Origin of the sequence: Archangium lipolyticum (assembly GCF_024623785.1) — a bacterium.
Classification (GTDB): domain Bacteria; phylum Myxococcota; class Myxococcia; order Myxococcales; family Myxococcaceae; genus Archangium; species Archangium lipolyticum.
The window spans coordinates 1-57,671 of record NZ_JANKBZ010000050.1; the positions used below are offsets into that span (position 1 = coordinate 1).

A 57,671-nucleotide genomic window follows, 5' to 3' on the forward strand; every position below is an offset into this window, starting at 1 on the left:
GGCGCGCTGTGCAAGGCGGTTGCCAGCGATGGCTCAGAGGGGAGCGGCCCTCAGCGCATCACGTCGGTCGTCTCTCGTCGTGGACCGCCATCCGCCGAGGGAAACCCACGGGTGCTACAGAAGAGCCCGAAGAACCACGACACGATGGGGTGGCCAGCGCTGTCAGCCCCTCCGTAATTGAAGAACCGGCAGCTGTCGCCGAAGTGCCACGATGCCGGCACCGCGAGAAAGAGATCATAGGGCGGTGGACTGGAATTCCATGCCTCGACATGCCACCAGCACGTGCCTGCCGGGGGGCTTGCACAGCTCGTCTGCGTCCGATTGAGCGGGGTGGCTTGGGAAGGCAGGCTCGGGTCCGTGAGCAGATAGCAGCGCTCCGCAGCGCCTGCGCGAACTGGGAGGGAGGCCACAAGAATCGCGGCCATGACGAGTACGGCCTGTTTCATCGCGTTCTTCACGGTTGACTTCCCGGACAGTAGGTTGTGAGGCAGGAACGTATTTCACCGAGAGTGGAAGACGGACCCTTACATACCCGGAAAAGGTGTCAAAGGAATCGTTCGACACCTTGTCTCCTACGAATCGTCTGAGAGCCGGCGCAGTTGGCGCGCGCGACTGACGTTCTACTACCTGCCGGCGTATGCACCTGAACTCAACGAGATGGAGGCGGTGTAGGGAGTACCCTCGCTAGAAGTTCCCCGCGTCGCACTCCTCCCAGAGTTTCTTAACTGGTCGAAAGGCCTGGTCCTCCGCAGTCCAGCCGTCCTCTTTGAGCGGAATTACTGGCAGAGATTGTAGCTCTGGAATGCCTTGCAAGAGTATGAAAGCTGAACATCAACCCTGCGAAACGAGAACCCGACTCTCTGACACGCGCTGACCGTCCATGACCCGATACAAGGCCCAAATGTTGGTCCCGGCCCGGGGCATGTACTGGAGGCCTGGGCGTTCACCTTGGCCCGTGCCTCGTATTCTGCGCCAATGCACGATGGCTCAACACCATACGCGTTCGCCACATAGGTGCTGGGGCTGGGGCAGTATGTGCTCTGGCGTTCCGAGTCTGGGGGCGTAACGTCCGGCTGCACATTGGGCGGTTGGGTGGAACACCCCTCAATGCCGGAGTAGAACATCACGATGCGCGGCACGCCATTGGCGTCCCTGAACATGAAGTCCACGTAGGTGCAACCGTTCCACGTCCACGACGCTGGTACCGCAATGTGCAAGTTAGGAGACTCGTTCTGGCTCAGATTTCGCGGCTTGATCCATGCGTACCCTGGGGGCGTCGACGTGCACGGCACCGAGACGAGGGCGAGGTAGCCTCCTCCTGGTGTGGTACCGGTACCATCGGATTGGTAGCATTCACATGCCGCCTGAGCACTGCGAGACGTGAAAAGTACGGCAAGCACTGTACTAAGCACTGCGAAGCGCATGGGTCGGCTTTCAGGAGGTAAAGGGAAACCCGGGGATGGTGTCATGGCCACGAGAGAAGTTGAAGCTGCGCGCCAGATTACACCGCCAATCCTCGGGCGCATGGGCGGAGTAGACGCTCTTCTGCACGGTCCGTGGGTTGAAGAACAGGCTGGCCGGGCAGCAGAGCGTAAAAACGCTCGGCGCGTCCCCTCCATCGCAGCCTCTTCACGCCTCCGAGCGCCCACCGATCTCCGGGAAGCGCTCATAGCCTCGCTTGAGGGCGTTCAGGTGCTCGGGCTTGTCCAAGTCGAGGGGCGCCGCGGTGAGGCTCACCACCCACCCACCCGACGCCGTCCGCCGGGCCCGCGCCAGCAACTCGGCATCGCGGGATGGGTCCGGGAAGCCGATGGCCTCCGCGGCCGCCGCGGACCAGTAGTTGATCCACCCGAGGTACTGGGGAACCTTGGGTGAGCGGATGTTCCACGGGAGCTTGAGCATTGGAAGCCCGTGGGGAGGTGGTTGCGGCCCCCCCGACTTCGGGCCCGTCTGCGCAGCGATGACCAACCTCACGGGGCCGGGCGCCACGGTTCCCCACCTGGCGCGCACGCCCTCCGCGACGTTTTCCAGCATGTCCCCAGCAGCAGCGACAACGGGCTCGTCCTGCGGGAGCTTCGCATGGACGATAAGCAACGGCTCGCGCCCCGGACTCGCGATCGCGCTCTCTTGCTGCCCGTCCATCAGCACCGGGTAGCTCTCGTCCCCATTGCACAGCAACCCAAACTCGCCGTCTGCAGCGGACTTCGCCAGCCACGTCGCGCGCTGAGTAAGCGCGATGGGCCGCCCCGACTCCGAGACCCGCCACGCCAACCGCAAGCCAGGGAGTGACCGCTCCATCCCTTCAACAGCCGCGAGCGGGCGCCCGTCGTCGCTCGTGAGAGCTGGCGCGTAGACATGCAGATGGAGGCGAGCCCGAGTAGTCATCATTTGCACCCTGTGACGACGATATCAAAGCTGGCGTCTTCCTCCAGGAGAGCGGCCTTGTGGGCCTCGCTGATCACCCCGACCTTGAAGGCATACCCACAGGCCAGAGCTATCGCCCTGTACGCCCTGAACTCCTTAACCTCCTTCTTGACCGTGATCCCCTTGATGAAGTCGCTGTATCCGTCGAAGTACTCGACCTTGATTTCCCACAGGACACGCACTCCCACCTGGAGCGCGTCGAAGTCCCTGCCATCTACATGTGCATCCATCCCGGGCCAGCGGTTGGGCGGATACCAGTCGGCGCACCTGTTGTGGGCCTTGTTGCCGCCTGAGTGCGGCACCGGCGTGGCCTCGCACTTGCGGTCTCGCTCCCTGTCCGTGGGCTCGGGTGGCAGCGGGGGCGGCCTGCCCTCTCCCTCCGGCTGCGTCTTGGGCCGCCGCTTCTTCTGGGGCTCCTGTGAGACGGGCTTCGTCTCGGCCACCGGCTGCGCTTCTGGCACCGGCCGTGTCTCCGGCACGGGCCGCGTCGGAGGTGGACGCACCTGGGGACGCCCACGCTTCTCGTAGGCCTCCAGCGCCTCTGAAATGGCGTAACCCACCACCACCACGCCGGCGACGACAACGGCCCCCACGACCAGCTCCGGGGCCGCGAGGACACAGAGCCCGATGCCCAAGGCCCCGGCGCCCGCGGAGGCGACCGAGCACCGCCCCGTGGCGTCCCTGAACCGCACCCGCTCGTGGTCGAGCGCGTAGAAGCACCGCTCTACCAGGTCGGCCCATGGCTGGCCCGACTCCTCGACGACGCACCGGCCCCCGTCCGTCCAGGGCAGCTTCGCCGCGCGCCGGAGGTTGCCGACCACCAGGTCCTCGCGCACTTCCTCGGCCGCCACCTGGGCACCACCCCCGCGCCGCCAGCTGCGCGCCGTGCCGGTGAGCGTTCCGCCCATGGGGTAGCTGGTCGCGCACGCGGCCTGCAGCCCGAGAACCACCAGCACCAAGACACGCGAGGCAAGCCAGGGCCGGCCGCGCGAGCTCCGCCGAGCTTCGAGCTGCGTACCGCCGCCCTCCCCCGCCTCAGGACTCCGGTACTCCTTCAACATGGCGCTGGCCTTTCCCCCCAGAAGAAATAGCCCTGGAGGAAGAGGACGAGGAGAAACCAATCGCTCAGCAAGGGGCGCAGCCGAACGCCAAGTGGACGCGGGCCAAGAAGACGGGTGGACACGGTGCACCTCCAGAGGCGACGCGGTGTGCAAGCCGTCGCTTCGGAACTACATGAAAATGCGGGTACGCCCGTCAACTACCTGGTCGGGAGCCCTCCTCAGGATGCAGCAAGTCCTCTGAGGGCCCGGGCTCGGAAGCTACGGAAATGTCACGTTACCGAGGGTACCGGTGCGCTGACGCTCCGCAGGGAGGCGGCGCCTCACCCTGAGCCTGCCGCGCGCCGTCATGGTCTGGCGCCTCCCTCGCGTGGCTCAAGGAATCGAGATGTTCCCGATGGTCAACGCCTGGCCCCCTTGTGTCGTCAGGACGAGCTCATGCAGGGCGCTGGGTTCGTCCATTTCCACTTCACATGTCAGCAGAAAATACAAGCCATCATTCGCGAGCGTGGGAGCTTGCCAGATTCTGGTATATCGCTGTTTCGTCATGCCACTGGCGGATAGCGTGAGATCGTTGATGCGCCAGGGCTGGGCACTCCGCGGAAGCGTCAGCTCCACTTGAAGCAGCATGGACCCTTTGGTGCGCACGGCGCGGTAACTGATGAGCTTCAGGGCCAACACTGCTTTTTCATCCCAGGTGACGTCCTTGCTCAGATTCCGAACGATCAGCTTGCCTTCGTTCTCCATCTCCGACAAGGCGGCTCTCTCGAGGTTCCTCTCTTGAACCACACGTGCGCGTAGGTGCTCGAGTTCGAGCTGCAATTGCCTGGTTCTGACACTTACGACATCCAACTCGCGTCGACATGCTTCCAGGGCTCTCCGAGGACGGACCACCTCCACCTGTCGCTCTGCTCTCAGGGGGTCCACCACGAGGATGAAGGTCGCGCCAGCAGGCGCCTCACCATCCTCGAATTTCACGGATAGCCGTAGGCGTCTCCCCGCCTCCAGCCTGCTCGAGGGAACGAGCAAGAGGAGACGCCCACTGGCTTCCACCTCGGTGAAGTCCTCCATTGCTTCCAATTCAATCTGCTCTGCGTGAATGCGTGAATCGAAGAGCAGTGTGGTGACGAACCCCGCGCTGATGCACACCTCCTGGAAATCATGAGGGGAGGTCTGTGTCAGCTCGATGCGCCGCCTGTCCTGCTCACATGCTTGTGAGCTGGAAGGCGGAGCAGTACCCGTGAGGAGCCAGACAAGAAGGGGGGCAAGGGGGGCGGAGAGCACGTAAGGACCGTTTCCCGGTGCGGGTGATGAAGTCTACCAGTGATCCACTGCCCGGAGCTGGATGCGGGCAAAGGTCCTGATCGTGTTCTTCCCCTTTCCCTTGCCAAGGTAGGGGACACCCGGCTCGCCATTGTGCCAGGCCTCCATGCATACGGGACCGAAGAAGTTCGCATCCTCCTTCGGGCCAACGAGCCCCTCATCGTAGTAGGTGTAGTTGACGAAACGGGCATGAATGCGGTTCTCATGGATGACGAGTGGTCCCGTGAACGCCTGGGGCCTGGTACTGATGGGCAGGCTGCCAAAGGACTTGTTCTGTTCATGTCGGGTTCTGGCGAACGGTGCCGGCAGATCCACCTGTTCGTTCTCGGAGATCTGTTCCATGGGAATCTCCATTGGGACTCTCTCCGACCAGACACTGTCGTAGAATTTCCCGATCTCGATGCCATGCTTCTTCATGTACTCGACCGCTTCGCGAGGGCACTTCATCGTCATCGCGAACTCCTCCCTGTTGAGCTTCTCCGGGGTGTCGAAGGTCCTGGCGAAGTTCTGGGTGAGGGCGGACGGCGCGGTGCAGGCGGAACTGGTGATGGCCAGTACCCCGGCGGCGCACATCGCGCTGAGTCGGTTGTAGTTCTCCACGTGCTTCTTCTCCTCCTGGGCGGGGGAGACGTTCTTCTTGCTCTTCGCGCGCATGTTTTTCTCTCCGTGTCTGACGTTGACGACGGGCGCGGGGAGGACCTTCCCGTTGGGCGCCGCGTCCCCACCAACATCCGGCGACTTCCACGGCGGCGCGACAACTTGGAAAAAAGTGTCTCCTTGTATGGGATAGGGCTCGGGGGACATGAAAGGTAGGGTCGCGTGTACTACCGCAGAGGGCGGCTGCGCATGTGGCGAGGTGCCTGGCCATGAGTCCGAGGCCAGGGTGAAGCCCCCCAGCCCCAACGCCATCCCGGCCCATGCGGCGCCACGGATGAGGGACGGGAAAACCGCCAGCCAGCCGGCTCCCGATGGCGCCGGCACCTGCTTCACTGCTTCTCCTCGGCGCGGTGGCTGCCGTGCGAGTCTCACCATCCGAGCCAGGGGGTCCTGCCCGTCCGCCAGTGCTGGCGCGGAGCTTGTGGTGGCGTTGTGTGGGCTCCGGGGCTCGAACAGGGGGAGTTGCCACGACTTGTTCGCTCGCGCCTTCAGGGCCAGCAGCGCCGCGCGCACCTCCCACGCGTTCGCGTACCGGGCCTCGCGTCGCTTCTCCAGCATGCGCAGGCACACGTGGCTCAGGGCCTTCGGGACGCGGCCGTTGTGGACGTGGGGCGGCACGGGCGCCTGCGTGAGGACGGCCCTGCCCACCGCGAGGACATCCCTACCGGTGAAGGGCAGGCGATCCGCCAGCAGCCAGTAGAGCACGATGCCCACCGCCCACAGGTCGTCCGCGGGACTGGGTGAGTAGCGTGCCTCTTTCTCGCCCACGTGATTGCGGAAGAAGTCCCAGACCTCGGGACCGCGATACTCCGCGGTGCCCGGTGGCAGCGTGGACGTGAGCTGCGGTGCCCCCGTGTAGGAGCCCGCGCCGAAGTCCACCAGCATCGGTTGTCCATCCGAGGCGCGCACCAGGATGTTGGAGACCTTCACGTCCCGGTGCACCACGCCCGAGCCGTGCACCGCCTCCAGTGCCTCCAGCAGCGGCAGCAGCAGCGACACCACCTCGAGTGCCGACGGGTTGAACCCGCGTGCCCACTCGTCCAGGGGCGAGCCTTCCACGAGATCCATGACGAGGACGCGGTAGTAGGGAGCGTTCTCCGGCCAGTCGAAGTACCCCAGCAGCCGCACCACGTGGGGGTGCTTCAGCCGGCGGAGCACGTCCACCTCCCGCTCCTCCCAGCCCCCGGAGGTCTCCAACGGGAGGATCTTCAGCGCGACGGCGCTCTCCCCGCAGCGCGCGCTGTACACGGTGCCATAGCCTCCCGTCCCCAGCTGATCCTCCAACGAGTAGCCGCCCACCCGGGTGCCTCGGGTCAGTGGGGGCGGTGGGGGCTGGCGGGGGCCTGGGAGGCCGGGTTCGGAGGAGCGGGTCTCGGAAGGCTTCTTCAGATCTTCTGTCATGTGTGGGACCTCCAGGGTAGGGCGGGCCACGCACCTTCCGGAATCGCTCCCTTCGCGGGGAGGCCGCGGGACGCGTGCGGCGGACGGGCCCTGAACGTGAACCGACAAGTCACGCTCCGGGACACTACTCACGGAATCACCCCGCAGGCTACTGCTCAGGTCATGTGAGCTTCCAGTTTCGAGCGTGTCCCTGACTCAGCAGACGAGGCGCGGCCGATGGACGTCGGTTGCGCGAGCGGGGACAATGGGTGCCATGGCCGCTCGGAACCCAGGTTCACTTTCGCGAGGAATCGGGTGGTGGCGTCTCTACGTGCTCGGCTCGGTAGCGCTGCTTCTGGCCGGGTGTGCCGCGCACGCTCCGTTCACCGGGTCGCTGAGCTCCCTGGAAACATCTTCTTGTGGGGGAAGTTTCGGAAGGCTCGTCCCAATCCGACAGCTGATGATGTGAGACGCGCAGCCGAAATCATCGATGGGCGGTTCGCGTCCTGGTACCACCACGCCGAAGAGCCGCCGGGGTTGTTGAAGACCACAGAAGAGGCCAGGGACGCTGCATTGCGCGAGTTGCGGAGCCGATTCCCTGGGCTCGAGTAGAATCATTGAGAACGGTAGAGGAGTTCATGGAACTGCCTGGTCTGGATAGGCTCTTGGATGCATGCCAGCGGTTGAACCTGGGGTTGAAAACCTCCCCCCCGCCCGTGAGCCATTGAAGGCTGGGAGCTTGCTGGCGGGCCTGCCCCTCGATCCGGTACTGGCGAGCGTCTATGCACGTCTGGGACATGCCGCGTTCGCTACCAAGGTCAGCAGCTGGGTGCTCACCCAGTTCGATGACGAGGTGAACAGGTTGGAGGAGAACAACAAGTGGTGGCAGGCGAATTACTGGGAAGATCTGGGTGAGCCCGTGATTGTTTTCGGTGGCGACGTCTACACCTACGCCACCGTGCCTGGTCTCATGGATGCGCGCGGAATGCAGCCCGTGGTGGAAGTGAACACCTACGATCTCGATGGGCCCAAGGTCATGCCCGTGGCCTCGAACGTGGACCGGTTCTTCGACAGCTATTCGCGCTACCTGGAAGCCCTGGTCGCACACCCGGGCTATCAGGAGTCCGGCGAGAAGGAACTCACCTTTCCCTGGGACGCGACCGGGATCCTCTCGCGGGACGAGCGGCTGGTGGAATTGATGCGCGCGGGGCGCTTCGACGCGCTGATGAAGCACGTGGATGACTCGACGCGCCGCTGGGCGGCGAAGGTGATGGGAACCCGGACGTGACCGGCTGCTTCCTCTCCCTCCCAGTCCAGGCGAGCCTCCTCCCCCGCTCGTCCGGAATGGCCAACGGTGTGGGTTGAACAACTCCGTCTTGTCCCCAACCTTGACGGAGACGTTCTTGCCACCGTTGACCGTGCGATATGCCCCTGACCGACCCGCGACGCTTCCGCCGCCTGCTGCTGCGCGCCATCCTGGTGCCGGTGGGGTTGTTGCTCCTGCTCGCGGCCCTCCTCCTGTGGGAGGTGAGAGACCTGCTCCAGACCCAGGAGGCGGCGCGCCGCTCCCAGGTGACCCTCGTCCGGGTGGAGCGCGTGCGCCAGCTCTTCATCGACCGGGAGACCGGCCTGCGCGGCTTCCTCCTCGCGGGCGATCGCATCTTCCTGGAGCCCTACCATGCCGCCGAGCAGGCGCTCCCCAAGGCGCTCGATGAGCTGGAGCGGGACCTGGAGGGCAAACCCACGGAGCAGGTCCGGATGGTGGAGCTTCGAGAAGGCTGGAAGAGCTGGGAGCAGGTGGCCACGCGGATGCTCGCCCTCTATGACGAGGGGGGCGACTGGCTCGGCCTCGTGCGCTCGGGAGTCGGTAAGGAACGCATGGATGCGCTGCGCGCCATCCTGGACACCCTCGTCGCCGAGGAGCGCCAGCGCGCCGAGCTCCAGGGCGCCGAGGCCGAGCAGGGGGCCCGCACCGTGCTCATCCTCGGGCTGTTGTGGGCGCTCACCGTGGGGGTGCTGCTCGCCTGGCTCAGCCGGCGTCAGTTGCTCACCCTGGCCCGGGATTACGAGGCCAGTCTGGCCCGGGTGCAGGCCCAGGCCGACGCCCTGCGCGCCAGTGAGGCCCGCCTGGAGTCGCGCGTGGCCCAGCGCACCGCCGAGCTGACCGCCGCCAACCAGGAGCTGGAGTCCTTCAGCTACTCCGTCTCCCATGACCTGCGCGCGCCCCTGCGCGCCATCGACGGCTTCGCCCAGGCGCTGCGCGAGGACGAGGCCGAGCGTCTGTCGTCCGGCAGCCGTCAGCTCCTCGAGCGTCTACAGGCGGCCGCCATGCGCATGGGCCAGCTCATCGACGACCTGCTGCAGCTCTCCCGTGTCACCCGTGCCGAGCTGCGCCGCGAGCCGGTGGACCTCAGCGCGCTCGCCAGCTCCGTGGCCACCGAGCTCCGCCAGCGTGAGCCCGGGCGCGAAGTGAACCTCGCCATCCAGCCCGGTCTCTCCACCCGGGGCGACCCCCGGTTGCTCCGCGTGTTGATGGAGAACCTCCTGGGCAACGCCTGGAAGTTCACCAGCAAGCGTCCCGGGGCCCGCATCGAATTCTTCTCGGAGACGGCCGGCGGCGTGACTCACTACGCTGTCCGCGACGACGGCGTGGGGTTCGACATGGCGTACGCGGACAAGCTCTTCACTCCCTTCCAGAGGATGCACAAGGCCACCGACTTCCCTGGCACGGGGATTGGTCTGGCCACGGTGCAACGTATCGTCCATCGTCATGGTGGACACATCGAGGCCCAGGCCACCGTGGGTGGCGGCGCCATCTTCCGCTTTACCTTGCAGGAGTCGCTCGCATGAGCTCCCAACGCGCCATCCTCCTCGTGGAAGACAACCCGGACGATGTGGACCTCACCCGGCGTGCCTTCCAGCGTGCGGGCCACCCTCAACCGCTGGAGGTGGTGGAGGATGGAGTGGAGGCACTCGACTATCTCTTCGCCCGGGGCTCGTACACGCACCGGGCCGGCGAGCCCCTTCCCGCCCTCGTGCTGCTGGACCTCAAGCTGCCGCGCCTGAGTGGGCACGAGGTGCTGCGGCAGATCCGGGCCAACGCCAGCACCCGCTTCCTCCCGGTGGTCATCCTCACCTCCTCGGACGAGGAGAAGGACCTGGTGCAGAGCTACAGCCACGGCTGCAACAGCTACGTGCGCAAGCCGGTGAGCTACAACGAGTTCGTCGAGGCGGCGCGCCAGCTGGGCCTCTACTGGTTGGCGCTCAACCGCGTGCCGCAGCCGGGGGTTCATGAATGACGCCCCTGCGCGTCCTGCAGGTCGAGGACAATCCCGACGACGTGCTGCTGGTGGAGCGCGAGCTGCGGCGGGGCGGCTTCGACGTCCAGAGCCACCGGGTGCAGACGGAGGAGGAGATGCGCGCGGCGCTGAATGCGGGGCCCTGGGACATCATCCTCTCCGACTACTGCATGCCCGGCTTCGACGCGCCGACGGCACTCCGCGTGCTGCACGACACCGGCAAGGACATTCCCCTCATCGTCGTCTCTGGCAGCGTGGGCGAGTTGGAGGGCGTGGAGGTGATGAAGGCCGGTGCCCGCGACTACTTTCCCAAGACGCTCCTCACCCGGCTGCCGGCCGCGGTGGCGCGCGAGCTGGAGGAGGCGCGCATCCGCCATGAACAGAGGCTGGCCGAGCGGGACCGGACCCTGCTGGCCCGCACCGGCGAGGTGCTGGCCCGCTCGCTGGATTTCCAGGAGACGTTGAATCAGGTGGTGCACCTGTGCGTGCCGGAGCTGGCGGACTGGTGCGCCGTCTACTTCTCGGAGACGGGAGAGTCCCTCAAGGTGGTGGCGCTGGCGCACGAGGACCCCGCGCGGGTGGCACAAGGTTTCGAGACGGATCGCCTCTACCCCCTGGACCCGAACGCCACCTCGGGCCCCGTGCGGGTGTGGCGCACCGGCGAGCCGCAGCTGCTGACGGACGTGCCCTCGGCCCGGCTGGAGGTGCTGGCGCGCTCCCCGGAGCACCTGCGCCGGATGCTCGCCCTGGGGCTGCGCTCCGTCATCCACGTCCCGCTGCTGGGGCGTTCGGGGAGCCTGGGCGTGATGACGCTCGGCACCAGGGAGGGAGGGCGGCCGCGCTTCTCCTCGCGGGACATGCCCGTGGTGCAGGAAGTGGGGCGTCGCGCCGCCCTGGCGCTGGACAACGCGCGCCTCTTCCACGAGTCCCAGGAAGCCATCCGCCTGCGTGACGAGTTCCTCGCCGTGGCCGCCCATGAGCTGCGCACCCCGCTCACCACGCTGGGGTTGCAGCTGGGCACCCTCGTGCAGCGGGCGCGGCGGGAGACCTCGTCGGACCTGGTGGAGCGGCTGGAGCGTGGCCTGCGCCAGGTGCGGCGCCTGGGCACGTTGGTGGAGACGCTGCTGGACGTGTCGCGCCTGTCCACCGACGGGCTGCCCCTGTCCCTCGAGCGGTTGGACCTGGGAGAGCTGATGGGCGAGGTGCTGGAGCGTTTCGAGGCGGAGGCCCAGGCCATGGGCTGCGCGCTGCGGTTGGACGTGGCTCCGGGCGTCGTCGGCCAATGGGACCGGATGCGGGTGGAGCAGGTGGTGTCCAGCCTGCTGTCCAACGCCCTCAAGTTCGGTGCGCGCCAGCCGGTGGAGGTGCGGGTGGATCGCGACGGGACGGTGGCCCGGGTGGTGGTGGAGGACCGGGGCATCGGCATTCCGGAGGCCCAGCTCGAGCGCATCTTCGAGCGCTTCGGACGGGCGGTGTCCTCGCGCTCCTACGGGGGGTTGGGGTTGGGGCTGTACCTGGCGCGCCGGGCGGCCGAGGCGCATGGCGGCCGCGTGTGGGCCGAGCAGCGCCAGGAAGGTGGCGCCCGCTTCACGCTGGAGCTACCCCTGGGTGCTCTCGCGCAGTCCTCCAAGGAACTCTCATGACGCGCCCCCTGCTGGTGGTGGATGACGACACGGATCTGCGCGAGGCGCTCGAGGAGGTGCTTCGCGACGCGGGCTTCACCGTGCTGGGGGCCGGCAACGGCCGGGAGGCGCTGGACGTGCTCGCGCGCACCCGGCCCCTGCCCGGGCTGGTGCTGCTGGACATGATGATGCCGGTGCTGGACGGCCAGGGCTTCGCCCAGGAGATGCACACGGTCCCCGCGTGGAGGGACATCCCGGTGGTCATCTTCTCCGCCTCGGCCAGCAACGCGGCCGTGGCCCGGGAGGTGGGCGCGTGCGCCTACCTGCGCAAGCCCGTGGACGTGGAGGCGCTGGTGGAGACGGTGGGTCGGCACGTGCTGCGGGAGTGAGCCCTCAGCGGGCGTGGCGCACCCAGTTGGTCCACCCGCCCGCGTCGCGGTAGCCGAGCCGCTGGTACAGCCCGTATCCCATGTCGGAGGCCTGGAGGACGGCCACGGTGCGGCCCCGGGCGGCCGCGTCCGCGTGCAGACAGTGCATCACCAGGGCGCCCAGGCCCCGGTTGCGCGCGGCCGGGTGGGTGGCCACGAGGTAGATGCCCGCGGTGTCGCCCCGCTCGAAGGAGACGGCACCCGCGAGGGGCCTGTCGCCCTCGCGCACCAGCACGGCATGGAGCTGGGAGGAGGGCCGCAGCTGGACGCGCCAGTCCTCGAAGTAGCCGGCGTTCTCCTGGCCGTAGCAGAGCGCATTGAGCGCGAGCACTTCGTCCATGCTCTCCGGGTGCTCCAGGATGAGGCCCCGAGGCAGATGGGGGGGCGGAGGGTGGCTCAGGGTGAGGCCCATGGCGGGGATGGCGTCCTCGGGCCGGTATCCGGCGCGGGCCAGGGGGCCCTCCGCGAGGGTCTCTCCCGGGTACACGGGCACACGCCAGACGGGCACGTCCTGCTCGCGGTACCAGGCCTCCAGCGGCGCGAGGGCCTCGGCGAGCGCGCGCGCGTCCTCGTACATCACCTGCTGCTGGAAGCGCATGTCCGGATGATCCGGCAGGGCGAAGGCCCGCACCCCGGGAAGGTCGAGCATCCGCAGCGGACCGCCACGGGCCTGCAGGCTCTTGAAGTCCCAGAGGTTGGCCCGCAGGCGTGCGGTGAGTTCAGCGTCCGTCATGGGCGGCAGGGTAGGCACTTCCAGGCGCTCGCGGGTGGACAGCTCGCGGCAGGAAAATCCCCGGTGGGGCCTTGGGGAGGTTAGGGTTCAGATGCTCGCATGGAGCCCCGCTTCTACGCCTTCGATCCCCGTCCCACACGCCGGGCCCTCTTCGTGGGCGCCTGTGTGCTGGCCATCCTCAGCGCCTGGGCCCTGGCGGATGCCAGGTCCCTGGACAATGCCCCCCTGGCCGTGGCCCGGGCGGGCATCACCGGAGGGCTGATGCTCGCCTTCGTCTTCGCCTGGCACCGGCTGCGGCCACGCCCCGGTTGGGGCATCACCCTGAGCGCCCGGGGGGTGCAGGTGGCGCGTCCCTTCACGGGCAGCCAGCTGCAGCTCTCCTGGGGGCAGATCGACGTCGTGCGCCGCCTGGGCAAGAAGGAAGACGTGCTTGGATTGTTCTTGGAAGAGGGGGGCCGGGTGCTGGTGACGCGCCACCTCTTCCCCTCCCGGACGGTGTTCGGCGAGCTGGCGAGCGCCCTGGAAGAAAGGAAGCCCGCGCCGCGTTATGACGCATAGCGCCGCGCGGAGGATTTCATGAATCTTTCCGCTGCCTTGCGTGTTCTCAACAATCTTGTTCGGTGTGCCTCGAAATGGTAGGCACGACCGGTTCCAGCCAAGCATTTCCCAAGGATTTTTCTCGCATGGAAAACATCCCCGCCACCGGCGCCGCCGCGGCGCCGTCGCCCGCGGACTACGACACGGGTGCCATCACGAAGCTGGAGGGCCTGGAGGCCGTCCGCAAGCGCCCGGGCATGTACATCGGCGACACCATGACGTACGGGCTGCACAAGCTCGTCTACGAGGTGGTGGACAACTCGGTCGACGAGGCCCTGGCGGGCCACTGCACCGACATCGAGGTGGTCATCCACGTGGATGGCTCGCTGTCCGTGCAGGACAATGGCCGTGGCATCCCCGTGGGTCCGCATCCGGATCCGAAGTTCAAGGGCAAGGACACGCTCGAGGTCGTGCTGACGGAGCTGCACGCGGGCAGCAAGTTCGGCAACGGCGCCTACAAGGTGTCCGGCGGCCTGCACGGCGTGGGCGTCACCTGCGTCAACTTCCTCTCCGAGTGGTTCAAGGTCCGCATCCAGCGCGGCGGCAAGGTGTACGAGCAGTCGTACTCGCGCGGCGTGTCCAATGGCCCGCCCGTGGCGGTGGGCGAGACGGACAAGCGCGGCACGCTCATCTGGTTCAAGCCGGACAACACCGTCATGGAGACGGCGGACTTCAACTTCGACACGCTCAGCCAGCGCATGCGCGAGCTCGCGTTCCTCAACGCCGGCCTGCGCATCGTCATCCGTGACATGCGCATCGGCAAGGAGCACGACTTCAAGTTCGACGGCGGCATCGTCTCCTTCGTCGAGTACATCAACAAGGCGAAGGAGGCGCTCCACGACAAGCCCATCCACTTCCGCACGGAGCGGGAGGGCGTGGCGCTGGAGATCGCCATGCAGTGGAACGATGGCTACGACGAGCGCATCTTCACCTTCGCCAACAACATCAACACGCACGAGGGTGGCAGCCACCTGTCGGGCTTCAAGGCGGCGCTCACGCGCACACTCAACAGCTACGCCGAGAAGGGCGGGGCGTGGAAGGACCTGAAGGAGACGCCCACGGGCGAGGACGCGCGCGAGGGCCTCTCGGCCGTCATCTCCGTCAAGCTGTCCAATCCCCAGTTCGAGGGGCAGACGAAGACGAAGCTGGGCAACAGCGAGATCAAGGGCCTCGTCGAGCAGATGGTGAACGACCAGCTCGGCACCTTCCTCGAGGAGAACCCGGTCGTCAGCAAGAAGATCGTCGCCAAGATTGGCGATGCCACGCGGGCGCGTATCGCCGCGCGCAAGGCGCGCGAGACGGTGCGGCGCAAGGGCGTGCTGGACGGTGGCTCGCTGCCGGGCAAGCTCGCCGACTGCCAGAGCCGCGATCCCAGCGAGAGCGAGCTCTACATCGTCGAGGGTGACTCCGCAGGTGGCTCCGCGAAGCAGGGCCGAGACCGGCGCAACCAGGCCATCCTCCCGCTGCGCGGGAAGATCCTCAACGTCGAGAAGGCGCGCTTCGAGAAGATGCTCACGAGCGCGGAGATCGTGACGCTCATCACCGCGCTGGGCACGGGCATCGGGCGCGAGGACTACGACCCGACGAAGGCGCGCTACCACCGCATCATCCTGATGACGGACGCCGACGTGGACGGCAGCCACATCCGCACGCTGCTGCTGACGTTCTTCTACCGGCAGATGCCGGAGCTCATCCAGAACGGCTACCTCTACATCGCGCAGCCCCCGCTCTACAAAGTCACGCGCAACAAGAAGGACATGTACGTGAAGGACGAGCGGAACCTGAACGACTACCTGCTGCGGATCGCCTCCGAGCATTCGCGGGTGGTGACGCCGTCCGGGGAGCTCGGAGGCTCGGAGTTGCGCTCGCTCCTGGAGAAGGTCATCACCTACGAGGAGCGGCTGGAGAAGCTGGCGGCGCGGCGGGACGCTCGGGTGGTGGACGCGCTGGTGCAGGCGGCCCGGGTGGACGCGGGCACGCTGGCCGACGAGGCCGCGCTCGGCGAGCAGATGGAGAAGGTGCGCGAGTACCTGAAGGCCCGGATGCCGGACGCGCTGGGCCGCTTCGAGTTCTCGTTCCTCGAGGACTCCGAGCACCACACGAAGAAGCTGGTGGTGAAGACGGACGTCAACGGGGGCCTGAGGCAGACGGTGTTCGATCACGGCTTCCTGTCGTCGCCGGAGTACCTGGAGCTGGTGGGTCTGCGCGACGTGTTCAGCGCGATGGGCAAGGCGCCCTACCGGGTGGTGGTGTCCGATGGCGAGGTGACGGCCCTGTCGGTGCAGGAGGTGCTGGCCGCGGTGCGCAAGGACGCGCAGAAGGGGCTGGGCCTGCAGCGCTACAAGGGTCTGGGCGAGATGAACCCGGAGCAGCTCTGGGACACCACGATGAACCCGGCCACCCGCACGCTGCTGCAGGTGCGCATCGAGGACGCCGTGGAGAGCGACGAAATCTTCTCGCTGCTCATGGGTGAGGCCGTCGAGCCGCGGCGCGAGTTCATCGAGCGCAACGCGCTGGACGTGCAGAACCTGGACATCTGAGGGAACTCCAGACCCCAAAAAGACCCGTGGGCCCGGTGCCAGTCTCGGCTCCGCGCCCACGTGCCTTTCCCGTCCTTGTTGAGCCGGGCCGCTACCCGCTGCGGCCCCCTTAGCCTTTACGGAAGGAACCTGATGTATTCCCGGGGACCCCTCAGTAGGTCCCTGTGCGACTCTATGGTACGCATCGCCTCCGGAGTGAGAACGGAAGCGCTTGTTGCCTGCCTGAGGAGTACGAAAGGGCTGGACGGAGGAGGCGCCTGGCGCCTGACCGCCCGCACGTCTTCACTAACCCGGGAGGTGTCTTCGGGTCAACGAGATGCGCCGCGCAGCGCCGCCGCCCTGTCCCGCCGGGACATGACCGTGACATCGACGATGTCCACCTCGAGGGCCCCGGCGTTGTCCTCCACCTGGGTGTCCGGGAAGGTGCAGCGCAGCGTATCCGCCCCCGTCAGCTGGTAGCGCTTACCCGACTCCAGGAGTCGGTGTGTGCGCCGGGCGGACTGCTGGCTGCTCTCCACGCACAGCACCCGACGTGTCCGCCCACCAGCGCCGGATCGCAGCTCCGGGACGTCATCGCGCACGGTGAGCAGGTAGAGGGCGTCCGGGTTGAGACCGCGCAGCACGAGCTGGTGCAGGGGCTCGAGCACCAGCGCGTCCTGCGCCGCGTTGAACGTGAGCTGGCGGGGCGCCATCCACTTGGACTGGCGCAGGTGCACCCGCACCGTGCCGCTGTTGTCCGAGACATCGTCATCCAGCAGGAAGACGTGCATCCGGCGCGCGCCCTTGATGGTGCGCGAGGATGGGCCGATCAACCCGAAGGACTCGTCCGCGGACAGGTTGTCGCCCTCGAGGAAGTAGGCCAGCGTGCCGGACCCGCCCCCGCGTCCCTCGTCCAGCGAGGCACTTCCCTCCGTGTTGGCGGAGTAGCTCGCCGACGGGCTGAGGTCGATCGACGCGGTGGTGTACTTCGTCACCGGGAAGGCGTTGTGCCTCGGGCGGAGGACGAACAGCCGCGCCGGGTAGTCCACCTCGTTGTAGGGCTTGGGCTTCGGTGCCTCGGGGGCCGTGTCCGTCACGGCCTCGACGCCCGCGTCCCCGGGTGTGGCCGTGGACGCGGCGACGGCCTCGGTGGGCTGGGGCTTCTCCTTCTCCGGGGCGGCGGGCTCCGCCTGGACGCGCTCGAGCTCCGCGTGGATGGGCGGATCCGCCTCGCTGCTCAGGGTGAAGCGCTTCGTCCACGGCCGGTAGCCGGGCAGGGTGAGCACGAGGGTGTTGGCCTCGTCGAGAAGAACGCCCTCGACGACGAGCGGCGTGACGCCGGGCACGTCCTTGCCGTTGAGCTTCACCGTGGCACCGATCGGCGTGGAGGTGAGCCACAGCGAGCCCGTCGGCGGTCCCGCGCTCCTCGAGAGGAAGTAGTTGATGGCTCCCAGGAACAGCGCGAGTCCGATGAGGGGCAGGCTGATGAGCATCACCAGCCGCTGGCGGCGATCGGCGCGCTCCTGGGAGTCACGCTCCTGCGCCTCGCGGTACGTGCTCAGGGGATCCAGCCTGGCCGGCACGGTGACGGCCGGCATGTCGACAGGGGTGTCGTGCGGTCCCTCGACGGAGTCCCTCGTCGCGGTGACCGGCTCCGACACGGCCGTGGAGGGCTCGGCCGCCAGGCCTGGCGGTGCCGCCAGGGTGGCGGGGGCCGGAGTGCGTGGCACGGCACCCGACGTCACCCGGCGCACCGAGGCCGAACTGACGCTCCGCCCGCTGGCGTTGCTGGAGGGACGTCCACCGGAGCCGTTGGAGGGAGGCCTCTGCGCGCCTGGCCGGCCACCGCCCGTGCCCGGCTGCCGCGGCTGGATGCCCGTGGGCTCACCCGTGGGCTGCGCCTGCGCCTGCCATGCGGCGAGCTGCTCCAGGAAGCCGGGTGGCACCTCCACCCGGCGCCCCTCGGCGGCGAGCTCCTCGGAGAAGAGGTGGCCCATCAGCTGCGACAGCATCGCGGGCGAGAAGCGCGCGTTGGCCGAGTAGAGCTGCTCGCGCAGCGCCTCGGAGAAGGCCTGCGCGGTGGGGTAGCGCGTGTCCCGGTCCAGCGCCATCGCGGTGGCCATCACCGACTCGAGCTCCGGGGTGATGGCCGGGTTGAGGGCGGAGGGCGGCGCGTAGTCTCCCGAGAGGATGCGCGGCAGCACGGCGACGAGCTCCCCCTCGTAGGGTCGCCGGCCGCACACCATCTCGTAGAGCACCACGCCCACGGCGAAGATGTCCGAGCGCGCGTCCAGGTCATGCTGGCCCCGGGCCTGCTCGGTGGAGAAGTACGGGTACTTGCCCTTGAGCGTGCCGGGCGAGGTGCGCGCCTCCACCACGCTCGTCGCCTTGGCGATGCCGAAGTCGATGACCTTGACCTGGCCCTCGTAGGAGATGAGCACGTTGTCCGGGGACACGTCGCGGTGGACCAGCCCCATGGGCTGTCCATCCTCGCCCACGTGCCGGTGCGCGTAGTCCAGCCCGTCGCACATCTGGATGGCGATGTGCAGCGCCAGCGGCAGCGGCAGGCTCGGCAGCCCCGTGCGCTGCGCACGGCGAATCAACTTGGACAGCGGCTGGCCGTGCACGAACTCCATGGCCAGGAAGAACTGGCCGTCGATCTCCCCGAAGTCGAAGACCTGGGCGATGTTGCCGTGGGTGAGGCCCGCCGCCACACGCGCCTCGCTGACGAACATCTCCACGAACCCGGGGTCGTCGGCGAAGTGGGGGAGGATCTGCTTGATGACGACCGGCTTGGTCACCCCCGCCGCACCATTCATCCGTGCACGGTAGGTGACCGCCATCCCGCCCGCGGCGAGCTTGGATACCAGTTCGTATCTGCCAAACTGCCCGGCTTCGTTGGCGGCCACGGATGCGCGTCGAGGTGAAGAGGGGGAAGTTGAGCATACCCCGCTCCTCCAAAAATCCCGAAGAGGGGCTGGGTGGCCTTCTTCCCTACCTATAACGGTGGGCCTGCGAATCCACCAGCCAACGCTTTATCCTGGATCCACGCCCGGTGGGAGCCCCGGGCCGGGCGGAAGGCCGGATCCGCCCGCTAGAATGGATGGAAATGATGGTGCGACAGCGTAGGGACCCGTCCGTGCTGGTCGGGCTGATGGTGCTTGCCCTGGTGGTGCCGCCGGGTGGAGCCTGGGGACAGACCTCGGATGTGCCCACCCTGGCCGGACCCGCTCCCCTGGAGGTGACGCCCGCCCCCGTCGCGGTGGAGGCCGGGGTGAGCGAGCGGCCCCCCTTCCGCGTGCTGCCCGCTGTCGTGTCAGTGGTCCCCGGCCTGTTCCTGCATGGACTGGGACCGCTCGTCGCGGGGGACACCGGGACGGCGAAGCGGCTCTTCCTCCTGGAGGGCGCGGGCTTCGGGCTGCTGGCCGCGAGCGGGGTGCCCATCGCCATGTCCGGAGCGTCGCGCCGGGTCATCGGCCCGCTGTACGCGGTGGCGCTGACGGGAGCGGGCCTCATCTCCATCTCCACGCTGGCCAACCTCTACGCGGCGCTGTCACCCGCCTTCTCTCCGGGCATGGTCCCCCAGAAGCTGCCCCCGCTCGAGCTGGAGCTGGGCTACCAGTACGCGGACGACCCCGCCTTCAGCTACCGGCACTTCGTCTCGCTGGGGGCCGTGGCCCGGCTGGAGCGCGTGCGCCTGGAGGCCGGGGCCCGCCTGTCGCCGGATGACGGCAACCTGCGCGTGCGCCTGGGCGGCGCGTACCGGTTGCTGGGCGCGCCCGACGGCGAGCGGCGCGGCGCGGACGGCTCGTCGCTGGACCTGGAGCTCGGCGCGCTCGCGCACCGCTACTCCATCGAGCGCTTCACCCTGGCCGGTGGCGAGGTCTTCCTGCGGGGCCGCTACGACATGGCGCGCTTCAGCCCGCGCATGGCCGGCTCCTTCGCGGAGATGGGTGTGGGGATGACGGTGCAGCGCTACGTCTACGCGGGCCCCACGGACGACATGCTCTTCGAGCAGCTCCTCTTCTCCTTCGGCTATGGCGTGTACCTGGGGCGCGGCGGGCCCTTCCGGGGCGAGGCGATGCTCTACTACGACCACCGCAAGGACGACTTCCCGGGCGGCATCAAGGCTGGGGGCGGTGTGCCAGGGTTCGTCGGGCTGCGCGGGCGCGTGCTCCTCACCGAGCGGTGGGGCATGGCCGCGGATCTGCAGGCGGGCTCGGCCCTGGTGGGCCGGCTGTCACTCGTCTACGCGTTGGGAGGTGAGCCGTGAGGCAGGTGCGCCTGGGTATCATCGCGCTCGCGCTGGGGGCCGGAGGCTGCACCCGGCCGGCCGAGGAGCGTGCGCTGAAGGAGCAGGAGATCGGCCGGGTGCAGATCGCCGGCGTCGCCTTCACCGTGGAGGACGGGCTCGCGGTGGTGCGCCAGATGGAGCCAGGGGCGCTGACGCTGTGGGGCTCGGCGCCGGCCTTCCACGTGCGCGCGGTGGCCTCGGCTGGGGCCGCCGAGTCCTGGACGATCCGGGTGCGCAACGCCATGCCGGACGCGGAGCTCTCGGCCCTGAAGGGGGACGAGCCCCTGGAGGTGGAGTCCCTGCCCGGACCCCTGCCCACGGAGAAGGTGTGGCGGGTGCGCGTGCCCGCGGGCTCGGAGGTCCGGCTCACGGTGGCGCCTCCGATGTGGGATCAGCCGATGCCCTTCCGCTTCGTGGCGCTGGCGGACGTGCAGGAGGCCCTGCCGCGCGTGGGCGACATCTACAGGCGCATCAACGCGGACCCCTCGCTGCGCTTCATCTTCTTCTCGGGGGACCTGACGCAGCGGGGCACCGTGGAGCAACTGGAGGAGTTCCAGTCCCGCCTCCAGGAGTCGCGCATTCCCCTTTTCGCCACGCTGGGCAACCACGAGCTCATCACCCCCGACCCGCGCTACCACGAGTACTTCGGACGCGGGAACCTGCACTTCACCTTCCATGGCGCGCACTTCACGATGATCGACTCGGGCAACGGAACGTTGGATCCGAAGGCCGAGGAGTTCCTGGACGGGTGGTTGGAGGCGGGGCGCGACGCGGTGCACATCCTGGGCACGCACATCCCGCTGGTGGACCCCATCGGCGTGCGCAACGGCGCCTTCGCCAGCCGCAACGAGGCCGCGTCCCTGCTGGGCAAGCTGACGCGCGCCAACCTGGACCTCACGCTCTACGGCCACGTGCACTCGTACTACTCGTTCTCCAACGCGGGGATTCCGGCCTTCATCTCAGGGGGCGGCGGGGCCATCCCCGAACAGTTCGACGGTATCGGGCGGCACTTCCTGTCCGTGGAGGTGGACCCGGCCTCGGGCATTCGCAACGTGTCCCTGGTGCGCGTGGACTGACCGGAAATGTAGGGTCCTACGCCCACATGTGGGGGGTCATCCGGGCCCCTCGCCGCTGGCGGGCGGGAACCTGAACGCGGCGCGAGGCCGATAAATCGGCTCCGGAGCGGACCCCCTTGAATTGGCACTGAACATCTGTGCACATGGGGGCCCCACGTTGCCCGGCACCACGCCGCACGTTGGAGGGGAGGCCCAGGCCCATGTTCGACGCGACCGAAAACGATCCCATCTCGCCCGCCATGCGGGCGCTGCTCGAGGTGTTCTCCACGGAGCTGTCCGAGGTGAAGTTCCCGGACGTGGACGCGGAGGTGTTGGACGAGGCGGCGGAGCGGGTGAGGGCGCAGGCCGAGGCGGTGGCGAAGGCGCAGGCGGCGCTGGAGGCGGCGCGCCAGGCGCTGGCCGAGAGCCAGGAGGCGCTGCTGCAGAAGGGCCAGCGGGCGCTGTCGTACGCGCGGGTGTTCGCCGAGGAGGACGCGGCGCTGAGCACGAAGCTGGAGGCCATCAGCCTGCCGAGGCCGGCGCGCAAGGTGGTGCGTCCGGACGGGACGGTGACCGCCGAGGCTCCCGCGCAGAGCGACGAGTCCGCGCCGAAGCGCCGGGGCCGTCCGCCGAAGTCCCGCCCGAGCGCTCCGCTGTTCGCCGACGGCAGCTCGCCTGAGGCCGTCGTCGCCGCGGAGGCCGCCGAGGCGCCCGTGGCCGCCCGCCCCGCGGCGGCTTGAGCCCCAGGCATCCGGTTGCAGTGGCTCCGTCCGGCCTGGAACTCCTCGGGGGCTCCGGGCCGGCTTTATTTTTGATGGGCGCGCGGGAACTCACATAAGAGGAGTCGCTTGCTGGCCTCGCGAGGAGGAGAGAACCCGGATGCTCGGTGAGCTGAAGCTGGAGGAGGTCGGGCCGAGCCCCCGGCTTTCGTTCTCGTTCGGACCACGCCTGAACCTGCTGACTGGCGACAATGGGTTGGGAAAGACCTTCGTGCTCGACCTGGCGTGGTGGGCGCTGACCCATAACGTCGACCCGGTGCCCGCGTTGCCCAGACCTGGCCGGAAGGGGTGGGTATCCGCTTCGATCGTGACGGAGATGGGGCACAAGCTCGAGTTCTCGAGCGCCGTTCGCTGGGACAGGCGCATGCGGGACAGCGACGAGGATGGCGAGCTGTTGTCGGTTCCGAACTCCGGGTTGACGCTCTACGCGCGCATCGATGGGGGATTCCGGGTCTGGGACCCGATGCGGAACAGCCAGGGACGCGTGCATTACGAGGCGGGCGGCCCGAAGTCCTACGACTTTTCTCACGATGCGCTCTGGGATGGGTTGGTGGAGGGAGGGCAGGTCCTGTGCAATGGGCTCATCCGGGATTGGGTCTACTGGCAGTTGAGGAACTCGGAGTCCTTCGAGCGCTTGCGCAAGGTGTTGGCGGTGCTCTCGCCGGATGCCAGGGAGCCGTTGAGACCCGGTGAGCCCACCCGCATGGGGCTCACGGACGCCCGGGAGATTCCAACGCTGGAGATGCCGTATGGCATCGTCCCTCTCACCCATGCATCCGCCGGAATCCGGCGCATCGTCGGTCTTGCGTATCTGCTCGTCTGGGCCTGGGAGGAGCACCTGCGGGCCGCCGAGTTGCTCGGGGAGAAGACCGCCAGTCACATCGTGTTCCTCATCGACGAGGTGGAGGCCCACCTTCATCCCCGTTGGCAGCGGCTCATCCTTCCCTCGGTGCTGGCCGTGGTCCGCGAGCTCCGCCCGGACGTGAAGGTCCAGGTGATCGCCGTCACCCATGCGCCCCTGGTCCTCGCCTCGGTGGAGCCCTTGTTCGACCCGGCCCAGGACGCCCTCTTCATGTTCGACCTCGTGGGCCATGAGGTGAAGGTCTCCAAGGCGGACTGGCGGCCTCGTGGCGATGCCAACGCGTGGCTCACCTCCGAGGTCTTCGACCTCAAGGAGCCCCGCTCCAAGGAGGCCGAGGAGGCCATCACCCGCGCCAGGGCCGCGCTCAAGGACCCCCACCTCCCCATCGACGAGGTGAAGCGGATCCACAACGACCTGTACCGACTCCTCAAGGATACGGACCCGTTCTGGCCACGCTGGCTCGCGCGTGCCGAGGCCGCGGGGATCGATCCTTGATTCACGTCGAGCCCCAACCCGAGCCCCCGGACTTCGACGCCAAGGTGCGTCAGCCGGGCCACGCCGACCTGGCCTCACTGGCGGGCGAGCTGAGGCCTCTCTGGCGTCACTGCGCCATGCAGCTCTGGGAGGCCTACAAGGGCGTCTGTGCCTACTCCTCCCTCCACATCCCTCGTGGCACGGGGGCGCTCTCCGTCGACCATCTGCTTCCCAAGTCGAAGCGGCGGGAACTGGCCTATGAGTGGTCCAACTACCGGCTTGCCTGCGTCCGGATGAACGCGCGCAAGAACGACCTCGAGGATGTGCTGGACCCCTTCGAGGTGCGGGACGGCTGGTTCGCGCTCGAACTCTCCACGCTCGAGGTCATCCCAGGAGATGGGCTGCCCGAGCAACTGCGTGCACAGGTCCAGAAGACCATCGACCGGCTGGACCTGAACGATGACGAGTTCGTCCGGGCCCGGGAGGCCTATTTCCTGGCCTGGAAGGAGGGCGAGATGCGGTTCCGCTATCTTCTCAAGCACTGCCCCTTCCTGGCGAAGGAGCTGCTCCGCCAGGGCCTCGTCCAGGACGAGGGGTGACGAAAAATCACCGCCCGGAGGCACGTCTTCTCCCGGAGCCCCCTCCGTCGGAAGAACGTACCCCCGGGCGATGGAGCCGCCCCCCGCGGACAGTTCAGGGGGCGGCGTATCAACGTCGTGTTCTGGTGACGGCTACCGCTCCGGGTAGGCCGTCCAGCCCTTGGTCCAATCCTCGGTGCCGATGGCGCCGACGAACCGGGCGTTGGTGTCGAAGAAGCCCTTGCTCTCCGGAGCCGCGGCGTAGTCCGAGACGAGCGCCGGCGACCCGGCCTGCGGCTTGAAGTCCGGCTTGAGCAGGTCGAGCGCTCCGGCCAGCTTCGGATCATTGTTGAGGAGGGCGCGGTTGGCGGTTCCCGCCAGGGCCGACTCGTCGTACTTCGTCTTGTCCGGATCCGTCACGTTGCCGCTGGCGTCCTTCACCACCTGCGGCGCGTGCGGGACGGTGTCGCTCACGTTCTTGTTGTCCCAGTACAGGATGTTCTGGAGGGACAGCGTGTCGGTGGTGCCGCTCATGCGCGCGACGGTGGTCGTGCCGTCGATGTCCACCGCGATGTCCGTGAAGTGGGCGACGATGATGTTGCGCAGCGTGCCGGCGGTGCCGTTCTTCAGGTGCATTCCGCCCTGGAGCTTGCCCGCCTTGCCCGGCTCCTGGTTGGAGCCGATGAGCGTCGCGTTCCAGATCTCCGGCATGGAGACCGGGGTGGCCGTGCCCGGGCCGTTCGGGCTGTTGTCACCCTCGAAGGCGAAGTTACCCACGTCCGGGTTCTGCTGGACGATGAGGTACTGCACCTTGCCCCGGTAGCCGATGTCCCAGTCCAGGCCGTCGTCGTCCGGCTGGGTGATGACGATGTGCTTGAGGTTGGCGGTGCCGCCGAACATCTCCACGCCGTCATCCGCGCCCTTGTGGACCTGGATGTAGTCGAGCTCCGTCTTGTTGCCGCAGCCGCCCACCGTCAGGCCGTTGAGCTCGTTGTTCGCGGTGAGCTTGAAGCCGGCGAACTCGATGCGCACGTACTTCAGCTTGCCGCAGTCGTGCGCCTCGTCGGTGCCGCCGTAGTTGATGCCCGGCTGGGTGGCGGGGAAGCCCTCGATGAGGGTCGTGCCACCCTGCACGTTGATGGGCGCCTTGCCCAGCAGCACCACGCCGCCCCAGTTGCCCGGCTCCCGCGCGCCCTCCGCCTTGGTGCTGGTGAAGACGATGGGCTTCTCCTGGGTGCCCACCGCGTCGATGCGGCCGCCCGTGGTGACCACCAGCGAGCTGAGTCCCTCACCCTCGATCCGGGTACCCGCCTCGATCTTCAGCGTGCCGCTCTCCACGAAGACGTGGCTCTTGAGGACATAGACGTTCTCGGCCTTCCACGTGGTGTCGGTGGTGATCTTCTCGGTCACCTCGATGCGCTGGCCCGTCGGCTTCTCGTCCGGCTTGGGCTTCTCCTCCTCGCCGCAGGCCAGGAGGTTGGCGGCCACCAGGCCACCAAGGAGGGAGGTCTTCCAGGACAACTTCATGGTGGGACTTCCTTTCGAAGGAAACTGCAAGGACCTACAGGCTCCAGCCGAGCGACGCGGAGAACGCCACGCCGGGCCGGTACTTCAGAACGTCGACGTCGCCCTGCCGGAACACCACGGGCTGGTTGAGGATGTTGGTGGCGGCGAGCTTTAGCTGGAGGCTGTCGCTCAGCTTCTGCCCCACCGTCAGGTCGACGCGGTGGAACGGCTGCTCGTACACGTCGGGGAGCCCCTCGATGCCGACCTCGGAGATGCGGGCGCCGACCACGTTGTAGAGCAGGGAGATCTCCGTCCCGCTCTCCGTCCGCGCGTAGCCGAGGTTGAGGTTGACCACGTAGGGGGACTGGCCCTGCAGCGGACGCTGCTGATTGGTCTGCAGGGGCGCGGAGTCTCCGAGGTCGATCTCCGAGCGGGTGAGGGTCAGGTTGGCTCCCACGCGCAGCGGCGCCAGGGTGGGCGTGAGGCGCCCGAGCGAGGTGCGAGCCTCCAGCTCCACGCCATAGCTGGTGGCGCCCGGGGCGTTGTCGAAGCTGACGTCCTGCTGGAAGGACGAGACGATGATGCGCTCGATGGGCTGCTGGAAGCGCTTGTAGAAGACGCTCGCGGCGAGCACGTCGTTCTCACCCGGGAACCACTCGGCGCGCGCGTCCAGGTTGTGGATGCGCGTCTGCACCAGCGACGGATCGCCCGACACGGAGCGGTTGCGGACGAAGTCGTAATAGAGGACGGGCGCCAGCTCGCGGAAGGTGGGGCGGGCCAGCGTGTAGCTGTAGCCGGCGCGCAGGTTGAGCTGGGGGTTGAGCGCGTAGATGACGTTGAGCGTCGGCAGGAAGTCCTTGTAGTCCTGGTTGGCTTCCTTGGACTGCGCGCGTCCGCCGAAGTCGCTGCCGCTGGTGAGCCGCTGGACGCTGGCCTCGTAGCGCAGGCCCGCCACCAGGCGCAGCGGCTCCCAGAGGGACACGTCGGCGGTGGCGTAGCCGGCGAACAGGCCGAGCGTGGCGTCATAGGCATCGTCCGACAGGGTGTTCTCCAGCACGCGGATGCCGTTGCCGATGTTGTCCGAGGCGAAGATGTCCTCCGGGCCCTGGTTCAACACGGGGAGGTTGCCCCCCACGTACTGGTAGCGGAAGCGGCGCATGTCGAGCGCGCGCATCGAGCCCTGGGCCATGCCGCCCACGCGCAGGCGCACGCCGGACAGCGGCAGGGTGGCGTTGGCGCTGCCGCCGAAGGAGCTCTCCCCGAGCTCGCTGTACCAGCGCTCGGCGCCCGGGTCGTTGTTGTACCGGGGCGTGCCCTCCTCGGTGTACCCGTAGGGCAGGCTGCGCGTGTCCGGCTCGGAGCGGTCGACGTAGGAGTAGTTGGCCTGCCAGTCGACCTCCATGTCCCCGAGCACGTTCAGCCGGTGGAAGCCGCGGAGCTGGTTGAAGGTGAGGGCGCGGCTGGTGAACTCGGAGGCGGTCTTGCTGAACTGCTGGCCCTGGGCGTCGGCGCCGGCGATGGAGCGCGCCCGGCTCTCACCCGTGCGGGTGAAGAGCGAGAAGACGGACAGCTCGAAGTCGCGGCTCGGCTGGAAGCCCGCGCTGACGAGTCCGCTGATGCTGGCGCTCTCGGTGCCCAGCACGTTGCGGGAGGTGTCCTCGATGGTGACGCCACCCCCCTGCGCGGCCTGGGTGCCCGTGACGTCCGTGAGCTGGACGCTCTCCTTGTGGCCGTAGTTCACCATGGCCAGGTAGCCCAGGCGCTTGTTGTCGAAGCGCAGCGTGTCGCCAATGGACGCGCCGATGCCCATGTTGGGAAGGGCGCGCGCGGTCTCCAGGGTCCAGATGTTGGGGAAGTCCCGGCCCACCCGGTTCACGTCCTCCACCGTCATGCCGTTCTGGCCGGGGAGCAGCGGGCCCGTGCGTGGCACGGAGTCCGGCAGCTTGCGCGTGCCATCGTCGAAGCCCAGCCAGTTCAGCCCGCCACCGTTGTAGGTGAAGCGGTTGCGGAACGTGCTCGCCGTGTCGCCCGAGAAGTTGATGCGCGGCTTGAACTCGAATTGGGACGGATAGTTGTTGGTCTCGATGAGCAGCACGCCGCCCGCGAAGGTGCCCGGCAGGTCCGCGGTGTAGCTCTTCAGGATGTTGAGGTTGGCCAGGAGGCTCGTCGGGAAGATGTCGAGCGGGACGGCCTGCTCGTCCGGCTCGGGGCTGGGGAGGATGGCGCCGTTGAGCAGCGTGGTGGAGTAGCGGCCACCCAGACCGCGCAGCAGCACGTAGCGACCGCCCACCACCGTGGCGCTCACCACGCGCTTCACCGCGTCCGAGGCGCTCGAGTCCGGCGTGCGCGCCATCTCCTGGGAGCTGATGGCGTCGGACACCGCGGCGGCCTTCTTGCGCTCCTGCAGCAGCGCGCCCTCGGCGCGGCGGTCCGCGCGGGCCTCGACCACCACTTCCTGCACGGCGCCCGCGTCGGCGCTCAGCTGCACGTCCAGCTTCGTGGCCTTGCCCTCCTCCACGATGACGCCGGTGATGCGGCGGCCCTCATAGACGTCATAGAAGACGCGCAGGTCGTACTTCCCGGGAGGCAGCGCCAGCTGGTAGTTGCCATCCACGTCGGTGAGGACGCTCTTCTGCGCGCCGGTGACGACCTTCACCGTGGCCTCGATGAGCGTCTCCTTCGTCTGGGCGTCGGAGACCTGGCCATAGACGCCGGTGAAGCCCGGAGGAGGCGTGGCGGAATCCGCCATCATCTCGTCCTCGGTGCCCATGTCCGCCGCTCCCTCTCCCTCTGGGAGAGGGCTGGGGTGAGGGTCTTCCGCGGGAGCAGGGGCCTCCACGGGAGCGGTGGGCTCAGCGGGAGCAGCGGCCTCGGTGGGAGCCGCCGCGGGGGCGGTCCCCTCGACGGGGGTCTGCGCCATCACGGGGGCGGCGAGCAGTGCGAGCGCCGCGAGCGCGGCGCGGATGGAATGGAGACGAAGAGACAACACGGGACTCCTCACCGACGGGCGCGCGAACGAAACGCGAGGCCCGTGGCAACGAAATGGATGGAATGTGAAGAGTTGGAGACCGACAGGAAGACTTCAGGTCACGGAGCCGCGGGCTCGGCGACGGCGTCCGGAACCACCGCGACGGTGATGTTTCCACCGCGTGCGAGGTCCAGCACCTCCATCGCGCTGCCGTACGGCACGTCGTTCTCCGCGTCGAAGAAGACAATCTTGTCCGGACGCGCGTTGATCATCCGCTGCAGCCGGGCCACGAGCTGGTCTCGCGGTACGTCCTCGCGGTTGATCTGCACCGCGCCGGACTTCGTGACGGTGAGCACCACGGGAGGCAGCGCTCCCGGAGGAGGAGGAGAGATCTCCGCCTGCTCGTCCGCCTTGCCCGGCACGTCCTGCCACATCTGCTTCGTCATCAACGGAGTGACGACCATGAAGATGATGAGGAGGACGAGCACCACGTCCACGAGCGGCGTCACGTTCATCGCCGGGCGGATTCCGCCCTTGCCACCACCGAGATCGAAAGCCATGGCCGCGAGCTCCTAGTTCTTCTTCAGGTCGACGACCTGCAGCGAGATGCCCGGAAAGCCGATGTCCTGCAGCGTCTTGAAGACACCGCGCACCTCGGCGTAGCGCACGGCCCGGTCGGCCTTGAGCACCACGCGCGCCTCGGGGTCCTTCTCGTGGGCGGCGCGGAGCTGCTCGACGAGCTGGGCCCGGGGCAGCTCCTTGCGATCCAGGAACAGCGCGCCCTGGGTGGTGAGGCTCACGGTGATGGGGGTGAGCGAGTTCTCCTCGCCCTTGTCCGGATTCATCACCGCGGGCAGCTCCACCGCGGCACCGGCCTCGAGCTGGGGCGTGACGACCATGAAGATGATGAGGAGGACGAGCACCACGTCCACCAGCGGCGTCACGTTCATCTCGGGCGTGAGCGGGCTACGCCGGGCGGACATCATGCCCCTCCTTGCGAGTGGCCCGCTCCACGTCCAGGGCCACCGCGCCCTCGCCGCGCACCGCCGGGGCGACGACGCCGTGCACGTCCTCCAGGTGGTCCATGAACTCCTTGCGCGCCAGGTCCAGCGACAGCAGCAGCGCGTCCGCGCGGGTGGAGAGCAGGTTGAACATCATCACCGCGGGGATGGCCACCAGCAGGCCGAGCGCCGTGACGACGAGCGCCTCGGAGATACCCGCGGACACGGCGCCCAGGCCGCCCGAGCCCGTCTTCGCGATGCCGGCGAAGGACTCGATGATGCCCACCACCGTGCCCAGCAGTCCGACGAAGGGGGCCACCGAGCCCACGGTCGCCAGCACGCTCATGCCCCGGCGCACGTCGGCGGTGACGCGCTCGTAGATGCGCTCCAGGTCGCGCCGCGTGAGCTCCACCGCGCCCAGCTTGCCTTGCGGCGCCGCCTTCTTGGCCAGGTACGTCTTCACTCCACCGCCCAGCAGCTTCGCCAGGCTGCTCCCCTTGGCGGCCGTGGCCTCGGAGACGAACTGCTCGTGCTGCTGCGACTCCAGCATCCGGCCGGCGCGCGAGGCGAACTTCCGGTCCGCCGCCTTCGAGCGGAAGACGAAGAGGAGCCGCTCGAAGAAGACGATCAGCGACGCCAACGCGAAGGCGATCAGCGTGTAGGCGATGCACCGGGCGAAGAAGCCCATGTGCGCGTAGATTTCCAACAGGTTGAAGTTCATCTCGGGGGGCTCCGGGACGGTGGGAGAGGCGGTACGACGCGGGACTGCACTACTTGAGACGGAACGGGACCTTCACGATGCGGAACACGGCGGTGGGCTGGCCCTCGACGAGCGCGGGCTCGTAGCGCCACGTCTTCACCGCGGCGACGGCGGCGCTGACGAAGGGCTCCTCGCCGCGCATCACCTTGACGGCGCCCACGCGGCCATCCACCTCGACGACGACCTTGAGGATGACAAGGCCCTCCTGCCCCTTGGCGCGCATGTCGGCGGGGAAGTCGGGCAGGACGTTGGAAGCCAGCTCCTTGGGAGGCGTGGCGGCCTCGGGGAGGTTGATGGGGGCGGTGCGGCGGATGCCACCGGCCACGCCCGGGCTGTCCACTCCCGTGACGATGGCGCCCGCCACCAGCTGGCCCGTACCGCCCACGGCGATGGGGGCCGCGGCCACGGCGTTGGCGGCATCGGCCTCGGGCGGCTTCTCCACCGGAATCTCCTTGGGTGCCACCATGGCCGCGGGCGCGGCGACGGTGGGGGCCGGAGGAGGCGGCTTCGCCTTGGGCTTGGGCGGCGGGGGAGGGGGCGGAGGCGGCGGCTTCACCTCGACCACCGGGGCGGGCGGAGGCGGCGGACGGAACACCACGTCCACCCGCTTCTCCTTGATGACCTCCTTCACCTGACTGCCCACCACCACCGCCGTGACGCCGATCAGCGCGCAGACGCCGAGGGAGGCCACGGTGGAGATCGCGAACCTGCGGGCCGTCTGGACATCGGTGGCGCTGTCGAAGGTCTCGAACATGACCCCCGCCGTATAGCGAGGCCATGTTTCGGTCATGTCCAGCCCCCGCAACACTTCATCACGCGGCGTGTCACCGTTTCCTCGCGGCTCCCTGACGGATGTGTCACGAGGTGACGGCCGGTGACAGCCGGATGACCCCCAGGTTCCATGTAACGGAGCTGTCACGGCGGGCCGGGGGACCCGACCCGCGAAGTCGCCTGATCCATCTCGTTTTCCGAGCGGGCGAGCAGCCGTTCTCACCTCTCGGGAGGCCCGGACTTGGAGGGGGGCATCGAACCGTGCGAGTCTGGTGCCCACCATGTCGGCCGCGGAGCTCCTCGAGGAGGAGCTGGGAAGGATCGGTCCCTACCGCCTCCTGGGGAAGCTGAGCTCAGGGGGAATGGGAGTCGTGTACCGGGCCCGTCACGCGGAGACTGGGGAACTGGTCGCCCTCAAGACGGTGCGTGTGCCGGAAGCGGTCATGCTGCGCGGCATCCGCCGGGAGATCCACGCCCTGCGGCGCATCCACCACCCGGGGGTGGTGCGGGTGCTCGCCGAGGGCGTCCAGGACGGCCTGCCCTGGTACGCGATGGAGCTGCTCGAGGGACATACCCTGCGGCGCTACATCGACGACCTGTGGATGAGGGATCCGCGCTCCGCGCAGGAGACGTTGACCCAGGTCGTCTCCGTGCCCGAGGCCCAGAAGGTGGACGGCCCGAGCTCCGCGTCCCCGCGTCCGATCGCCCCTCCCCCCGAGGAGCTGCGGCGCCTCGCCGCCATGGAGCGGCTGCACGAGGTGCTCACCCTCGTGCGCCGCCTGTGCTCCACGCTGGCCTTCCTCCACGGCGAGGGCATCGTCCACCGCGACCTCAAGCCGGAGAACGTCTTCGTCCGCCCCGATGGTACGCCGGTGCTGGTGGACTTCGGGTTGGCCTCCATCTTCGGCGGGCCGCTGGGCCGCGAGTCGCTCGAGGTCTCCGGCAGCATGGAGGGCTCCTTCGTCTACATGGCCCCCGAGCAGATCAAGGGCGGGCTCGTGGACGCGCGCGCCGACCTCTACGCGCTGGGCTGCATGCTCCATGAGATGGTGGTGGGGCAGCCGCCCTTTCCCGGCTCGGGCTGGGAGGTGCTCCGGCGGCACCTGCAGGACACGCCCTATCCGCTCTCGCGGTGGGTGCTCGGCGTCCCCCCGGATCTGGACGCGCTGGTGCTGCGAATGCTGGCCAAGGGGGCTCGCGAACGCATCGGATACGCCGCCGACGTGGGCGCCGTGCTCGCCGAGCTGGGGGCGGAGGACCTGCCCCATTCCCACCCGCCGCCGCGGCCCTACCTCTACCGGCCCGGGTTCGTCGGGCGCCACCAGCTCCTGGTGGAGATGGAGCAGCGGCTGGCGCTCGCCCGGGATGGACGTGGTGGGTGCCTGCTCATCGGCGGGGAGAGTGGCGCGGGCAAGACGCGCCTGGTGATGGAGTGCACGGTGTCCGCCGTGCGCACCGCCTTCCAGGTCGTCACCGGCGGCTGCATGCCGTTGTCCGGTGGGAGCGTGGGTGATCCGGCGCACGGCGAGCCACTGCACGCCTTCAAGCCGCTGCTACAGGCCATCGCCGACGAGTGCCGGCAGAAGGGACTGGAGGAGACGGAGCGGCTGCTGGGAGGACGCGGGCGGGTGCTGGCCCTCTACGAGCCCTCGCTGGCGGATCTGCCGGGGCAGGAGCACTGGCCCGAGCCGCCCCGGCTCCCTCCGCAGGCCGCGCGCGAGCGCGTCATGCTCTGCCTCGTGGAGACGCTCGCCGCCTACTCCGCCCAGGAGCCCGTGCTGCTGGTGCTGGATGACCTGCAATGGGCCGACGAGCTGTCCCTGGGCGTGCTGGACTACCTGCAGGCCGAGTTCCTCCAGGGCTCGAACGTGCTGGTGGTGGGCACCTACCGCACCGAGGAGCTGGACGCGGCGCTGCGCCTGCTGCTCGCCGCGCCGGGGGTGACGCACCGGGTGCTGGGGCAGCTCGACGAGTCGATGGTGGCGCGGATGGTGGAGGACATGCTCGCGCTGCCCCTGCCGCCGGAGTCCTTCGTGCGCTTCCTCACCACGCGCTCGGCGGGCAACCCCTTCTTCGTGGCGGAGTACCTGCGCACGGCCATCGACGAGCGGTTGCTCTTCAGGGACCTCTCCGGCCGGTGGCAGGTGTCCGCGGGCGACGCCGCGCTGGAGCGTCTGCACGAGGCGCTCCCGCTGCCCGGGGCGCTGCACGACCTGGTGGGCCGCCGGCTGGAGGGGCTGAGCGCACAGGCGCGCGGCCTGCTCGAGGTGGCGGCGGTGTTGGGCCGCGAGGTGGATGCCGACGTGCTGGCGAGCGCCGCCGGGCTGGGAGACATCCAGGAGTTGGAGGCCCTGGAGGAGCTGCGCGCGCGCCACGTGCTGGAGGACGCGGGCGGCGGGCGGCTGCGCTTCGTCCACGACAAGCTGAGGGAGAGCTCCTACGAGGGCATCCTCCCCGAGCGGCGCCTCGAGCTGCACCGCGCGGCGGCCATGGCCCTGGAGGGCCGCTACCTCGAGACCGAGGTGCCACCCGCGCTCTACCCCATCCTGGCGCACCACTGGGAGCTGGCCCAGGACGACGTGTGGACCTTCGAGTACCTGGAGAAGGCGGGCCGGCACGCGCTGAAGGCGGGCTCGAACGTGGAGGCCTCGGGGTACCTGCGCCGGGCCCTGGAGATGGAGGAGCGGCGCGGGCGTGACACGGGCGTGCGCCTGGATGCGAGCCGGCGCGCGCGCTGGGAGCGGCTGCTGGGCGAGGCCATGCACGGCCTGGCCGACTTCGAGGCCTGCATCTCGCACTGTCTCCGGGCGATGGAGGAGCTGGGGCGGCCGTTGCCCGACACCGAGGGCGGTTGGGGCCGCTTCATCCTGATGCAGGCGGTGCGGCAGCTGCTGCACCTGGTGCTGCCCCGGCGCTGGGTGAGGGTGGAGGACCGGCAGGCGCGTGAGTCGCTGGGGGCGTCGGCGCTCGCGGCCGTGCGGCTGGCCGAGTGTTACTACTGGCGCTACGACCCGCTGCGCATGGTGGGCACCGCCCTGCTGGCGGCGAACCTGGCCGAGCGCGCGGGCCGCGACGCGGAGGTGCTGCGGCTGTACGGGCAGCTCGGCTCCATCACCGGCTTCGGACGCCTGGACCCGCTGGCGCGCTCCTACTTCCGCCGGGCCCAGGGCGAGGGTCAGGCGGTGGAGGACCCGAGCGCGACGGCCTTCGGGCTCATCGTGGAGTCCATGTACCACGCGGGTTTCGCGCGCTGGGCACCGGCCACGAACAAGGCGAGCGAGGCCCAGCGGGTGTTGCTGCGGCTCGGGGACCGGGGCGAGCTCGAGCTGGCGCAGGTGCTGCGGGGGCACGTGGAGTACTACACGGGCGGCTTCCAGGCGGCGCTGGAGCGCTTCGCCGAGGTGCGCGAGTCGGCCCGGCGGCGCGGCCACTTCCAGCACGAGGTGTGGAGCGCGTACACCATGGCGCGCAGCCTCCTGGCGCTCGGGCGACTGGACGAGGCCATGCCGCTGCTGCGCGAGTCGAGCCAGCTGCTCCAGGGCAAGCACGACCCGTTGTCGTTCATCATCACGGGCGGGCTGCTGGCGGTGGCGCACCTGCGACGCGGTGAGTGGGAGCAGGCGCGCGCCCAGGCGGATGGAGTGATGGTGCTGGCGCGGCGCTACCCGCCCATGCTCTTCACCGAGTGCCACGGCTACGAGGGCGCCGCTCGGGTGTACCTGGCGCTGTGGGAGCGCGAGCGTTCCCCCGGCCAGCCGCCTCCGCCCGTGGCCAACGAGGCCCGGAGCGCGTGCGCCCGGTTGTCGTCGTTCGCCACCCGCTTTCCCCTGGCCCGGCCCATGGCGCTGCGCTGCACCGGGCGGAGGCTCTGGCTGGAGGGGCGGACGTGGCGGGCGCGCCGGGCGTGGAAGCGCAGCGCGCGGGTCGCCCGTGAGCTGCACATGCCCTACGACGAGGCGTTGGCCTGGTTCGAGCTGGCGCGTACGGCGGAGCCGGGGAGTCCGGAGCGCGAGGAGGCCCTGCGGCACGCGGTGGAGGGCTTCACGCTCCTGGGCTGCGCGGGCCACCTGCTCGAGGCCGAGGCGCTCCGGGCCCGCCAGGCCCTCGCGGGCTCATAGCCCGGACCACAGGTGGGTGACGGCGCGCAGTCTCCCGTCCTGCTCGCGCAGCAGGGCCACCAGCCGGCCGCGCTGCAGGGCGCGCACGGGAGCCTGGGGGTCCGGGAAGCCCTCGGGCAGGCGCCACTCTGGAGGCCGCAGGTCCCCGGGAAGAATGCCGCGCCCGTGCTTGAGATCGTTCACCTCGTCACCCGCGATGGCGCGCGAGGGGCACCAGGGCAGCAGCTCGGAGCCGTGCAGCCAGACGCGCTGGCCCGGGCCCGGATCCCCCCAGGGGCCGATGGCGGTGCGGTGCAACCGGGAGAGGTGGGCCCCGCACCCGAGCGCCCGGCCCAGGTCCCTGGCCAGGGCCCGCACGTAGTAGCCACCCCGGCAGGTGATGCGCAGGCGACTGCGCGCGGGCAGCTCATGGGAGAGCCAGCGGGCCTCGTGGAGGTAGACGCGCGACGGGGGCAGCTCCACCGTTTCGCCCCGGTGGGCCTTCTTGTAGGCGGGCTCGCCGTCCACCTTCTTCGCGCTGGTGGCGGGGGGCACCTGCTCCGTCCAGCCGAGGAAGGGGACGAGTGCCGCGTCCAGCGCCTCCGGCGTGAGGGCCGTGGCATCACCCTCATGGACGACCCGGCCGAGCAGATCTCCGTTGTCCGTCTCCCTTCCCCAGACGACCTCGGCGTCGTACGTCTTGGGCACGGCGTGCAGCAACTCCATGAGGTGCGTGGCGGGGCCCGCCAGCAGCAACAGCAGGCCCTCGGCGAAGGGGTCGAGCGTGCCGCCGTGACACACGGGGAGCTGTTTGCGCGACAGGCCCGCCGCGTCCACCTCTTCCATGAAGGCGCGAACCAGGGAAAAGCTCGTTCCTCCCGCTGGTTTGTGTTCCAGATAGATGCCGGGCTTCATGCGTCGGGTCTCCTCGTGCCGACTCCGACCCCCACCCGCCGGTGCGCGGGTTCCGTGAGCCGCTGGACGCCCAGGCATACCTTTATTTTCGAGGGTCCTGGATGGCTTCCATCAATCAGAGCGGGCCGCGCGGGCGGTGGGAGGTGCTGGGGCGGGCCGTCCTGCTCAGCGGAGCCTTCTGCGGACTGACGGTGCTCAGCTCCCTGTTCGTCTTCCCGCCCCAGGAGAACGCCGCGGTATGGCTTCCCAGCGGACTGACGCTCGCCGTCTTCCTGTGCGCGGAGAAGCGCCGCTGGCCCGTGTACCTGGTCACCGTCTTCCTCACGCAATACGTCCTGGTGCTCCTCTATGGGGACTCTTGGAAGCTGGCCCTCTCCTGGTCGCTGGGCAACTGCCTGCGGACGGTGGTGGGCGCGGGGCTGATGCGGCGTTGGTTGAACGCGCAGGTGGCCTTCTCCCGGCCCCGGGACGTGCTCGCGCTCATCCTCGCGGGAGGACTGCTCAGCCCCCTGCCCAGCGCCACGCTGGGGGTGGGAGCGGTGACGCTGTTCTCGCTGCCCCTGAGCCCCCCGGAGCTCTGGACGGGGTGGCTGAACTGGTACCTCGCCGATGGGCTGGGCGCGGTGCTGGTCGCCCCCCTGCTCCTCACCTGGGCGGGCGAGCGGTCCCTTCCCCGGCGCCGCTGGGAGCGGGTGGAACTGGTGGGGGCCCTGGCCCTGCTGGGGCTCGTGGCCCACGTCACCTTCGGAATGCTCTCGCCCTGGGGCATCCTCCTGTCCCTGCCCTACGCGTGCCTGCCCTTCGTCCTCTGGGCGGCGCTGCGGCTGGGTCCCCGAGGCGCGGCCACCGCCATCGGGGTGCTGGGTTCCATCGCCGTCTGGCATACCTCCCTGGGGCGTGGGCCCTTCGGGGTGCTCCCCGCCACCGTCCCGGAGCGCGTGCTCTCGGTCCAGGTCTTCCTGGCGGTGGCGAGCCTGTCCTCGCTCTTCCTGGCGGCGATGGCGAGGGATCGCTGGCGGGTGGAGCGCAGTCAGCGGGTGCTGGCGGAGGCCGGCGCGGTGTTCGCCTCGTCGTTGGAGCCGCGCAACACCCTGCCGCGCGTGGCGAGGCTGCTCGTGCCGGAGCTGGTCTCTGGCTTCGCCGTGTGGTTGGAGGACGAGGAGGGGCGGCTGGTGCCCTCGGTGTGCGAGGGGATGACGCCGGAGCAGGAGGCGGGCCTGCGCGAGCAGGTGCGTCAGCTGTCCGAGCCCTCGAGGCGCTGCCTCCTCCCGGAGGGGTCGGCGGTGCTGGCGCGCATCCAACACCAGGGACGGGTGCTGGGCGGCATGGCCTTGATGCGGCTCGGCTCCTCGCGCCTGCCACGCCCGCGGTCAGCCGCGTTCGCCGAGGACCTGGCCCACCACTGCGCGCTCGCGTTGGAGAACGCCCGGCTCCTGGCGGACTACCAGGCCGCCATCCACGTCCGCGACGAGTTCATCACCGTCGCCGCCCACGAGCTGCGCACCCCGCTCACCTCGCTCAAGCTCCAGATGCGGAGCTTCGCGCGCCTGCTGCAGCAGCCCTCCGCCGTCACGCCCGAGGCGGTGCGCCCGCGCTTCCTCTCCATGTCCCGCCAGGTGGAGCGCCTGGGGCGGCTGGTGGAGGGGCTCCTGGACGTGGGGCGCATCAACACCGGCCGGCTGAACCTGGAGCGCGAGCTGCTGGACCTGGGCGAGCTGGTGCACGACGTGGTGGACCAGCTCTCCGGCGAGCTGGAGCGCGCCGGGTGCGAGGTGTCCCTCGTCCTCCAGCCGCGCGTCTGCGGCCTGTGGGACCGGACCCGGCTGGAGCAGGCCCTCAACCACCTGCTGGGCAACGCGGCGAAGTTCGGCGCCGGACACCCCATCGAGCTCCGGGTGGAGCAGCGGGAGGACCGGGCGTACCTCACCGTGAGGGACCAGGGCATCGGCCTGGCCCCCGAGGCGCTGGAGCGCGTCTTCGGCCGCTTCGAGCGGGCGGTGTCCTCCCGGGAGTACGGGGGCCTCGGGCTGGGCCTCTTCCTCACCCGGCGCATCGCCGAGGCCCATGGGGGCCACATCCGCGTCTCCAGCCAGCCGGGGCAGGGGGCCTCCTTCGTCCTGGAGCTGCCCGCCTCGTCCCTCTCCTCCGCCTACGTCCCCGGGCCCCCCCTCTCTCCGTGGCCCACCTCGCCCGCGGGCTCCCATCCAACGTAAGGGGCGGGTCGGCGGGCACCTACCTGCCAGCTCTCCCCGATGTCGACCAGCCGACCTCTGTACGTAAATGTTTCCGTGCCCCTCTGGATGGCATACACTCTGGGAGCAAGCCGTAGCCGTGCGACCTTGCTGGGGCGTCGTCTAATGGCAGGACGTCAGACTTTGAATCTGATTATCAAGGTTCGAATCCTTGCGCCCCAGCCACCCTTCTTCTTCTCTCGCCGGGTGGCGCGAGCCCTTGCGCGCCCGTGATGCACTAAGGACGGTGGGCCCATGCCGCAGCCGCAGAAGGTGCTCCTTCTCGTGTCCCTGGGTAATCCGCCTCCGGTGCTCCTCCGGGAAGTGGAGGAACCCATTTCGCTGCAACTGGGCATCGCCACGGTGGTGAGCAAGACCGCCCTGCCGACGCCCACCTACGCCTTCAACAAGGACCGTGGCCAGTACCACTGCAACGCCATCATGCGCCGGCTGGTGACCCTGCTGGAGCCGGGGCACTCCATGGTGCTGGGCGTCACGGACGTGGACCTCTTCGTGCCGGATTCGCCCTTCGTGCTGGGCGAGGCGGACCGGGAGTCGAAGAGCGCCGTGCTGAGCCTGGCCCGGCTGCGCCAGGGCGCCGATGGCGAGCTGCTCCGCCGCCGCCTCCAGGTGGAGGCCGTCCACCAGGCGGGGCACCTGCTCGGGCTCTCCTACTGCGAGGACCCCCGGTGCGTGATGTTCTTCGCCCAGACCCAACAGGACTGCGACCGCAAGCAGCAGTCGCTGTGCAACAACTGCCGTAACGAACTGAACAAGCTCAACCGGTAGGCGCGCCCGTCCCGGGTGCGCGCCCTCCACCCACTCGTGCTTGAATGCCGCGCGCGCAGGGTCGTCTCCATGCGCGACGACCCCGGTCACCCGGGGTCCCTCTTTCGGGGCCGGACAGGAGCACGAGCGTATGAAGTCGTTGTGGAGGATGTTGGGACTGGCGGTAGCGGCCGTGGGGCTGTCGGCGTGCGAGCCGTTCGATGACATCGACCTGGGTGGTGGCGCCGGCGGCGGTACGGCCTTCAGCCGCGGTTTCGTCTTCGTGCGCGACGGCAGCGGTGGCCGCAACCTGTACGCTGTGGACGATTCCGGGGACCCGAACTACCCGCTGCAGCTGACGAACCAGGGCGGGGCGTCCTTCCCCGCGGTGTCGCGCAACGGCCGGGTGGTGGCCTTCGTGCAGAGGGTGGGCTCCACCTTCGAGCTGCGCACGGTGCCCACCACCGGCACGGGTCAGCCTTCCACCGTGTTCTCCAGCACGAACACCAGCTGCGTCGGCTGCGGCAACTTCCGCTACCCCACCTTCAGCCCCGACGGGCAGACCATCGTCTTCACCCTGGACAAGGGCGGCTACTCGCACCTGGCCCGCGTGAGCACCGACGGCCGCGTCTTCCAGCAGCTCACCAACGGCGGCGGCTTCTTCTACGGCCCGTCCTCCTTCATGACCGATGGCAAGAGCGTGATCGCCGCCCGCGGCTCCGCCCTCAACCAGTACAGGGACCTCGTCCAGGTCAACCTGCAGACCGGTCTCGCCAACATCGTCTCCAGCGGTTTGGGCAACGCCGGCGCTCAGCTGGTCATGTCCCGCGTCACCGTGTCCCCCGATGGGACCAAGGTCGCCTTCGATGCCAGCACCAGCAGCGGCTCGCGCATCTTCGTCGGCCAGCTCGATGCGCAGTCCCAGGTCTATGACGTCACCCAGGTCACCGAGAAGCTCGGCTCCGAGGACACCTACCCCAGCTGGCGCGGCATCGCGGAGATCGCCTTCCTCTCCGACGCCGGCGGTAACGACAACATCTACCGCGTGAGCGCTACCTCCGTGCGCGGCTCCGGCGCCCTCCAGCTCGTCGTTCCCGTGGCCCTCGAGCCCGCCTACGGCGGTCTGTAGCCCTCTTGGATGTACGAAGGCCCGGGACCCTGACTTCGGGTCTCCGGGCCTTTTTACATCACGGAGGGGAATCCGGTTGGCGGGATACCCTCACCCCGACCCTCTCCCAGAGGGAGAGGGACTGACTCCGGGTTACTCGGGCTTGGCGTTCACCGCGACGCTCGGGGCCACCGTGCCGGTCCCCGTCTTCACTTCCATCGCGTCCGCCACCAGCTCGGTGATGTCCTTCACCTTGATGAGCTCCTCGCGGCCCGTGTCGTTCACCGCGTCCTTCAGCATCGTCGAGCAGAACGGGCACGCCACCGCCACCACGCCCTTGCCCCCCGGCTCCTTGTAGTCGCCCACCAGGCCCGGCTTGTGCTTGTCCGTCGCCGACGGGTACGGCGTGTTCGGATCCTCCGCGTGCTTCAGTGTCAGCGCCGCCTCGTTCAACCGGTTGTGGTTGATGCGCGTGCCGATGTGCTCCTCCATCCACATCCGCCCGCCTCCCGCACCGCAGCAGAAGCCCTCGCGCTTGCTGCGCTGCATCTCCACCACCTCGAGGCCTGGAATCGCCTTCAGCACCTCGCGCGGCGCGTCGTACACCCCGTTGTGCCGGCCCAGGTAGCACGGGTCGTGGTACGTCAGCTTCTCGTTCATCACCTGCGAGAGCTTGATGCGCTTCTCCTTCAGCAGGTCATTGATGAGCTGCGTGTGGTTGATGACCCGGTACTCGCCTCCGAACTCCGGGTACTCGTTCTTGATGGTGTTGAAGCAGTGCGGGCACTGGGTGATGACCGCCTTCACCCCCATCGAGTTCCACGTCTCCACGTTCGTCTTCGCCAGCGTCTGGTACAGGTACTCGTTGCCCATGCGCCGCGCCGAGTCCCCGTTGCACATCTCCTGCTTGCTCAGCGTGGCGAAGCTCACCCCCGCCTCCCGGAGGATCTTCACCAGCGCCCGGCTCACCTTCTTCTGCTTGTCGTCGTAGCTGCCCGCGCAGCCCACGAAGAAGAGGTACTCGTACGGGCCACCGCCATCACCCCAGGTCGGCAGCGCCAGGTCCGCCGCCCAGTCGTCCCGCTTGTCCTGGCCCAGGCCCCAGGGGTTGCCCTGGCGCTCCATGCCCTCGAACACGCGCTGGATTTCCGGCGGGAACTCCGCCTTCACCTGCACCTGGTAGCGCCGCATGTCGATGAGGCGCGGCACGTTCTCGATGAACACCGGGCACGCCGTCTCGCACCAGCCGCAGCTCGTGCACGCCCACACCGTCTCCGCCTTCAGCGCGCTCCCCACGATTTCCGGCAGCGGCTCGGTGGTGCCGGACGGGCCACGGCCCTCCTCCACCCACATCTGGTGCTCCCAGACCCAGTGCTTCAGGTCCTGGTTCACGCCCTTGTGCGTGAGCGGCTTGCCCGTGATGTACGTGGGGCAGTGCGTCTGGCAGCGGCCGCACTCGGTGCACGAGTACAGGTCCAGGCCCTGCTTCCAGGTCAGGTCCCTCACCGTCGCGGTGCCGAACTCCTCCTTCTCCAGGTTCGGCGTGGGCAGCTTCGCGCTCTGCGTGTTGCGCTGATCCGGCGAGATGCGCTGGAAGAACACGTTGGGCAGGCCGGTAATGACGTGGAAGTGCTTGCCCCAGGGCAGGAAGTTGAGGAACGCCAGGATGATGGCCAGGTGGATCCAGAAGCCCGCCACGCCCAGCACGTGCGCCGCCGTGTAGCCGAGCGGCTTCATCGCCATGCCCACCACGCTCGTGGCCGGCTCCCACCACACGAAGTTGCTCGTGGCCAGCGGCATCGTCTGCTCGCGGGGCACCATGTGGCTGCCACCGAAGAGGAACTCGGTGATCATCAGCCCGCTGATGAAGCCGAGGATGAGGTAGGCCTCCCACGAGGGGCTCATGCGGTCCGGCTTCACGCTGGCGCGCAGGTAGGCGAAGTAGAGGGCGCCCATCAGCGCGCCCACCGCCACCACGTCCTTGGCCAGCAGGTACAGCTTGTAGACCGTGAGCAGGCCCTGCTTGTCCGCCCAGAACGGGTCGGTCAGGTCGGTGAGCACCAGCAGGGCCGTCTCGGAGAAGCCCATCACGAACATCATGATGGTGCGCAGCGCCAGCACCACGAACGCCGCGAAGATGAGCACGTGCATCAGGCCCGGCGTGAACTCCTCCGGGTCCACCATGCGCTTCTGCCCGAAGCCGAAGCGCAGGAGCGCCGAGACGCGCTGGGGGATGTGATCCAACCGGCTCTCCTTCTTCATCGCCAGCAGGGCGCCGATGCGCCCTCCCATGGTCATGACGAAGACGGAGAGTCCGATGGTGAGGAGGAGGCCTGTGATGATGGGACTCATGGCGGTTCGGTGAACCTCGCGAAGGCCCGCGCGGCCGGGGCCGGATGCCGCGCTGCGGCAATGCTGTAATGCTGCAACCCTAACAAGGTTGATTTACGAATCAAGCGCCCTTCCAGGGTGAGAATCCGGGAGTTTCTACCTCAGTTGGTGCCTGCATGTAGCCCAAGCACGGAAACGTTGACGGTCCAACCCTGTTCACGCACGGTGTGAGCCCCGTGGGACCCGGATGCGGTGCGCCTCCAAGGGAGGAGGCCGTCCGGCGCCGGGGGGGAACCGAGACAGATGCGAATCATTCGAGGGGCAGTGGGCTGCCTGGCCCTGGGGCTGGCGGCGATGGGCTGTGGGGACTCGGGTCAGGCTCGTGAGGAGCGGAGCGCGCGCCACGAGGGGCGGTTGTCAGGGGAGACGGGGAGCGCCCCCCGGGAGTTCACCTGGGCGGGCGGCAAGCTCTTCTTCACCGCGGAGGACTCCCTCCATGGGCGCGAGCTGTGGGTGAGCGATGGGACGGGCGGGGGCACCCGGCTCGTCGAGGACCTCGTTACTGGCGGCCATGGCTACTTCCCCGAGAAGCTCACGGCGGCGAACGGGGTTCTGTTCTTCGTCCTCGGCAATGGCAGCTACACGGACTCCACACTCTGGCGCAGCGATGGGACGGCCGGGGGGACCTGGCCCCTCCACTCCGCGAGCACGGCACCGTCCAGGAACTTCGCGGTGAAGGAGTTCGTCTCCGCTGGGGGGACGCTCTTCCTCTCCGCGAGGACCGAGAGCTTCGGCGACTTCGAGGTGTGGAAGAGCGACGGGACGCCCGAGGGCACCGTGCTGGTGAAGGACATCCTCCCGTGGGATAACGCCGACATCCAGCTGGTGGATGCCGTGAACGGGACGCTCTTCTTCATCGCGAACGATGGCGAGGGGGGGCGCGCGCTGTGGAAGAGCGACGGGACGGCCGAGGGCACCGTGCTGCTGAAGCGCATCTCCGAGTACCTGGACAGCCCCCTCTACGACAAGGCGGCCGTTGGCGGGTTGCTCTACTTCATCACCAACGGCTCGGACAGCTCCACGCGCGCTCTCTGGAAGACGGATGGGACACCCGAGGGCACCGTGCATGTCACGGAAGTCTTGAGCAGCCCCTTCTCCTGGTCCGAGGACCACTTCCAGCTGACGGCCATGGGCGACGCGCTCTTCTTCGCCAGCTATACGGGCGACCCCGGCATCGAGCTGTGGAAGAGCGATGGGACGGCCGAGGGCACCGGGATGCTGACGGACATCTACCCCTCGGGCTGGTCCGAGCCCCAAGGTCTGCGGGCCGCCAACGGCGTCCTCTACTTCACCGCGTGGAGCCACGAGACGGGGCGCGAGATGTGGAAGAGCGACGGGACGGCCGAGGGCACCGTGCGCATCACGGACTTCCCGGGGGACTCGCTGGGTCCCCAGTGCTTCATGGTGGGGGTCGACGCTCGCCGGGCATACTTCGGCGTGTTCAATCTCGGGTCCTCGCAGGTGCAGTTGTGGAGGACGGACGGGACGGCGGAAGGCACGGTGCTGCTGCGGTCCTTCCCGTTGGGAGGGGTGGATGCTGGCCTGCAGGGCTCGTCCGCCTTCCGCGGTGACACCTTCTTCTTCCATGCGGATGACGGAACCGGGCTGCAGACGTGGAAGACGGATGGGACGCCCGAGGGCACCGTGCCCCTCCGGGACGTGACGTCCGGGACGACGCTCCGCTGAGCGGGCTTCGCTGACGGTCCGGGTTGTCGATGCCCGGGGTGACATTGACAGTCCGGACCGCCCTCCCCGACTGTGCTCTCTCGAAGGACCCGCGCGACGCGCTCTCAAAAGGGGGATGCCGTCCGCGCGGGGGAACCCAGACAGATGAGACGCATTCGAGGAGCAGTGGGCTGCCTGATCATGGGACTGGCGGCCATGGGGGGTTGTGCGGACTCGAACCCGAGGGCCCCCGGGGCCGCTCCGGAGGCCTCCGGCCAGCGGCGGAGTGCGCTCTCCCCGAGCACGCCCGCGCTGGTGAAGGACCTGCGGCCCACCCCCGCCCCGTCGTCGGTGGGGAGTGACCCCAGGGACTTCATGCAGGTGGGCAACACCCTCTTCTTCACCGCGACGGACTCCCTCCACGGACGCGAGCTGTGGGCCAGCGACGGGACACCCGGGAGCGCCCGGCTCGTCCAGGACATCCGCACCGGCTCGTCGGAGTCCCAGCCGCGCGACTTCGCGGACGTGAACGGGGTGCTCTACTTCATCGCGGACGACAACTCGCCCTCCAACAAGCTCTGGCGCAGCGATGGGACGCCCGAGGGCACCCGGGCCGTCCCGAGTGGCGGCCAGTACGGCTTCATCTTCATCACGGAGCTGGAGGTCATCGGCGGCACGCTCTTCTTCTCCGCGGTCGCCGGCCCGGAGAGCTTCCAGTTGTGGAAGACGGATGGGACGCCCGAGGGCACCCGGCTCGTGACTCCGTCCAACCCGTGGGGCGGGCGCGCTCCCGGGCAGCTGCGCAACGTGAACGGAACGCTCTACTTCACCGTGGACGATGGGCTGTCCGGGTCCGAGCTGTGGAAGAGTGACGGCACGGACGCGGGCACCGTGCGCGTGAAGGACCTCTCCCCGGGAACCGCGGGCACCACCTTCCACGAGCTCGTAGCGGTGGGGGACACGCTCTACTTCACCGCGACGAGTGCGGGGGCCTCGGCGCGCGAGCTGTGGAAGAGCAATGGGACGGACGAGGGCACCGTGCGTCTCACGAACGTTCCGCCGGGCCTCGCGGTCTCCGAGCCCACGGGGCTGGCGGGCGTGGGGCACACGCTCTTCTTCTCCGCTTCCGACCCCCAGGCCGGGCGCGAGCTGTGGAGGAGCGATGGGACGCCCCAGGGCACCGCGCGGGTGAAGGACCTCATCCCCGGCAGCGGCTCCTCCTATCTGTCCAGCCTGCGCAACGTCGGTGGTGTCCTCTTCTTCTGCGCCTCGGGCGAGCTGTGGAAGAGCGATGGGACGGACCAGGGCACCGTGCGCCTCCGGGACCTCCAGCCGATGCTCGGCTCCGTGTACGGCCCCCTGGCCGTGGCGGGCCCGCGCGCGTACTTCCTCGCGCCCACCAGCGCGGGTGCACAGGCGCTCTGGGCGAGTGATGGGACCGCGGACGGAACGATGCCCCTGAGCTACTCCCTCCGGGGCTCCTGGATCGAGGGGTACATGGAATCCATGCGCTCCTACGGCGCGGCCGGAAACACCCTCTTCTTCGGGGCGGAGGATGGCTCGCGCGGCCTCGAGCCGTGGATGACGGATGGGACGCCCGGGGGCACCGTGCCGCTGGGCGACCTCGACGTGGGGCTGCATGGCGGTACCCCCCGGGCCCTGATGGAGCTGGGCGGGGGCAGGTTCCTCTTCTCGGCCAGGAGCGACACGGGCAGGGCGCTGTGGGTGAGCGATGGAACCGAGGCGGGCACCCGCCTGGTGCGGGACGGCTTCCAGAGCATCGACCGGTGGAGCGTGCGCGTGGGGGACGCGGTTTTCCTCAAGGTATCCACCACCACCTCCAGCTCCCAGCTCTGGCGGACCAACGGGACGCCGGAGGGCACCTGGCTCGTCAAGGACATCAACCTCCACACCTACAACACGTTCCTGCCGCTCGGGGTGGAGCTCGGAGGCAAGCTCGTCTTCACCGCCATCACCGCCGCCGAGGGATGGGAGCCATGGGTGAGTGATGGGACGCCCGAGGGCACCCGGCTCTTGAAGGACGTCCGCCCGGGCAAGACGTCGTCGGAGCCCTCGTACCTGGTGACGGTGGGCGACACCGTCTACTTCGCCGCGAATGACGGCGTGAACGGTTATGAGCTGTGGCGGACCGATGGGACCACCGAGGGCACGGTCATCAAGGACATCATCCCGGGCCCGGCGTACTCCCAACCCAGACACCTGGTGGAGCTCAACGGGCGCCTGGTCTTCAGCGGCAGGAACGACGTCCCCGAGGAGGGGGCGGTGCTCTGGGAGGTGGACGCGCAGGGGCGGCAGCGGAAGATTTCCGTCACCGCTCCCGGGGCGGTGGGGAGCGCGGTGTACGAGACGGTCGTCTCCGAGGGCACGCTCTTCTTCTTCGCCAACCAGAACTCGAAGCTCGAGCTGTGGTCGTATGACGGGACGTCCGCGAACGCGACCCTGGTTGCCAGGGACTTGTTCAGGAGCTCCTTCACCGCGGTGGCCGTGGGCGGGGCCATCTACTTCGGCGCCGACACCTTCGCCGATGGCATGGAGCTGTGGCGCTCCGATGGGACTCCCGAGGGGACGCGCATGGTGAAGCAGATTCGCGGGGCCTTCACGGCCGGAATGGGCGACGTGTTCACCCCCCAGGGAATCGCTGACCGGGGCGTGGTGCTCTTCAGCGCCTCGGATGGGGTGCGCGGCCTGGAGCTGTGGATGTCGGATGGCACCGACGAGGGGACGCGGCCCATCGGGGACCTCAATCCTGGGCCTCGTTCCAGCAATCCCGCCGACTACGTGCGCATCGGGGACGGGGATTATGTGTACTTCGGCGCCGACGATGGGACGCACGGCTCCGAGCTGTGGCGTTGGAAGCTGCCGCCCCCCGACACCACCGCGCCCGTGCTGACGTGCCCGGCGGCGGTGACGGTCGAGGCCACCTCTTCCTCTGGAGCCCTCGCGTCCTGGCCGGGCGCCGCGGCGCGAGATGACGTCACCTCCCCGCCCTGGGTGACGTACAGCCACCGCTCGGGGACCCGGTTTCCCCTGGGGACGACGCCGGTGACGGTGAAGGCGAAGGACGCGACGGGCAACACGGCCACGTGCTCCTTCGGCGTGTCGGTGGTGGACTCCACCGCGCCGGGTGTGACGTGCCCCTCGGATGTCGAGGTGGAGGCCGTGGGTCCCGACGGTTCCGCGGTCACCTTCGCGGCGGCCACGGTGAGCGATGCGGTGACGGCCAGCCCGGAGGTGACGTACAGCCACGCCTCGGGCAGCACCTTCGCCCTGGGCGAGACGGGGGTGACGGTGAGCGCGAAGGACTCGGCCGGCAACACCGGGACGTGCTCCTTCCGCGTTACCGTGAAGGACAGCACCCGCCCCACGTTGATGTGCCCGGCGCCCGTCGTGGCGGAGGCCTCCTCGTCCTCGGGGGCCCGCGTGACGTATGGCGCGGCGGAAGCCTCGGACTCCGCGTCCCCGGTGACGATGAGTTACAGCCAGGTCTCGGGGTCGGAGTTCCCGTTGGGGACGACCTCGGTGACGGTGAGCGCGAAGGACTCGGCGGACAACGAGGGCTCCTGCGCCTTCTCCGTGACGGTGCGCGACACCACCGCCCCGGCCATCACCTGCCCGGCGGACCTGGAGGTGGAGACGCGCGACGCCCAGGGGCTCGCGGTCGAGTACCCGTCCGCCACCGCGAGTGACGCCGTGACGGCCGCGCCCCGGTTGGCCTACAGCCACGCCTCGGGTGGCCTCTTCCCCGTGGGCACCACCCCCGTTGAGGCCACCGCCACGGACGCGGCGGGCAACTCGGCCTCGTGCTCCTTCCGGGTCACCGTGAAGCCCCAGCCGGAGTACTCGGTGAAGGTGGATGAGGGCCTGGGCTGCGGCGCGGCTGGGGGCTCTCCATCGGCCGGACTCGGGGGCGCCCTGGCGCTGCTCTCCTGGCTGGCCCTCGGGCGGGCTCGGGCACGGCGCGACTGAGTGCGGGCATTGCCCGGGATGCCAGGAGCGTGTTCCGGGCGGGCTTCCACAAAATTCTGTGTAAAAGCAAGCAGGCGTGCACTACGCGACGTAGCCGGCTGGTTCGTGCCCCAAGGGCTTTACAGGGCGGCCCACAATGGTCACCCTGTTCGGTAAATCGGTCAAAGGCGTTCGGAGGGGCACCACATGGGGTGGGCTCCAAGAGACCGATGGGGGGCGCCCTCGCGGGGCGGCGAGCCGGAGACGGCCGAAGACCCGAGGTAGCCGAGGCGCGTCCAGGAGAAGCCATGGTGCACGACGAGACGACCTACATGGATGACGAGGGGATGGAGTACGTCGAGCTGGGTGGCCAGGACGAGGAGTCCGGCTACATCGTGCCAGTGCGAGTCACCACCGGTGGCCGTCTCTGGGGCGCTGACGAGGCCTACGGCGGTTACGACGCCGAGTAGCACCACGGCCCCCGCGTCGGGCATGACGCGGGGGCGCGAAGTCACACGGAAGGACGCAGCGCCCTGTCGAGCCGGTGCCTGGCACCCGTTCCGGGGATGGAATCCGCGGCTCCGTGTATCCTCCCGCACCGCGTGGAGTCCCCGAGCGAATCGAACACCCCTGGAGCGACGCCGGAAGGACGGCTCGTCACGGACATCCTCCTGTCCTGCCGGCGGCATGGCGCGTGGCCCTCGGTGGAAGCGCTCCGCCTCGAGCACGGGGAGGCGCGGGAGGCGCTCGACGCGCTCCTGGAAGCGGGCCTGCTGCGGGTGCACTCCGAACACTGCCGGCCCTCGCTCGGCGCGCTCCTGCGCTTCGGTCCCGAGGCGGAGCTCGCGGGCTTCGACCGGTTGCTGCCCGCGTTGAAGGAGGCCTGGCGGCGCAACCGCGCCAAGGCCTGGAGCGCCGAGGAGCTCGGGGTGCTGTCCGGCCTTCCGGCGGCCGAGGTGGCCCAGGTCCTGGAGCTGTTCGCCTCGGAGCTGGACATCGCGGACGCGCTCTTCGGAGACGACGTGGGCCTCGTCGGCGCCATCCAGCTCTCGCCCGCGGTGGGGGAGCTGGAGCCCTTCGCGGCCGTCCGCGCGCGGCTCGTCGCCCAGGGCCCGCTGGAGCCGCCCCTCCGCCTCACCGGGTTGCGGGTGGATGGATACCGGGCCCTGGAGGGCTTCGAGGCGCGGTTCGGTGCGCTCACCGTCCTCACCGGCGCACAGGGCTCGGGCAAGTCCTCGCTCCTCGACTGTCTGGCCCTGCTCTCCTTCGCCGCGGAGCACCCGCTCCCGTCCGGGTTGGAGCCTCGCGGCGCCGGCCAGCGGCTGTTCCACTCGGGGGCTCCCGAGCGCATTCACGTGACCTTGTGCGTCACGAGTGGCACCGGCAGGGCCCTGCGCTACACGGTGAGTTTTGGCGGGCCCCTGGTTGCGCCCCGCGTCATCTCGGAGCGGCTCGCCCCGGTGGAGCCTGACGCGAGTGGCCAGGAGCCGTTCGCGTTCCTCGACTTCAAGGGCGGCAAGGGAACGGTCCGCACCGTGATGTGGGAGCCGCCCCGGCCCCGGGTGCTCCCGGTGCCCCGCACGGTGCCTCCGGACGAGCTCGCGCTGCGCGGGGAGCTCGAGCCCGCCCTGGGCGTCGTGGCCAGCTTCCGGGAGTTCCTCTCCGGCTGGCGCTGCCATGCGGGCTTCGAGGTCGGAAGGGGCTCGGCGATGCGCCGGCCCGTGCCCTCGGAGCCGGAGCCCCTGCTGGCGGTGGATGGCTCCAACCTGAGCGCCGTGCTCTTCCACTTGATGGTGGAGCACCCCGAGCGCTGGCGCGAGCTCGAGGCACACCTGCGCTCGGCCATTCCCTCCTTCCAATCACTCTCGGTCAAACCCCGGGGCGGGCCGGGCACGGTCATCGGCGTCTGGCGCGAGGCGGGTGTGAGGGACGAGCTGACACTGGCGGACCTCTCGGACGGGACGCTCCGCTTCCTCTGTCTGGCGGCGCTGTGCCTGTCACCCCGGAAGCCGCCGCTCCTGGGCCTCGACGGTCCCGACGTGGGCCTCCACCCTCGCGTGCTGCCAGTGCTCGCGGGGCTGCTGCGGCGGGCCTCCACCGAGACCCAGGTGCTCGTCACCACCGGGTCTTCCGCGCTGCTCTCGGAATTCTCGCGTGACGAGATGGCCCTACTGGAAAAGGTGGATGGGCGCGTGGTGTTCGGTGGGGTGGACGGGGCTGTGCCTGCGCGGGCCATGTAGGCGATACTGAGGCGACGCGGCACCATCGGGGCGCTCGCGCGGAGGTTGAGGCAATGAAGTTGACGGCCTGGGCGGTCGAGCGCGACGGTGAGCGCGGTAGGGATGTTCATCTGCTCGTCACCGTGGAGGCCGAGTCGGACGCGCCCCGTGCGCCCGTGGCGATGAACCTCGTGCTGGACCGGAGCGCCTCGATGCGTGGCGCGCCACTGGGGGCCGCGGTGGAGGCCGCGCAACTGCTCGTCGAGCGCGCGGGGCCGAAGGACTACCTCGGGCTGCTCGCCTTCGACGGAGTCCCCGAGCAGCTCGTCCCCCTCAAGCTCATGGACGCCGAGGCGCGCGCGGAGCTCTCCGAGAGCCTTTCCGCGCTGGACGCGGGCGAGGGCACCGCGCTGCACGAGGCGGTGGAGTCCGGCGCCGCGGCGGTGCGCCGGCTGTTCATCCCCGGGGCGCGCCCGAAGATGCTGGTGCTCACGGATGGAGAGCCGTCGGTGGGCCGGCGCTCGCTGGCGGACTTCCGCGCGCTGGGCAGCAAGGTGGCCGAGTCCGGCATCACGCTGCACGCGATGGGACTGGGGCGGCACTACCTGCCGGAGATTCTCGAGGCGCTCACCACGCCGGCGGGCACGGGCTTCACGCACGTGGACGACGCCGAGGGCCTGCCGGTGGCCACCGCGGCGTTGGTGGCCGAGCTCTTCGGCGAGGTGGGCACCGAGGCGCGCCTGCACGTGCGGCCCATTGGCTTCACCGAGCTGCTCTGCCGCCACCGCTACCCGGCGCGCGCGGAGGGGGACGCGCTGAGCGTGGGGTTGGGAGCGCTCTCGAACGCGTTCCCTCGCCGGGCGCTCTTCACGGGGCAGCTGGAGCTGGCCGAGTGGTCGCTGCAGGTGACGACGTCCTGGACGGAGCGGGGCGACACGCGGCGCGTGACGGTGCCGGTGCAGCGCGTGCTGCCGGACAGCCCCGAGGGCCGCTTCGTGCGCGCGGTGGGCGCGGAGCTGGACCTGGTGGCGGCGGAGGCCTCGGCGTGGAAGGCGCTGCTGCGGCGCAACCCGACGGCGGCCGAGCATGCGCTGGCACATGCCGAGGAGTTCCTGCGCGAGCTGGTGCGGCTGTCGGTGGAGCAGGTGCCGGCGAAGCGCCACGTGGATCGGCTGGCGGACCTGCGGCTGGCGGTGGAGCGCCGGTCCGGGGACGTGTCGGCGCTCGGGGTGCGCCGGGCCCGGGCCGCGGACGCACACACCGGGTTGAGCATCGTCCAGCCCGCGCTCCCGGTCGTGCGCAAGGCGAGGAACTGAGCATCCGGCCGTCCTCCCAGAAGCTGTAACCGGCGGACCGCCTTCCGCGTACCTGTTGCACCACCGGGGTTTCCGCCCGGGAATGGCCGCCTGTCTGGAGGGTTGATGGGCGCCACTCCGGAGGCATGAGGCTGGCGGTCGGCGAGCCGGTGGGTTAACGGGAGGCGCATGACGCAGCATCGGGTACGACGTTCGAGCTGGGGTGGTCTTCTCTTCGCGGCGCTGGGGCTCGTCCTCGGCGCGGGCGTGGCACGGGCGGAGCTGCCGGCCACCGCGGTGTCGACGGGCGCTCCGGATCAGGGCAACCCTCGCGTGGAGGCGGCCCTCCTGACGGATGTCACCCAGGTGAAGCCGGGTGACTCCTTCCGCGTGGGTGTGCGCTTCCGCATGGACCCGGGCTGGCACATCTACTGGAAGAATCCAGGAGAGTCGGGGCTGGCCTCGGAGATCGTCTGGGACACGCCGGGCACCACCGTGGGCGAGCTGCAGTGGCCGCTGCCCATCACCTTCCGCAGCCCGGACGGCTTCATCACCTCCTATGGCTACGGGGAGGAGGTGCTCCTCTTCGCCGAGGCCCGCGTGTCCGAGCAGATGACGGGCTCGCTGCAGCTGTCGGCCGCGTCGGACATCCTGGTGTGCGAGCAGCGCTGCCTGCCCGCGCAGCTCATGCTCACCCGCAACGTGCCGGTGGGCCCCGAGACACTGAAGGACTCCGAGTTCGCCCCCGCCTTCGACGCGGCGCGCGCGAGCGTGCCGGTGACGCCCGAGAGCGCCGGCCACGTGGTGTCGCTCGCGCTCGACACGAAGCCGCTCACCGCCGGCCAGCCCTTCACGGGCACCTTCACCGTGACGGCGCCCCAGGGACAGCCGGCGCCCATGGTGGAGAAGGACTTCTTCATTCCCGAGCGCATCAAGGGCATCGCGCGCGTGGAGCTCTCGCCCGTGGCGGGCAAGCCCGGCACCTTCAAGGTGGAAGGCACGGCCGCCGCGGACGTGCCCGCGCAGGAGCCCCGGCTGGCGGGCGTGCTTCGGCTGGGCACGGCGGCCTCGGGCTACCGCGCGCTGACGCTGGACCTGGCGCTCGCGCCCGTGGTGGCCGCCCCGCCCGGGACCGTTGCGGCCGCGCCGGTGGTGAAGGCCCCGCCCGTGGTGGTGCCGCCTCCCTCGATGGGTACGGCCGTGGCGTCCGAGTCCTCGCTGTCGCTGGGGCTGGTGCTCCTCTTCGCCTTCCTCGGGGGCGCGCTGCTCAACCTCATGCCGTGCGTCTTCCCGGTGCTGGCCCTCAAGGCGTACGGCTTCACCCGCACGGTGCACGCCGAGCGCGGCAAGGTGGCGCTGCACGCGCTGGCGTACGCGGGGGGAATCATCGGCTCGCTGCTGGTGCTGGCGCTGGTGGTGCTGGCCCTGCGCGCCGGTGGGAGCAGCGTGGGCTGGGGCTTCCAGTTCCAGGAGCCGCTCTTCGTCGCGGCGGTGGCCGCGGTACTGGTGGCCTTCGCCCTCAACCTCTTCGGCGTCTTCACGGTGGGCACGGACGGCACCGCGCTGGTGGAGAAGGTGGACTCGAGCCATGGCCTGGCGCGCAGCGCGGGCGAGGGCGTGCTGGCGGTGGTGCTGGCCACGCCCTGCTCGGCGCCGCTGTTGGGCACCGCGGTGGGCTTCGCGCTCGCGGCGGGCCCGATCACGGTGCTGGCCACCTTCTTCATGCTGGGCCTCGGCCTGGCGCTGCCCTTCTGCCTGCTGGTGCTGGTGCCCGGGCTGACGAAGCTGCTGCCCAAGCCGGGCGCGTGGATGGAGCGCGGCAAGCAGCTGCTGGGCTTCGCGCTGCTGGGCACCACGGTGTGGCTGGTGTGGGTGATGGGCGGCCTCACGGGCGTGGACGGCATGGCGCGGCTGCTGGCCTTCCTCGCGGTGGTGGGTCTGGGCGCGTGGATGTACGGGCTGGCGCAGGGAGCCGAGGGCGGGCGCAAGGTGGCGGGCGTGGTGGCGGTGGTGGCCGTGGTGGCGGTGGGAGGACTCTTCTCCCTGCGCTTCGAGGAGACGGGTCCGGCCCTGCGCAAGGCGTCGGCGGTGGCCGAGGCGCAGCCGTGGGACGATGCGGCGGTGACGGCGGCGCTGAAGGCGGGCCAGCCCGTGTTCGTCGACTTCACGGCGGACTGGTGCCTCACGTGCAAGTTCAACGAGCGCACGGTGCTGACGCGCGAGGACGTGCGGACCGCGTTCGCGCAGCACAAGGTGGCCTTCTTCGTGGCGGACTGGACGCGGCGGGACGAGCGCATCAGCGCGAAGCTGGCCGAGTTCGGCCGGGCCGGCGTGCCCATGTACCTGGTGGTGAGCCCCGCGGCGCCCGACAAGCCCGAGGTGCTGCCCGAGCTGCTCACCCCCGACACCGTCATCGAGGCCGTGCGCCGCGCGGCGGAGCGCGTAGCGGACGCGACGTAGCGAGATTACTTCCGCTGTACCCTCACCCAGGAGAGCTGACCGGATGAAGACGTTCATCAGTGCAGTCGCCCTCGCCGTGATGATGCCCGTGGTGGCGTTCGCCGCCGAGACCGCCCAGGTGGGCAAGCCCGCCCCGGCCTTCACCCTCAAGGACGAGTCCGGCAAGGAGCACTCGCTCGCGCAGTACAAGGGGAAGATCGTGGTCCTGGAGTGGACGAACTCGGACTGCCCCTTCGTGCAGCGCCACTACACGGCGAACACCATGCAGAAGACGCTGGCGGGCTTCGACGCCAAGAAGGTGGTGTGGCTGGCGGTGGACTCCACGGCGAGCCACACGCCGGACAAGGTCGCGGCCTGGAAGAAGGAGAAGGGCTTCACCTACCCCGTGCTGCAGGATGCGAGCGGCACGGTGGGCAAGTCCTACGGCGCCAAGACGACGCCGCACATGTACGTCATCGATGAGCAGGGCGTGGTGCGCTACGCGGGCGCCATCGACGACGACCCGCGCGGCAACAAGAAGGAGGGCACCACCAACTACGTGAAGACGGCGGTGGATGCGCTCCTCTCCGGCAAGCCGGTGCCGACCTCCAGCAGCGAGCCGTACGGCTGCTCGGTGAAGTACAAGAGCTGAGTCCCCACCGTGGCTATGAGGCCCTCGCGTCCCGAGTCGGGCGCGGGGGCCTTCGTGTATCAGGGGCCTGGGGGCCGCCTCATGATCCTGCCCCGACAGTGGCCGTACAGTTGGCTGCCTGGGACAGGGAATTGGGGCGGCATTGGCATAAGGCCTCCCCCACCAGCCCCACCCCATCGCGAGTCCATCCTCAACTCAACCGCGCCTGGTCACGGCTCGGGGGCGGCGGGTTCGAATCCCGCCGATTCCAATAGAGGTTGCCCGCCGCCTCGAGTCGACCCCACTCCTAACAAGGAGGCGCGGTGCTGCTCGGGCTTGAGGCTACGAAATCAACCCCAGCAGGTGGAAGAACACCAACCCGGGGCCCACGTGTGGCTCATCGGGCAAGTCCGGATCCGGAAACAAGCGACGAGCTTCCTCCGCCACGTCTCCTTCATAGAGCTGTGTTGCCAGGGTCACCCAGTCCAAACCCGCGACGCTTGGCTTCAACTCAAGTGCTTTGCGCTGCGCCCACGCGAACAGTTCATCTTCCCGTGCATCATCACCTGACGACCACTTGATTCGCCAGAACTCGTGCCCGGAATCTGGCGCTGGGGAGCCGAGGTTCATGAGTTCAGCGGAAAGGTCGTTGAAGTCTCGGCGTTCCGCCCACGCTTTCGTACAGTAGAGAGCGACCTTGCATCCTACGCAGTCGTCCCATCTGGCGAAAGCCTCCTCTTCCTCGGGAGTCATCGGTGATCGAGGATCAGGGGGTTCATTCATGGTTCTTCCTTCACCATACGGTTCTGTTTGGCCCACTCATCGGCTGCTTTGTTGTACATATCCGCCGCCTCGCGTGGATATGTCTGCTCGTTGCAGGTGCGCCGAGCAAACAAGACGGCAACGCCTACAGCCGCCTCGCGTCGTTCCAAAGCGCGGGAAGATTCGGCCCCCGCCTCCATGATTTTTTTGTGTAGATTGAATGCTCGACGGATGGCGCAATACTCGAACAAGCGGGCAGCGACACATGCTCGAACGTCCGGATGAAGTCGGGCCATGGCTTCGTGAAGTCGCGCTCCCCAAAGAGCGTTGTTCATGGTTTCAGCGCAACGGCGCGTGGCCTCTGTGCTCTCATCCTTCGGTGAAGGAAGTCGGACACCCGCGATCATGGCGGGCATCTCGTCGTATTTTGGCCGCTTGACCGCTTCCACTTCATCCGCAGCCCAGAGACCCGGCCCTGGCGTTGAAGGAAGAATCCGCCGGTTCGGTGAACGCTCCACCGGTGCGTCCGGTGGTCGCCAAGGCTGTCCAGGCGCCGATGCGCCAGCGCCTGGCGGGGTGTATCCGGGATGGGGGAATTGGGGGACGGGAGCCGGCGCAGGAGAGGGAAGCCTGGCGGCCTGATGCAGGTGGGCGGACCCAATGCCGCCGGTGGCGCATCCGGTCAGGAGCAAGGCGAGAACCTGGTGTTTCAGGCCTGGGCGCATGGACACATTCCCGGGGCTTCCCGGTGTACACGAGCCCCGAGAACTCTCCCTGCACCAGATGACCCCTTCGCTCCAGGAGTCACGGGGTTGGTGAGAGGCCACCTACTCCCCAAGGGGGAACGAACCCGGCCCTTCCGCAGACGGGAGCCGCCCGAGGTGTACGCCCTGTCTCTTCATGCCACCCGGTGAATTCCTCTTGCGCCACCTTCCGGAGGAGCCCGCTTGGCGGATGCTGGAGAAGCCGCTCGCGTATGCCCAGTCCCGCTCTCCTCTCCGTCCCGCCACCCAGAAGCCTCGGACCGAGCACCCGGCGGGGGACAAGCAGGACCCGCCCCCAGGCTTCTTCCTCATTACCGCCAGGCTCCCACGAAACTTCTCCAAGCCCGCTCTGGGAGTTCCAGGCGGCGGGTTCGATTCCCGCCGCTTCCACTGTCTTACTCGGTAGTGACAGATGGTTCGAAGCTGGCTCCATCCATGTTGCACGTATGTCGCACGATGGAGCAGTCAGGGTGGAGGACGATGAGCAGCCGCACGAGGCACAGGGGTCCGCGAGCTCCCGTGATTGACAGGCATATCATGGCTCCCCTGTAATCTCCTGTTGTGCTCCCGGCGCGCGGGAGCCCTGGTCAGGAGGCTCCATATGCCGCGCTCGGGGGCGGTGCTGCTGTTCGTGTTGCTCTCCGGGTGCAGCGCCTCAACGAGGGTCGTCGTCCGCTTGGACACTGGCCAGGGCGAGCCCATTGTCCACACTCCGCGCCGCGATGTGGGGCCGGTGGCGGTGAGCGAAAAGGAGTTCAAGAAGGCCGTCGCGCAATATACCCCCGCTGTGCCTTCAGTCGAGTGGCCCCTGGAGCACGCCCGGCAGGTATTCGGACTTCCCGAGCGAAGCGGCTGGTACCGGTACGAGGGCGGGCGCCAGCGCCTCATGGCCTCGGAGCCGGGGAGCACCAGGAACCTGCGCCTGTTGCCCGAGGACGAGGAGATCGAGCGCCGCTACCTGCTGTGGTGTGAGCACACGTGGGGTGGCGGAGATTGCCTGCGCCTGCTGGTGGACAGGCCCTTCTTGGATGGGGATGCCAGGTACGCGCTGGCCATGGCGATTGCTCACAGCAAGGTACTGGGGGCCATGAAGGAGGAACTGGCCAGTCTGGTGAGTCCCCAGGGAGTGGTGGCCACAGTTGTGGGCGGCCTGACCATGTACGCCATCTTGCTCGCGCTGCCCGAGCCGGTGAGCAAGGGCATCGCCGCGCTGATGACGCTGGGGGCCATCGCCTACCTGGGCTGGGACACGGTGTGGCGGCTGATCGACGGGTGGCTGGTGCTGATGAAGGAAGTGGATCAAGCCACCACTTTCGATGCCATCTCCGCATC

Annotated in this window: 40 protein-coding genes and 2 tRNA genes (1 of these 42 running past the window's edge); 26 read left to right on the forward strand and 16 right to left on the reverse strand. The window is 69.0% G+C overall.

The window, feature by feature from the left end; translation table 11 throughout:
• Nucleotides 1–1,629 precede the first annotated feature (1,629 nt).
• From NR810_RS49170 to NR810_RS49185, 4 genes are all read right to left on the reverse strand, one after another.
• Nucleotides 1,630–2,388: a DUF5953 family protein gene (locus NR810_RS49170; protein WP_306819161.1), complete on the reverse strand. Its 759-nt coding sequence runs from the start codon at nt 2,386–2,388 to the stop codon at nt 1,630–1,632.
• Entirely contained in the window at nt 2,385–3,485 is a 1,101-nt protein-coding gene (locus NR810_RS49175; RefSeq protein ID WP_257462944.1) for a DUF6310 domain-containing protein, read from the reverse strand. Before NR810_RS49175 ends, NR810_RS49170 begins: the two co-directional genes overlap by 4 nt.
• Before the next feature lie 372 nt (nt 3,486–3,857).
• Nucleotides 3,858–4,766: a DUF2381 family protein gene (locus NR810_RS49180; protein WP_257462945.1), complete on the reverse strand. Its 909-nt coding sequence runs from the start codon at nt 4,764–4,766 to the stop codon at nt 3,858–3,860.
• A 33-nt stretch (nt 4,767–4,799) separates the two neighbouring features.
• Nucleotides 4,800–6,863, reverse strand: coding sequence for a serine/threonine protein kinase (locus tag NR810_RS49185; protein ID WP_257462946.1), 2,064 nt, complete (start codon nt 6,861–6,863; stop codon nt 4,800–4,802).
• Nucleotides 6,864–7,581: 718 nt separating this feature from the next.
• Between NR810_RS49185 and NR810_RS49190 the strand changes: the two genes are divergently transcribed.
• The 5 genes from NR810_RS49190 (at nt 7,582) to NR810_RS49210 (ending at nt 12,152) form a co-directional block, all read left to right on the forward strand.
• Nucleotides 7,582–8,130 carry a hypothetical protein gene (locus NR810_RS49190; protein WP_257462948.1) on the forward strand — a complete coding sequence of 183 codons (549 nt, stop codon included), beginning with the start codon at nt 7,582–7,584 and terminating at the stop codon, nt 8,128–8,130.
• Nucleotides 8,131–8,267: 137 nt separating this feature from the next.
• Complete coding sequence (locus NR810_RS49195) at nt 8,268–9,692, forward strand: sensor histidine kinase (protein ID WP_257462953.1); 1,425 nt, start codon at nt 8,268–8,270, stop codon at nt 9,690–9,692.
• On the forward strand, nt 9,689–10,141 hold the full coding sequence (locus tag NR810_RS49200) for a response regulator (RefSeq protein ID WP_257462955.1): 453 nt from the start codon (nt 9,689–9,691) through the stop codon (nt 10,139–10,141). The genes NR810_RS49195 and NR810_RS49200 overlap by 4 nt, the downstream gene beginning before the upstream one ends.
• A complete protein-coding gene (locus tag NR810_RS49205) occupies nt 10,138–11,784 on the forward strand; it encodes an ATP-binding response regulator (RefSeq protein WP_257462956.1) in 1,647 nt (548 codons plus the stop codon). Before NR810_RS49200 ends, NR810_RS49205 begins: the two co-directional genes overlap by 4 nt.
• Nucleotides 11,781–12,152, forward strand: coding sequence for a response regulator (locus tag NR810_RS49210; RefSeq protein WP_257462959.1), 372 nt, complete (start codon nt 11,781–11,783; stop codon nt 12,150–12,152). The genes NR810_RS49205 and NR810_RS49210 overlap by 4 nt, the downstream gene beginning before the upstream one ends.
• Nucleotides 12,153–12,156: 4 nt before the next feature.
• Here NR810_RS49210 and NR810_RS49215 read toward each other — a convergent pair whose 3' ends face one another.
• Entirely contained in the window at nt 12,157–12,924 is a 768-nt protein-coding gene (locus tag NR810_RS49215) for a GNAT family N-acetyltransferase (RefSeq protein ID WP_257462960.1), read from the reverse strand.
• Nucleotides 12,925–13,023: 99 nt separating this feature from the next.
• Here NR810_RS49215 and NR810_RS49220 point away from each other — a divergent pair, with 99 nt between their 5' ends.
• Both NR810_RS49220 and gyrB read left to right on the forward strand, forming a co-directional pair.
• A complete protein-coding gene (locus NR810_RS49220) occupies nt 13,024–13,482 on the forward strand; it encodes a hypothetical protein (protein ID WP_257462961.1) in 459 nt (152 codons plus the stop codon).
• A 125-nt stretch (nt 13,483–13,607) separates the two neighbouring features.
• A complete protein-coding gene (gyrB, locus tag NR810_RS49225) occupies nt 13,608–16,061 on the forward strand; it encodes a DNA topoisomerase (ATP-hydrolyzing) subunit B (protein WP_257462963.1) in 2,454 nt (817 codons plus the stop codon).
• Between the two features lie 308 nt (nt 16,062–16,369).
• On the opposite strand, the gene NR810_RS49230 is transcribed toward gyrB, so the two are convergent.
• A complete protein-coding gene (locus tag NR810_RS49230) occupies nt 16,370–18,949 on the reverse strand; it encodes a serine/threonine-protein kinase (RefSeq protein ID WP_257462968.1) in 2,580 nt (859 codons plus the stop codon).
• Between the two features lie 203 nt (nt 18,950–19,152).
• On the opposite strand from NR810_RS49230, the gene NR810_RS49235 reads away from it, so the two are divergent.
• The 5 genes from NR810_RS49235 (at nt 19,153) to NR810_RS49255 (ending at nt 24,103) form a co-directional block, all read left to right on the forward strand.
• The gene (locus NR810_RS49235) at nt 19,153–20,313 is read left to right on the forward strand and encodes a hypothetical protein (protein ID WP_257462969.1); all 1,161 of its coding nucleotides are present in this window, start codon (nt 19,153–19,155) and stop codon (nt 20,311–20,313) included.
• Entirely contained in the window at nt 20,310–21,410 is a 1,101-nt protein-coding gene (locus NR810_RS49240) for a metallophosphoesterase family protein (RefSeq protein WP_257462970.1), read from the forward strand. Before NR810_RS49235 ends, NR810_RS49240 begins: the two co-directional genes overlap by 4 nt.
• A gap of 200 nt (nt 21,411–21,610) precedes the next feature.
• On the forward strand, nt 21,611–22,129 hold the full coding sequence (locus tag NR810_RS49245; RefSeq protein ID WP_257462972.1) for a hypothetical protein: 519 nt from the start codon (nt 21,611–21,613) through the stop codon (nt 22,127–22,129).
• A 139-nt stretch (nt 22,130–22,268) separates the two neighbouring features.
• Complete coding sequence (locus tag NR810_RS49250) at nt 22,269–23,525, forward strand: AAA family ATPase (protein ID WP_257462974.1); 1,257 nt, start codon at nt 22,269–22,271, stop codon at nt 23,523–23,525.
• Entirely contained in the window at nt 23,522–24,103 is a 582-nt protein-coding gene (locus NR810_RS49255; protein ID WP_257462982.1) for an HNH endonuclease family protein, read from the forward strand. The genes NR810_RS49250 and NR810_RS49255 overlap by 4 nt, the downstream gene beginning before the upstream one ends.
• Nucleotides 24,104–24,235: 132 nt before the next feature.
• On the opposite strand, the gene NR810_RS49260 is transcribed toward NR810_RS49255, so the two are convergent.
• The 6 genes from NR810_RS49260 to NR810_RS49285 form a co-directional block, all read right to left on the reverse strand.
• Nucleotides 24,236–25,609 carry a hypothetical protein gene (locus tag NR810_RS49260; RefSeq protein ID WP_257462983.1) on the reverse strand — a complete coding sequence of 458 codons (1,374 nt, stop codon included), beginning with the start codon at nt 25,607–25,609 and terminating at the stop codon, nt 24,236–24,238.
• A 34-nt stretch (nt 25,610–25,643) separates the two neighbouring features.
• Entirely contained in the window at nt 25,644–28,577 is a 2,934-nt protein-coding gene (locus NR810_RS49265; protein WP_326522558.1) for a TonB-dependent receptor, read from the reverse strand.
• A gap of 98 nt (nt 28,578–28,675) precedes the next feature.
• Nucleotides 28,676–29,116, reverse strand: a complete 441-nt coding sequence (locus NR810_RS49270; RefSeq protein WP_257462984.1) for an ExbD/TolR family protein — start codon at nt 29,114–29,116, stop codon at nt 28,676–28,678.
• A 12-nt stretch (nt 29,117–29,128) separates the two neighbouring features.
• The gene (locus NR810_RS49275; RefSeq protein ID WP_257462985.1) at nt 29,129–29,539 is read right to left on the reverse strand and encodes an ExbD/TolR family protein; all 411 of its coding nucleotides are present in this window, start codon (nt 29,537–29,539) and stop codon (nt 29,129–29,131) included.
• Nucleotides 29,523–30,278 carry a MotA/TolQ/ExbB proton channel family protein gene (locus tag NR810_RS49280; RefSeq protein ID WP_257462986.1) on the reverse strand — a complete coding sequence of 252 codons (756 nt, stop codon included), beginning with the start codon at nt 30,276–30,278 and terminating at the stop codon, nt 29,523–29,525. Before NR810_RS49280 ends, NR810_RS49275 begins: the two co-directional genes overlap by 17 nt.
• A gap of 49 nt (nt 30,279–30,327) precedes the next feature.
• A complete protein-coding gene (locus tag NR810_RS49285; RefSeq protein ID WP_257463036.1) occupies nt 30,328–31,071 on the reverse strand; it encodes an energy transducer TonB in 744 nt (247 codons plus the stop codon).
• A gap of 298 nt (nt 31,072–31,369) precedes the next feature.
• Here NR810_RS49285 and NR810_RS49290 point away from each other — a divergent pair, with 298 nt between their 5' ends.
• Nucleotides 31,370–35,206 carry a serine/threonine-protein kinase gene (locus NR810_RS49290; RefSeq protein ID WP_257462989.1) on the forward strand — a complete coding sequence of 1,279 codons (3,837 nt, stop codon included), beginning with the start codon at nt 31,370–31,372 and terminating at the stop codon, nt 35,204–35,206.
• On the opposite strand, the gene truB is transcribed toward NR810_RS49290, so the two are convergent.
• Nucleotides 35,201–36,100, reverse strand: coding sequence for a tRNA pseudouridine(55) synthase TruB (gene truB, locus NR810_RS49295; RefSeq protein WP_257462991.1), 900 nt, complete (start codon nt 36,098–36,100; stop codon nt 35,201–35,203). The genes NR810_RS49290 and truB overlap by 6 nt on opposite strands.
• Before the next feature lie 101 nt (nt 36,101–36,201).
• On the opposite strand from truB, the gene NR810_RS49300 reads away from it, so the two are divergent.
• From NR810_RS49300 to NR810_RS49315, 4 genes are all read left to right on the forward strand, one after another.
• Nucleotides 36,202–38,313 (forward strand): sensor histidine kinase, encoded by a 2,112-nt coding sequence (locus tag NR810_RS49300; RefSeq protein WP_257462998.1) that lies wholly within the window; start codon nt 36,202–36,204, stop codon nt 38,311–38,313.
• A gap of 130 nt (nt 38,314–38,443) precedes the next feature.
• Nucleotides 38,444–38,517, forward strand: a tRNA-Gln gene (locus NR810_RS49305).
• A 69-nt stretch (nt 38,518–38,586) separates the two neighbouring features.
• Nucleotides 38,587–39,120: a non-proteolytic archaemetzincin-like protein gene (locus NR810_RS49310; RefSeq protein ID WP_257463003.1), complete on the forward strand. Its 534-nt coding sequence runs from the start codon at nt 38,587–38,589 to the stop codon at nt 39,118–39,120.
• 130 nt (nt 39,121–39,250) lie between these two features.
• Nucleotides 39,251–40,228: a TolB family protein gene (locus NR810_RS49315; protein ID WP_257463004.1), complete on the forward strand. Its 978-nt coding sequence runs from the start codon at nt 39,251–39,253 to the stop codon at nt 40,226–40,228.
• Between the two features lie 132 nt (nt 40,229–40,360).
• Here the strand turns inward: NR810_RS49315 and NR810_RS49320 are convergent, their stop codons facing one another.
• Nucleotides 40,361–42,559 carry a (Fe-S)-binding protein gene (locus NR810_RS49320; RefSeq protein ID WP_257463008.1) on the reverse strand — a complete coding sequence of 733 codons (2,199 nt, stop codon included), beginning with the start codon at nt 42,557–42,559 and terminating at the stop codon, nt 40,361–40,363.
• A gap of 282 nt (nt 42,560–42,841) precedes the next feature.
• Between NR810_RS49320 and NR810_RS49325 the strand changes: the two genes are divergently transcribed.
• From NR810_RS49325 to NR810_RS49360, 8 genes are all read left to right on the forward strand, one after another.
• Nucleotides 42,842–44,284 carry an ELWxxDGT repeat protein gene (locus NR810_RS49325; protein ID WP_257463009.1) on the forward strand — a complete coding sequence of 481 codons (1,443 nt, stop codon included), beginning with the start codon at nt 42,842–42,844 and terminating at the stop codon, nt 44,282–44,284.
• 144 nt (nt 44,285–44,428) lie between these two features.
• Entirely contained in the window at nt 44,429–48,250 is a 3,822-nt protein-coding gene (locus NR810_RS49330) for an ELWxxDGT repeat protein (RefSeq protein ID WP_257463016.1), read from the forward strand.
• Nucleotides 48,251–48,537: 287 nt separating this feature from the next.
• Nucleotides 48,538–48,699, forward strand: a complete 162-nt coding sequence (locus NR810_RS49335; protein WP_204223040.1) for a hypothetical protein — start codon at nt 48,538–48,540, stop codon at nt 48,697–48,699.
• A gap of 132 nt (nt 48,700–48,831) precedes the next feature.
• Complete coding sequence (locus NR810_RS52730) at nt 48,832–50,469, forward strand: AAA family ATPase (protein ID WP_257463019.1); 1,638 nt, start codon at nt 48,832–48,834, stop codon at nt 50,467–50,469.
• 53 nt (nt 50,470–50,522) lie between these two features.
• Nucleotides 50,523–51,764, forward strand: a complete 1,242-nt coding sequence (locus tag NR810_RS49345; protein ID WP_257463027.1) for a VWA domain-containing protein — start codon at nt 50,523–50,525, stop codon at nt 51,762–51,764.
• 168 nt (nt 51,765–51,932) lie between these two features.
• A complete protein-coding gene (locus tag NR810_RS49350) occupies nt 51,933–54,203 on the forward strand; it encodes a protein-disulfide reductase DsbD family protein (protein ID WP_257463029.1) in 2,271 nt (756 codons plus the stop codon).
• Between the two features lie 43 nt (nt 54,204–54,246).
• Complete coding sequence (locus NR810_RS49355) at nt 54,247–54,834, forward strand: thioredoxin family protein (RefSeq protein ID WP_257463030.1); 588 nt, start codon at nt 54,247–54,249, stop codon at nt 54,832–54,834.
• Nucleotides 54,835–54,961: 127 nt separating this feature from the next.
• Nucleotides 54,962–55,084: transfer RNA gene (locus NR810_RS49360), tRNA-Arg, on the forward strand.
• 71 nt (nt 55,085–55,155) lie between these two features.
• Here NR810_RS49360 and NR810_RS49365 read toward each other — a convergent pair.
• Both NR810_RS49365 and NR810_RS49370 read right to left on the reverse strand, forming a co-directional pair.
• Nucleotides 55,156–55,596: a hypothetical protein gene (locus tag NR810_RS49365; RefSeq protein WP_257463031.1), complete on the reverse strand. Its 441-nt coding sequence runs from the start codon at nt 55,594–55,596 to the stop codon at nt 55,156–55,158.
• Complete coding sequence (locus NR810_RS49370; RefSeq protein WP_257463032.1) at nt 55,593–56,024, reverse strand: hypothetical protein; 432 nt, start codon at nt 56,022–56,024, stop codon at nt 55,593–55,595. Before NR810_RS49370 ends, NR810_RS49365 begins: the two co-directional genes overlap by 4 nt.
• A 916-nt stretch (nt 56,025–56,940) precedes the next feature.
• On the opposite strand from NR810_RS49370, the gene NR810_RS49375 reads away from it, so the two are divergent.
• A protein-coding gene (locus NR810_RS49375) for a restriction endonuclease fold toxin 5 domain-containing protein (RefSeq protein ID WP_257463033.1) crosses the window boundary here: on the forward strand, nt 56,941–57,671 show its 5' portion. It continues 721 nt past the right edge of the window; only the first 731 of its 1,452 coding nucleotides appear in the window; its start codon is at nt 56,941–56,943; its stop codon lies off the right edge, out of view.

Excerpts from the sequence above, each read along its gene's own strand:
- NR810_RS49325 (WP_257463009.1), top strand. The coding sequence starts at position 42,842 with ATGCGAATCATTCGAGGGGCAGTGGGCTGCCTGGCCCTGGGGCTGGCG.
- NR810_RS49290 (WP_257462989.1), top strand. The coding sequence starts at position 31,370 with ATGTCGGCCGCGGAGCTCCTCGAGGAGGAGCTGGGAAGGATCGGTCCC.
- NR810_RS49215 (WP_257462960.1), bottom strand. The coding sequence starts at position 12,924 with ATGACGGACGCTGAACTCACCGCACGCCTGCGGGCCAACCTCTGGGAC.
- NR810_RS49245 (WP_257462972.1), top strand. The coding sequence starts at position 21,611 with ATGTTCGACGCGACCGAAAACGATCCCATCTCGCCCGCCATGCGGGCG.
- NR810_RS49320 (WP_257463008.1), bottom strand. The coding sequence starts at position 42,559 with ATGAGTCCCATCATCACAGGCCTCCTCCTCACCATCGGACTCTCCGTC.
- NR810_RS49260 (WP_257462983.1), bottom strand. The coding sequence starts at position 25,609 with ATGAAGTTGTCCTGGAAGACCTCCCTCCTTGGTGGCCTGGTGGCCGCC.
- NR810_RS49170 (WP_306819161.1), bottom strand. The coding sequence starts at position 2,388 with ATGATGACTACTCGGGCTCGCCTCCATCTGCATGTCTACGCGCCAGCT.
- truB (WP_257462991.1), bottom strand. The coding sequence starts at position 36,100 with ATGAAGCCCGGCATCTATCTGGAACACAAACCAGCGGGAGGAACGAGC.
- NR810_RS49185 (WP_257462946.1), bottom strand. The coding sequence starts at position 6,863 with ATGACAGAAGATCTGAAGAAGCCTTCCGAGACCCGCTCCTCCGAACCC.
- NR810_RS49285 (WP_257463036.1), bottom strand. The coding sequence starts at position 31,071 with ATGTTCGAGACCTTCGACAGCGCCACCGATGTCCAGACGGCCCGCAGG.
- NR810_RS49310 (WP_257463003.1), top strand. The coding sequence starts at position 38,587 with ATGCCGCAGCCGCAGAAGGTGCTCCTTCTCGTGTCCCTGGGTAATCCG.
- NR810_RS49275 (WP_257462985.1), bottom strand. The coding sequence starts at position 29,539 with ATGTCCGCCCGGCGTAGCCCGCTCACGCCCGAGATGAACGTGACGCCG.
- NR810_RS49220 (WP_257462961.1), top strand. The coding sequence starts at position 13,024 with ATGGAGCCCCGCTTCTACGCCTTCGATCCCCGTCCCACACGCCGGGCC.
- NR810_RS49270 (WP_257462984.1), bottom strand. The coding sequence starts at position 29,116 with ATGGCTTTCGATCTCGGTGGTGGCAAGGGCGGAATCCGCCCGGCGATG.
- NR810_RS49280 (WP_257462986.1), bottom strand. The coding sequence starts at position 30,278 with ATGAACTTCAACCTGTTGGAAATCTACGCGCACATGGGCTTCTTCGCC.
- NR810_RS49355 (WP_257463030.1), top strand. The coding sequence starts at position 54,247 with ATGAAGACGTTCATCAGTGCAGTCGCCCTCGCCGTGATGATGCCCGTG.
- NR810_RS49200 (WP_257462955.1), top strand. The coding sequence starts at position 9,689 with ATGAGCTCCCAACGCGCCATCCTCCTCGTGGAAGACAACCCGGACGAT.
- NR810_RS49235 (WP_257462969.1), top strand. The coding sequence starts at position 19,153 with ATGGTGCGACAGCGTAGGGACCCGTCCGTGCTGGTCGGGCTGATGGTG.
- NR810_RS49350 (WP_257463029.1), top strand. The coding sequence starts at position 51,933 with ATGACGCAGCATCGGGTACGACGTTCGAGCTGGGGTGGTCTTCTCTTC.
- NR810_RS49335 (WP_204223040.1), top strand. The coding sequence starts at position 48,538 with ATGGTGCACGACGAGACGACCTACATGGATGACGAGGGGATGGAGTAC.
- NR810_RS49345 (WP_257463027.1), top strand. The coding sequence starts at position 50,523 with ATGAAGTTGACGGCCTGGGCGGTCGAGCGCGACGGTGAGCGCGGTAGG.
- NR810_RS49195 (WP_257462953.1), top strand. The coding sequence starts at position 8,268 with ATGCCCCTGACCGACCCGCGACGCTTCCGCCGCCTGCTGCTGCGCGCC.
- NR810_RS49205 (WP_257462956.1), top strand. The coding sequence starts at position 10,138 with ATGACGCCCCTGCGCGTCCTGCAGGTCGAGGACAATCCCGACGACGTG.
- NR810_RS49365 (WP_257463031.1), bottom strand. The coding sequence starts at position 55,596 with ATGAATGAACCCCCTGATCCTCGATCACCGATGACTCCCGAGGAAGAG.
- NR810_RS49300 (WP_257462998.1), top strand. The coding sequence starts at position 36,202 with ATGGCTTCCATCAATCAGAGCGGGCCGCGCGGGCGGTGGGAGGTGCTG.
- gyrB (WP_257462963.1), top strand. The coding sequence starts at position 13,608 with ATGGAAAACATCCCCGCCACCGGCGCCGCCGCGGCGCCGTCGCCCGCG.
- NR810_RS49175 (WP_257462944.1), bottom strand. The coding sequence starts at position 3,485 with ATGTTGAAGGAGTACCGGAGTCCTGAGGCGGGGGAGGGCGGCGGTACG.
- NR810_RS49315 (WP_257463004.1), top strand. The coding sequence starts at position 39,251 with ATGAAGTCGTTGTGGAGGATGTTGGGACTGGCGGTAGCGGCCGTGGGG.
- NR810_RS49250 (WP_257462974.1), top strand. The coding sequence starts at position 22,269 with ATGCTCGGTGAGCTGAAGCTGGAGGAGGTCGGGCCGAGCCCCCGGCTT.
- NR810_RS49210 (WP_257462959.1), top strand. The coding sequence starts at position 11,781 with ATGACGCGCCCCCTGCTGGTGGTGGATGACGACACGGATCTGCGCGAG.
- NR810_RS49330 (WP_257463016.1), top strand. The coding sequence starts at position 44,429 with ATGAGACGCATTCGAGGAGCAGTGGGCTGCCTGATCATGGGACTGGCG.